This window comes from Pseudomonas lactucae, from assembly GCF_016937615.1.
Lineage (GTDB): Bacteria > Pseudomonadota > Gammaproteobacteria > Pseudomonadales > Pseudomonadaceae > Aquipseudomonas > Aquipseudomonas lactucae.
The window spans coordinates 1-52,297 of the sequence record NZ_JAFHKI010000102.1; the positions used below are offsets into that span (position 1 = coordinate 1).

Below are 52,297 nucleotides of genomic sequence, written 5' to 3' on the forward strand. Positions count from 1 at the left end.
CCCCGATAGCGATCGATCAGTCAATGATGCTGTGACTGATCCGCCGTTATCGGGAGCAAACCCCCTCCCATATAGTCATGCAACGTTCGTCAGGCTGCGTATGGATCAGTCGCGATAACGATGCTTGTTCTTGCGATGCCCATAGGCATGGCCACGGCCTGGGTGGTCATCGCGGTAGTAGCGACGGTCGTCACGGTCGCGTCCACGATAACGGCGGTCATCGTCGTCGCTTTTGTTGCCCATGTAGTTGCCCAGTGCGCCACCTGCGCCACCACCGGCCGCGGAGCCGACCAGTGCGCCGGTGCTGCCGCCGACACTGCGGCCCACGACGTTGCCGCCGGCTGCGCCCAGTGCGCCGCCAATGGCGGCTTCGCCACGGCTGCGCTTGTCGGCGCCGACCGCGCTACCACCCGCGCCGCCAAGGGCCGCGCCGATGGTCGAACCTGTGTTGCCGCCCAGCTGTTGGCCGACAACTGAACCTAGAACCCCGCCCAATGCGCCGCCTACACCGGCTTCGGTGGTGCCACCGGCCATGGCTGCGCCACTGACCAGGCCAAGGGACAACAAGAGAATCGAGGAAAGCTTCATTCAGGAAAACCTCAAGGGGATGACGGCGCGATCCTGAGGCTGTATTGACATGCTGACAATAGAAATCCGACCAGTAACACGAGTTGTACACAATTCTCTAAGTTACTGTTTTAACTACGGAACTTAAGTGATTTTTGCGAGTCATTAGCTCTTCGGAACGCCGCTTTTATGCAAAAGCGGCCTTTTTTTGTGTCCAAAATGATCGATCAGGCCGAGCGCGACATGATCAAACCGCTCTCGCTCGCGGCTTCCAGGCGAATCGCCACGAATTTCGAGGTTGGCGTATGGCTGCCATCGCCGGTACTTTCGAGCGGCACCAGCGGATTCACCTCCGGGTAATAAGCAGCTGCCTGCCCCGCCGGAATATCAAATGCCAGCAAGGTAAAGCCCTTGACGCGGCGCTCACGGCCGTCTTCCCACAGCGACACGATGTCAGCCTTCTGCCCTGGCTTGAAGCCCAGGCGGATGATGTCGGCTTCGTTGACGAACAACACGTCACGCTGGCCTTTGACCCCACGGTAGCGATCGTCCAGGCCATAAATGGTGGTGTTGTACTGATCGTGGGAGCGCATCGATTGCATGATCAGGTCCGGCACACGGCCTGTGGCGTGGGTCCGCTCGTGGATCAGGTCCTTGGGCAGGCTGTTCGGGCGGAAGTTGGCGCGGCCAGACGGGGTATTCCAGCGGCGTGCGCCGGCGGAGTTACCCAGATAGAACCCGCCCGGGTGCTTGATCTTTTCGTTGAAATCCTTGAAGCCCGGGATGGTGTCGGCGATCAGGTCGCGGATGCGCCCGTAGTCGGCCACCAGCCAGTTCCAGTCCACCGGTTTGCTGCCCAGGGTGGCGGCGGCTATACCGGCGAGGATGGCAGGCTCGGATTTCATCAGCTTGGACAGCGGTTGCAGTTGGCCATTGGAGGCGTGAACCATGCTGAACGAGTCTTCCACCGTGACCGCTTGCGGGCCTTCGGCCTGGATGTCGATATCGGTACGGCCCAGGCACGGCAGAATCAGTGCGTCTTTACCGTGGGTCAGGTGGCTGCGGTTGAGCTTGGTGCTGATCTGCACGGTCAGGTCGCAGTTGCGCAGCGCCTCGAAGGTGCGGGTGCTGTCCGGCGTGGCTTGGGCGAAGTTGCCGCCCAGGCCGATAAACACCTTGGAGCGCCCTTCAAGCATGGCGTGGATCGCTTCGACCACGTTGTGCCCGTTGGTGCGCGGTACCCGAAACTGGAAGCGACGCTCCAGCGAGTCGAGGAACGCCACCGGAGGACGTTCGTTGATGCCCATGGTGCGATCGCCCTGCACGTTACTGTGGCCACGCACCGGGCACAGGCCGGCGCCCGGGCGGCCAATGTTGCCGCGCAGCAGCATCAGGTTGGCGAGTTCCTGGATGGTCGGCACCGAATGGCGATGCTGGGTAATGCCCATCGCCCAGCACATGATCACGTTCTTGCCTTTGGCGTACATGCGCGCCGCTTGCTCTATCTGCACCAGCGGCAGGCCGGATTGCTCGACGATTTCGTCCCATGAGGTGTCGTCGATCCTGGCCAGGTAATCCAGCACGTTGGCCGTGTGTTCGTTGAGGAAGTCGTGGTCGAACACCGCTTCCTTGCCTTCGGCCTGGGCCTGGCGTTCCCACAGCAGCAGGAACTTGGCCATGCCGCGCAGGATGGCCATGTCGCCGCCCAGCGCCGGGCGGAAATAGGCGGTGTTGGTCGGCTTGTCGCCGTTGGTGAGCATTTCCAGCGGGTGCTGCGGGTGCTGGAAGCGTTCCAGGCCGCGTTCTTTCAAGGGGTTGATGCACACCACTTGGGCGCCGCGTTTAACCGCTTCGCGCAGCGGTTCGAGCATGCGCGGATGGTTGGTGCCGGGGTTCTGGCCCCACACGAAAATCGCGTCGGCGTGTTCGAAATCATCAAAGGTCACGGTGCCTTTACCGACGCCCACGCTCTGCGCCAGGGCCACGCCGCTGGCCTCGTGGCACATGTTCGAGCAATCCGGGAAGTTGTTGGTGCCGTAGGCGCGCACGAACAGCTGATACAGGTAGGCCGCTTCGTTGCTGGCCCGGCCCGAGGTGTAGAACTCGGCCATGTCCGGGCTTGGCAAGGCGTTGAGGTGCTTGCCGATCAGGTCGAAGGCCGCTTCCCAACTGACGGGTGTGTAGCGGTCAGTCTCGGCGTCGTAGCGCATCGGTTCGGTCAGGCGGCCCTGGTACTCGAGCCAGTAATCGCTCTGCTCCAGCAACGCGGTCACGCTGTGCTTGGCGAAAAACGCAGCGTCCACACGGCGCTTGGTGGCTTCCCAGTTGACCGCCTTGGCGCCGTTTTCACAGAACTTGACCATGCCGCTTTCCGGCGAGTCACCCCAGGCGCAGCCCGGGCAGTCGAAGCCGCCGTTCTGGTTGGTCTTGAGCATCATGCGCAGGTTCTTCAGCGCGTTGTCGCTGGTCAGCCAGGCCTGTGCCACGCTGATCAGTGCGCCCCAGCCGCCGGCCGGGCCTTTGTAAGGCTTGTAGCGCGGGGTCGGGGTTTGGTCGGCTTGATGATGATTGCTCACGGCTGGTTCTCCATCGCAGGGCTGTAGACCCGCGGCGCACTTTTTTGCGGCAGGTGGATGAGATTGAGGTTGTGCCGGCGGGCCCATTGCAGGGCCAGGCCGGTGGGCGACGACAGGCTGACCAGGGTCTGGATGCCCGCGCGCAGGACTTTCTGGATCAATTCGAGGCTGCAACGGCTGGTGACAATCGCCAGGCCACCGTCGGTGGGGATCTTTTGGCGGATCAACGCGCCGATCAATTTATCCAGGGCGTTGTGCCGGCCGATGTCTTCGCGGCCCAATAGCAATTCGCCCCGGTGGTTCATAAACACTGCCGCATGCACCGCGCCGCTGTACTGGCCCAAGGGTTGGAACGCGCCGATGCGTTGGCGCAGGCCATCGAGCCATTCGGCCGGCGGCAAGGGCGCGCCGGGCAGTGCTTGAAGATCCGGCAGGGCCTGCTCCACCGCTTCCACGCCGCACAGGCCACACCCGCTGGTACCGGCCAACTGACGGCGCTGTTGCTTGAGGTTCCAGAACGCGCGGCTGGAAATCTGCACCTGAGCCTGCTGGGCGGAGCCCGAGCCGCTGAGTTTCAGGTCATAAATATCGCTGACGTCGGCGATGATGCCGCTGCCGATGCTGAAACCGACGACAAAGTCTTCCAGGTCCGTCGGCGTCACCAGCATGACTGCCTGACTGATGTCGTTATAAGCAATGGCCAACGCCACTTCTTCGGCCAGCGCTGTGCTGCCGACATCAGTGTGTTCGAGATTGCAATACTGGTAGCTCTGGCTGGCGGCGGGCGCGGGCATTTGGAGAGCGGGCGCCGCGCAGACTGGGCGCTTGGCGTTCATGGGGCAGTACCACCGGCGGATTGATCAGTGTTCAGACTAGGCGCGACAAAGCGTCGCGTCTAATTGCCAGTACTGATCTACCGATAGATGACGTCGATCAAGGCTCGATGTGCGATTTCTGATACAGCGCGAAACAGGCCTCGGCCAACGCCGAACGGGGTGCGCTGCGCCGCATGATCAGCCCCAGGCGCGCCAGGGTGTGAGCGTCTTCGATCGGCTGCAGGCGCAGGTGTTCGGTGAGCGCTTCCAGGCCTCCGTCCAGCGGCATCACCGCGCAACACAGTCCACCGTGTACGGCTTGTAATAACTGATGGACGGCATCGGTTTGCAGCAGCGGTTGCGGATGGAGCCCACGGCTGTGGAAGTTGTGGTCGATGGACTGACGAAAATGCATGCCGCTGGTGAGCATGCCCAGGGGCAGTTCGATCAGCGCCTCCCAGCTCAACGGCGTGTCGCCGAAGCTGAAAAACCGTTGATCGTAGAGCAGGCCCATGCGCGTTTCACCCAGGGCCAGCGAGTCGAAGCGTTCGTTGTCCAGGCGCTCCAGGTATGACACGCCCAGGTCCAGGCGATTGCTCGCCAATTGCTCAAGAATCTGTTCCGAGCTGAGGGCCGACAGCTCGAAGCGCAGGCTCGGGTGCTCTTTATGCAATTGCTGCATCAACGCCAACGGATCAAAACTCGACAGTGGCACTACGCCCAGGCGCAACGTACCGACCAGGTTACCGCGACAGGCAGCCGCTTCGGCCTGCAAGCCGTCATAGGCCGCCAGCACCGTGCGCGCCCAGGCCAGCACGCGCTCGCCAGGGGCGGTGAAGCCTTCGAAGCGCTGGCCGCGATTGACCAGAGGCAAATCCAGTTCTTCTTCGAGGCTGCGCAGGCGCATCGACAGGGTCGGTTGGGTGATATGGCAACGCGCCGCGGCCTGGCCGAAGTGACGGGTTTCGTCGAGGGCGATGAGGAATTTCAGCTGTTTGATGTCCATCTTCGCTCCAGGGCTTATTCCAATGGCGGTGGGATTCTAGCGCGTTTGGGTCTTGGGCCGGTCTGGAACCCAATTGTGTGGGACTGGTCTAGTCTTGGGCATCTGGAACTTAAATACCAAGGAGCGTGCACCATGAGTCTTTTTAGTTTTGTTAAGGAAGCCGGCGAGAAGTTGATCGACCTGTTGACGCCGGGTAATGCGAATGCGGGTGAGCAGTTGAAGGAGCACGTGGCCAAAGTGGGTCTGGGGAATCCGAATGTGCAGACCACGGTGGATGGCGACAAGGTGACCGTGACCGGTGAAGTCGCCAGCCAGGAAGAGAAAGAGAAGATTTTGCTGGCGCTGGGTAACATCCAAGGCGTGGCCAGTGTGGATGACCAGATCACCGTAACCGGCCCGGCCGTTGCCGCTGCCCGTTTCGTCGTAGTGAAAAAGGGCGACACGCTGAGCGCGATTTCCCTGGCGGTGTATGGCAATGCCAACCAGTACAACAAAATCTTCGAGGCCAACAAACCCTTGCTGTCGCATCCGGACAAAATCTACCCAGGGCAGACGCTGCGCATTCCTGAGTAAAAACGCAGGGCAAAATGTGGGAGGGAGCAAGCCCCCTCCCACATGGTTCAGAGTCCTGCAATGAGGTCTCGGTAGTCATCTACCGCCGCAAACTCCGCCGTGTCCTTCGGCCCCTTTTTGCTATCCGGCTCTTTCACCGCGAGCAAATGCCCCACGCCAAAATCCCGCGCACTGCGCAAAATCGGCAGGGTGTCGTCGATAAACAGGCTGCGCGACGGGTCGAAGCCGGTGTCGGCTTGCAGGGCATCCCAGAATTGCGGGTTTTCCTTGGCAAAACCGTAGTCGTGGGAGCTGATCAGCCGCTCGAAGTACGGCGCCAGTTCAATGCGCTCCATCTTCAGCGACAGCGAATCACGATGGGCGTTGGTGACCAGAATCACCCGTTTGCCGGCCTGCTTGATTGCCGCCAGAAAGGTATCGGCATCCGGGCGCAGGGCGATCAGGTGGGCGGTTTCCAGCTTCAGCTCGCGCACCGGAATCTTCAGTTCCGCACTCCAGAAATCCAGGCAATACCACTGCAACTGTCCGGCGTTACGCTCGAACAGTGGCAGCAGCTCCATCTCGGCCATGGTCCGGCTTATGCCGTGCAGTTCGGCGTAGCGCTGGGGCAGGTGCTCCATCCAGAAGTGGTTGTCGTAATGCAGATCGAGCAGGGTGCCGTCCATGTCCAGCAGGACGGTGTCGATGGCGTGCCAGGGCAAAGAGGGCATGGGGCGTTCTCACGTTAGTAAACATATCCGACACAGACAATCGGAAAAGCCACGGTATAGTAACCCGATCACGCCAAGGAGCCGCTTATGCGCCAGAAACCCACCGTCCTCGCCCGCGAAATAGTCGCCAGTAGCCGTTTGTTCCGCGTGGAGGAAGTGCAATTGCGCTTTTCCAATGGCGTCGAACGGACCTACGAGCGCTTGGTGGGCCGGGGTGCCGGTTACGGCGCGGTGATGATCGTGGCGATGATCGACGAAGATCATGCCCTGCTGGTGGAAGAGTATTGCGGCGGCACCGACGAATATGAAGTGTCCTTGCCCAAGGGCCTGATCGAACCCGGCGAAGACGTGCTGGCCGCCGCGGACCGGGAGCTCAAGGAAGAGGCCGGCTATGGCGCGCGGCAGTTGGAGCACATTACCGAACTGTCGTTGTCGCCTGGTTACATGAGCCAGAAAATTCAGGTGGTCTTGGCCACCGATCTCTACGAAGAACGCTTGGAAGGCGATGAGCCTGAGCCGATGCGCGTGGACAAGGTCAACCTGCGCGAGCTGTCGCAGTTGGCGCAAAACGAGCAATTCAGTGAAGGTCGCGCCCTGGCGGCGCTGTACCTGGTACGAGACCTGTTGATCCAGCGTGGAGCGTTTGTCGTATGAGCGAACTGTTTTTAGGCCACCCGTTTATCGCCCCTGTGATCGAGCTGGCTCGCAAGGCCGGTGAGGTGATCCTGCCTTACTGGCGTGTCGATGTGGCCGTGACCTCCAAGGCCGATGATTCGCCGGTGACGGCAGCGGACATGGCCGCTCACCACCTGATTCTCGCGGGCCTCACGGCCCTGGACCCGAGCATCCCGGTACTGTCCGAGGAAGATGCCGATATCGACCAGAGCGTGCGTGCCGGTTGGACGCGCTGGTGGCTGGTGGACCCACTGGATGGCACCAAGGAGTTCATCAGCGGCAGTGAAGAGTTCACCGTCAATATCGCCCTGATCGAGCACGGGCGGGTGGTGTTCGGCGTGGTGTCGATGCCTACCAGTGGCCGTTGCTATTTCGGTGGCGCGGGGTTGGGCGCATGGCGCTCCGATGTGAACGAAGCGCCTCGGCAGATCCAGGTGCGCGAGGCACCGGCGGCCGGTGAGGCGTTTACCGTGGTTGCCAGCCGCCGACACACCAGCCCTGAGCAGGAAAGCCTGTTGAGCGGTTTGAGCGCGGGGTTGGGTGAGTTGAAGCTGGCAAATATCGGCAGTTCGTTGAAGTTCTGCCTGCTGGCCGAGGGCAGCGCCGATTGCTACCCGCGCCTGGCGCCGACTTCGCAGTGGGACACCGCAGCGGCCCAGGGCGTGCTGGAAGGCGCGGGCGGCGAGGTGCTGGAGTTGAGTGGCGAGCCGTTCAGTTACCCCGCGCGGCGTCGTTGTTGAACCCGTTCTTTCTGGCGTTGCCGGCTAAGGCGGCATGGCGTGAGCGGTTGTTGGCTCTGGCCCGGTCTTAAGACCACCGCAGATCCAAATGTGGGAGGGAGCAAGCCCCCTTCCACATGTTTTGTGTACTGGCTTCTAGCGGTGCAGGACGTATTGGCCCGTGAAGGTTACCGCCCTTTCGTCACTGTCCTCATTCACAATCCACGTGTCCAGCGTCAACCGCGCCCGGCCATAGCGCTTGTACGTCGCCAAAAAACGCTTCCACACCTTTTCTTCCGGCGCTGCGCAAATCGCGGTCGCATCGCGCGTCACCGGCAGCGGGTAACTGATCTGCCCCTCCTGAATCACGATATGCCCGTCTTCAATCCCTTCCTCGCGCAGTTGCAGGTGCAGCCAGCCCCAGCCTGCCAGCACGGCGCCGCAATACAGGCTGCCGCCGAACATGGTGCTCTTGTGGTTGATGTTGGCTTCAAGGGGTAAATGCAGTTGCAACTGCCCGTGCTGCCAAGCGAGCACCTTGAGGCCCATTTCCCGGGTGAGGGGGATGTCGTGGTGGAGGATCGATTCCAGGTAACGGCTGTCGCGGCTCATGGCGGCCTCTTGGTGGGTGGGCAGGATCATTCGTCGTCAGCGCTTTGGTTGGCGAAGTTGAGGCCGTGCTTGCGCAGTTTGTCGTGCAGGGTTTTACGCGGTACGCCGAGGGCTTCGGCGAGGCTGCGCATGGAGCTGTGGGGGCGGGTCAGTTCGGCGGCGATCAGGCTTTTTTCGAACTGCTCGACCTGCTCGCTCAAGCCGCCCGGTGTGGAGATGAGCACGCCGCTGGCGGGGTTGTCCGGCGTGTTGTCCAGCGCCAGTTCCAGGCCCAGGGCAAAGCGTTCGGCGGCGTTTTGCAGCTCGCGCACATTGCCCGGCCAGCTATGGCGCAGCAGCAAGGCGCGCTGGCCCGGTTGCAATTCGTGCAGCGGCAGGCCGTGGCGGCTGCTGGCTTCGTCGGCGAAATGCTGGAATAACATCAAGGCATCTTCACCGCGCTCGCGCAGCGGCGGAATACGCAGCGGCGCGACGTTGAGGCGGTAATACAGGTCGGCGCGGAAACGGCCCTGGTCCGCCGCCTGGCGCAGGTCTTCCTTGGTGGCGGCGATGATGCGGATGTCCAGCGGGATCAGTTGGTTGCCGCCCAGGCGCTCGACCACGCGCTCCTGCAGCAGGCGTAGCAGCTTGACCTGCACGTCCAGGCTCATGCTTTCGATTTCATCGAGGAACAACGTGCCGCCGTTGGCGAATTCGAACTTGCCGATGCGGCGTTTCTGCGCGCCGGTAAAGGCGCCGGGCTCATGGCCGAACAGTTCGCTTTCCACCACCGATTCGGCCAAGGCACCTGCGTTGATCGCCACGAATGGCCCGCTGCGGCGGCTCGACAGGTCGTGCAGGGCACGCGCCACCACCTCTTTGCCGGCCCCGGTTTCGCCGAGGATCAGCACATCGGCCTTGGTCGCCGCCAGGGCGCCGATCTGCTCGCGCAGGCGCAGCATTTGCGGCGAGTGCCCCACCAGGCGCGTGCTCAGTTGCTGGCGGTCGCTGAGGGCCAGGCGCAGGCTGCGGTTGTCCAGCACCAGGCGGCGCAGGGCCAGGGCACGGCGCACACTGTCGAGCAGCGCGTCGCTGGCAAAGGGTTTTTCGAGGAAGTCATAGGCGCCGGCGCGCATGGCCTGCACCGCCAGCGGCACATCACCGTGGCCGGTGATCAGCAGCACCGGCAGGTCCGGGTCCTGGCCGTGCAGTTCGGCGAGCAGCTCCAGGCCATCCATGCCCGGCATGCGGATATCGCTGACCACCACGCCGGGCCAGTCCCGCGTCAGGCGTGCGGTCAGGCCGCTGGCTTCGCCCAGGGGCAGGACTTTCAACCCGGCCAGGTCCAGGGTCTGGCACAGCGCCTGACGCAGGTGTGGATCGTCGTCGATCAACACCACCTGAATCTGGTTATCGATACTCATACACTGCGGTCCTCGGACGGTTGCAGACTGACGCCCGGCGAGCCGGCACGCAATTTCAAGGTTAACAGCGCGCCGCCTTCCTTGTGGTTGGCGAACAGCAATTCGCCGCCAAATGCACGCATCAGCGTTTCACAGATTGCCAGGCCCAGCCCCAGGCCCTGGGTGCGCGTCTTGGTGGTGTAGAAGGGCTCGCTGGCGCGGCCCAGGGCTTCCATGCAAAAGCCTGGGCCGTTGTCGCGAATGTACAGGTTGACGCCCTGTGCGGTGGTTTCGGCACTCAGCCACAGTTTGCGCGGCGGTCCTTTCTCGGTGAGGGCATCGAGGGCGTTGGCCAGCAGGTTGCCCAACACCTGGCGCAGGCGTGTTTCCCCGGCTTGCACCCATAAGGTCGCCTCCGGCAGATCGCGGATCAGCTCTACTTCCATCGAACGTCGCCGCTTGGCCAGCAACGCCAGCGCATCGTCCAGCGCCGGTTGCAGCGCCACGCTCTCCGGCGCATGCCGGTCGCGGCGGGCAAAGGCGCGCAGGTGGGCGATGATCGAAGCCATGCGCCCGGTCAGTTCGCTGATCAGCTTGAGATTGCCCCGTGCGTCAGCCGTGCGTTCATGGTCGAGCAGGATCTCGGCATTTTCCGCATAGCTGCGAATCGCCGCCAACGGCTGGTTGAGTTCGTGGCTGATGCTCGCCGACATGGTGCCCAGCGCCGACAGCTTGCCGGCCTGCACCAGATCGTCCTGGGCGCGCACCAGTTCCTGTTGGGCATGTTCGCGCTCCAGCACTTCCTGTTTGAGGCGCCGGTTCAAACCTTCCAGGTCGCTGGTACGTTCGGCGACGCGCATTTCCAGCTCGCGGCGGGCCTTGGCTTCGAAGGCGATGCGGTCCAGGTAGTGGCGACGGCGCTGCATCAGCAGGCCGAGCAGCAGCATCAGCACCAGCAACGTCGCCCCACCCACCGCCACCACGGTACGCACCGGGCGGTTGATCAGGGATTGCGGGGCGAGAATCTCTACATTCCAACCGGTCTCGGCAATCGCCGTGGATTGGCGCAACCAGGCGCTACTGCTCAGGCTCAGCGGTTGGGGGTCACGCGTTGGATACGGCTGGATCGCGATGATGGCCTGGCGTTCTTCGGCGGTGAGTGGGCGAGTGGCGCGGAATCGCCATTGCGGGCGCGAGGTCAGGATCACCACGCCATTGTGGTCGGTGACCAGCAATTGTTCCGGTGTGTTGCCCCACAGGCTTTCGGTGTGGTCCAGATCGACCTTGACCACCAGCACGCCGATGATGGTGTCGCCATTACGCACGGCGGCGGCGAAGAAGTAACCACGCTTGGCCGAGGTGGTGCCCAGGCCGAAAAACCGGCCCAGGTGCCCGGCCATGGCTTCGCTGAAATATGGGCGGAACGAGAAGTTGCGCCCGACGAAGCTGTCCTGTTTATCCCAGTTCGAGGCGGCGAGGGTCTTGCCGGTGGTGTCCATCAGGTACATCACCTCCACCCCGGCCTGGGCGGCGACGTCCTTGAGCAACTGGTTGGCGTTGGCCAGGTTGGTGCTGACGTGCGGCGCATCCAGTGCGGTGCGCAGGGCGGGCAAATCGCCGAGGATCTGCGGCAGTACTTCATAGCGATGCAGCGTGCCGAGCAGGTTGGCGACGTACAGGTCGAGGGTCTGGCGGTTCTGCCCGGCCAGTTCATTGCGGTAATAGCGTTCGGCCAAATGCTCCAGCGGCCATAGCAGCGGTGCCAGGCACAGCGCCAGCAGGGCGAGGCTGCGCCAGCGGGGTCTTCGCGGAAGGGGTGGAGTCATGGGAATCGTGCGCCTGTGGGTACAGGCGCATTATGCCTAGCGCTGCCCGGCAAGACACTCGCGCAATGCGTGTTGGCAAACTGGCGGCATGCCGATCTGCTCAATGGCGATGTGCATCATGCAATCAGATCCCGCATGTCGGTATTGCCCAATCGTTGGCCCTGATAGCTGCCGTTCTGGACCCTGCGGCACCATTCCAGATTATCGAGGTACCACTGCACGGTTTTACGCAGGCCGGTTTCAAACGTCTCCATGGGCTCCCAGCCCAGCTCGCGTTGGATCTTGCCGGCGTCGATCGCATAGCGTTGGTCGTGGCCCGGACGGTCCTTAACGAACGTGATCAGATCGATGTAGGTGTTCACGCCCTGTGGATGCTGTGGCGCCAGCTCTTCGAGCAGCGCACAGATGCCGCGGACCACGTCGATGTTTTTTTGCTCGTTGTGGCCGCCGATGTTGTAGGTCTCGCCGACCACGCCTTGCGTGACGACGCTGAGCAGTGCCCGTGCGTGGTCTTCGACGTACAGCCAGTCGCGCACTTGCAAGCCATCACCGTAGACCGGCAAGGGTTTGCCTGCGAGAGCGTTGAGAATCACCAACGGGATCAGCTTCTCCGGGAAATGGAACGGTCCGTAATTGTTGGAACAATGGGTCAGCAGCACTGGCAGGCCGTAGGTGTGTTGCCACGCACGCACCAGATGGTCGGACGCGGCTTTACTGGCCGAGTAGGGCGAGCTGGGCGCATACGGCGTGGCTTCGGTGAACAGGTCGTTGACGCCATGCAGGTCGCCGTACACCTCGTCGGTGGAGATATGGTGGAAGCGAAACGCGCGTCTGGCCGGTTCGGCCAGTTGCTGCCAGTAGCCTCGGGCGGCCTCCAGCAGGCTGTAGGTGCCGACGATATTGGTCTGGACAAAGTCCGATGGACCGTCAATCGAACGGTCGACATGGGACTCGGCAGCCAGGTGCATGATGGCCTCGGGCTCGAAGCGCGCCAGCACGGCGCTCACAGTCGCCTGGTCGATGATGTCGGCTTGGACGAACTCATAGCGGCTATTGGACGCGATACTGGCCAGCGATTCCAGATTGCCGGCGTAGGTGAGTTTGTCCAGGTTGAGCACTTCGTGCTCGGTGTGTTGAATCAGATGGCGTATCAACGCAGAACCGATAAAACCGGCGCCACCGGTGATCAAAATGCGCATGTCGGGGGCCTCTTTCTTAACCGGACGCTTAGCGAGGGGAGCATAGCCTGTGTTGGGGTAGCGGGTTGGTGTGGATGTGAGGGGGGTTGCGCAAGCCCCCCGAACAATGGCGATATACACACCTAAAAAATCGAGGCCACCCCCCATGCCGCTCGCCACGTTGATCCACCGCGCCAGTCTACCCTGCCCGTACGTAGGCCCCGATCAGGCGGCTCAACTTCTCGAACAGCATTACGGCCTCGCCGGCACGTTGCAGTCTCTGGGCAGCCAGCAAGACCTCAACTACAAAGTCGACAGCCCCCGCGGTCGGTTTGTACTGAAAATCTGCCACGGTGACTATGCCGCGCTGGAGTTGCAGGCCCAGCATGCCGCGCTCAAGCATTTGCGCGCGGTGCGCGTGCCGAGGGTGATCGAATCCCTGGCGGGCGAAGAGTTGCTGACCCTGACGGTCGACGGCCAAACCTTGCACCTGCGGGTGCTGGATTATATCGACGGGCAGCCATTGACCCATCTGCCGCATCTGGGACGCGACGTGATCGCGGGCTTTGGCGAGCTGTGCGGGCGCATGAGCCGGGCGCTGGCTGAGTTCACCCACCCTGGTCTGGACCGGACTCTGCAATGGGACCCGCGCCATGCGGGGGAGCTGATCACTCACCTGTTGGCGACCTTGGAAAACCTGCCCCATCGAGACGCGCTGGAGCAGGTCGCCGAGCAGGTCGCGACACGCATCCGCCCCTTGGCCGAGCGCCTGCCCTGGCAGGCGGTGCACATGGATATCACCGATGACAATGTGGTGTGGCAGCGCGATGCCCAGCGGCATTGGCAGATTCAGGGCGTGATCGATTTTGGCGACCTGGTACACACCTGGCGCATTGCCGACCTGTCGGTGACCTGCGCCGCGCTGTTGCACCACGCCGAGGGCGACCCCTTTGCCATCTTGCCGGCGATCCAGGCGTGCCACGCTGTTACCCCGTTGCAGCGTGAAGAGTTGCTGGCGCTGTGGCCGCTGGTCGTGGCGCGCGCGGCGGTGTTGGTATTGAGCAGCCAACAGCAGCAACGCCTGGACCCGCACAGCTCCTACCTGCTGAAAAACGCCGAGCATGAGTGGGAAATCTTCCAGGTCGCGACGTCGGTGCCGTTCGAGCTGATGGAGGCTGCGATCCTCAGCGGTGTCGGCGAAGTGCCGGTGCCGATGGCCAGCCAGGACTTCGCGCCCTTGCTGCCGGGGCTGGTGGGGCAGACATTTGCGTTGATCGACCTGGGGGTGCTCAGCCCGCATTTCGAGGCGGGCAACTGGGAGGCCCCCGGCATCGATCGCCAGCTGCTGGATGACGCGGCGACGGTGCATGGGTTGGCGGCCAGTCGTTATGGCCAATACCGGCTGTCACGCACCCGACCGGACAGTGCCGACGAGCCGGACACGTTCGCGCTGCATGTTGAGCTGCATTTACCCCATGGCACCGTGGTGGAAGCGCCTTTTGCCGGGACATTGCGCCAGGCCGCCGACGGCCTGGTCAGTGTGCAGGGCGCCGAGGCGAGTGTGCGTTTGTGGGGTGTGAAAACCCGATTGAATCCTGGCTCGTTTCTGGTCAAAGGGCAGGTGTTGGGTGAGGTGCACGCCCCGCTGATCGTGCAATTGTGCCGTGCCGACCTGGACCCCCCGCTGTTTTGCACGCCGTCTCGCGCGTTGGCCTGGCAAACCCTGTGCCCATCGCCCGCCGCTTTGCTCGGGCTGGCCTGTGATGCCGAACCCGAGTTGGACCCCGCGGCCTTGCTGGCTCGCCGGGACGCCAGTTTCGCCCGTTCACAGAAGCACTATTACGTCGACCCGCCGCGCATCGAGCGCGGCTGGCGCAACCACCTGATCGACATGCAGGGCCGTTCCTACCTGGACATGCTCAACAACGTCGCGGTCTTGGGCCATGGTCACCCGCGCATGGCGGCGGTGGCGGCGCGGCAGTGGTCGCTGCTCAACACTAACTCGCGGTTCCACTACGCAGCGATTGCCGAATTTTCCGAACGGCTGCTGGCGCTGGCGCCGAAAGGCATGGACCGGGTGTTCCTGGTCAACAGCGGCACCGAGGCCAATGACTTGGCCATCCGCCTGGCCTGGGCCTACAGCGGCGGGCGCGAGATGCTCAGTGTGCTGGAGGCCTACCACGGCTGGTCGGTGGCGGCGGATGCGGTGTCCACCTCGATTGCCGACAACCCCCAGGCGCTGAGCAGCCGCCCCGAGTGGGTACACCCGGTGACGGCACCGAATACCTATCGTGGAGAGTTTCGCGGGCAGGACAGCGCGCCGGACTACGTAAGAAGCGTGGAGCACAACCTGGCGAAAATCGCCGCAAGTAAACGCCAACTGGCGGGGTTCATCTGCGAACCGGTGTATGGCAATGCTGGCGGAATCTCCCTGCCGCCCGGCTATCTGCAGCAGGTGTATGGCCTGGTCCGTGCACAAGGCGGCGTGTGCATCGCCGATGAAGTGCAGGTGGGCTACGGCCGCATGGGCCATTTCTTCTGGGGCTTCGAGGAGCAGGGCGTGGTACCCGACATCATCACCATGGCCAAAGGCATGGGCAACGGTCAGCCACTGGGTGCCGTGATTACCCGCCGCGAAATCGCCGAAGCGCTGGAAGCCGAGGGTTACTTCTTCTCGTCGTCCGGGGGCAGCCCGGTCAGTTGCCGCATCGGCATGGCGGTGCTGGATGTCATGGAGGAAGAGAAACTGTGGGAAAACGCCCAAGTGGTGGGCGGACATTTCAAGGCGCGCCTGGAGGCATTGATTGACCGTCACCCCTTGGTGGGGGCCGTACACGGTTCGGGTTTCTATCTGGGACTGGAGCTGGTGCGCGATAGGCAAACCCTGGAGCCCGCCACCGAAGAAACCACTCGGTTGTGCGACCGTTTGCGCGAGCTGGGCATTTTCATGCAACCCACCGGCGATTACCTGAACATCCTCAAGATCAAGCCGCCGATGGTGACCTCCAAACGCAGTGTGGATTTCTTCGTCGACATGCTGTCGAAGGTGCTGGATGAACAGTTGTAATTAATCGATTGTTATCGGTTATTACTTGTCATATTTATCGATCATGCTCTTTGATCGCTATTAAAGCCGATTTTTATCCGTTATAAAGTCGGCCTTTACCCCATTCGGAGTCCTGATCGCCATGACCACCCTGCACAGCACCCCCCGCGCCGATGGCTTTCATATGCCTGCCGAATGGGCGCCACAGACCCAAACCTGGATGATCTGGCCAGAGCGCCCGGATAACTGGCGCCTGGGCGGTAAGCCGGCGCAGGCGGCACATGTGGCCGTGGCCAAGGCCATTGCACGCTTCGAACCGGTGACCGTGGCGGTTTCCGCCGCCCAGTACGAGAATGCCCGCGCCCGTTTGGACGTGCCGAATATCCGTGTGGTGGAAATGTCCAGCGATGATGCCTGGGTGCGTGACACCGGGCCGACCTTCGTGATCAACAACAACGGCGAAGTGCGCGGCGTGAACTGGGACTTCAACGCCTGGGGCGGGTTTGACGGTGGCTTGTATGCACCGTGGAACCGCGACTCGCAGGTGGGCGGTAAGATCCTCGAAATCGAACGCGCGCCGCGCTACCGCACCGAAGGTTTTGTGCTGGAGGGCGGTTCGATTCACGTCGACGGTGAAGGCACCCTGCTCACCACCGAAGAATGCCTGCTCAACCGCAATCGCAACCCACACCTGGATCGTGCCCGGATCGAAGCGGTGCTGAGCGCCAACCTGGCTGTGGATAAGATCATCTGGCTGCCGGACGGCCTGTTCAATGACGAAACCGACGGCCATGTGGATAACTTCTGCTGCTACGTGCGTCCGGGCGAGGTATTGCTGGCCTGGACCGATGACCCGCAGGACCCGAACTACGCACGTTGCCACGCCGCGATGGATGTCCTGCAAAGCAGCACGGATGCCCGGGGCCGAGCGTTTACGGTGCATAAAATGCCGATTCCGGGGCCGCTGTATGCCACTGAAGAAGAATGTGCAGGCGTCGACCCGGTGGACGGTTCCCAGGAGCGTAATCCGAGCGTGCGGTTGGCGGGTTCCTACGTCAACTTCCTGATCGTCAACGGCGGCATCATTGCGCCAAGCTTCTACGACCCATTGGACAGCCAGGCCAAAGCGATCCTGCAGAACCTGTTCCCGCAACACGAAGTAGTGATGGTGCCGGGCCGTGAACTGTTACTGGGGGGCGGCAATATCCACTGCCTGACCCAACAACAGCCCGCCCCGCACAGAAACTGAGTGCAGTTGTAACAGCGCCTTTCATGCAACGGAGGCGCTACTCGGTTTCAGCGCCCACAGCAAGCCCGCGGCCCAGCACGGTTGCGGGCTTTTTTGTGGGTGCATGCCTACAGGCACGGGACATTGGCATAGCTCTTGTATCAGTGATTGCCACAGTGGTTCAGGGGCATGACTGCGCGGTTCTGTCATAAACCTTGAGTAAGTTAGCCGCTCACGCAGTAGGAGAGAGCGCTGAAATGAACGCCGATATCAACCTGATGAATACCCGTACGTTTCACCCTTTGCGGGTCAACGGCGACGCGATCCAGGCGCTGGGACTCTGGTTGAGGGAGCACGGCTCGCGGCAGGTCAGGCAGGCGCCGGATTTGCGCAGCGTGATGAGTGAACGTTACCCGGTGGGGTTGTTCAGTGAGGATGAAGTGCATGCGTTGTGTGACTTACTGAAAAACTAGGCAGCGCTGGGAACGCGTGTGGGAGGGAGCAAACCCCTCCCACATTGTTGAATTGTGTAGCTTTTTAGAAGGTGTAAGTGCCCGTCACCACCAGGTTACGCGGCTCTCCCGGCTGAATCTGCGCCACGCTGGTCGCCGATTCATAGTAGGTCTTGTCGGTGATGTTGTTCAGCGCCGCTCGCACATCCCAGGCTTTCTGACGGAATCCGACCAACCCGTCCCAAGTGCCGTAGCCCGGCAGGACCACGGTGTTGAGGCTGTCGGCATAGCGGTCGCCCACCAGCGTCAGGCCGGTTTCCGCGTACCAGCCCATTTCCGGTTTCCAGGTGATAAACAGGCTGGCATTGCGCTTGGCCACGTCGCTGACGCGCTTGCCTTCGAAGCCGTTGTTATCCTTCTCGACTTTGGCATCCTGCAGACCGATGCCGCCGCGTACATACCAGTTGTCGACGAGCTTGCCGGTGGCGGTCAGCTCCACGCCGCGCGAGCGTTGCAGGCCGCTGAGCAAGGTGATGGTGCGGTCCAGCGGGTCGCTGGTGCGGCGGTTGTAGAGTTCCAGCTCGTAGACTGCCAGGGTGGTGCTCAGACGGTCATCGAGCCAGTCGCTTTTGACGCCGATCTCCTTTTGTTTGGTCAGCTCGGGGCTCAGGTCGTTGACGCTGCCGGCGGCGTTCGGGGTGATGCCGATCAGGCCGCCGCCCGCCGGGGAGAAGGTTTTGCTCCACGAGGCATAGAACGAATGGTTTTCCAGCGGCGTCCACACCAGGCCGAAGCGCGGGCTGGTGCTGTGGCTTTTCACGTCTTGCCGGGTGTTGAGCAGCTTGTTTTCGGTGTCCACTTCAAAGCGGTCGTAGCGCAGGCCGGCCAGCACTTGCCACTGATCATTCAGGCGCAATTGGTCTTGTACGTAGAGGGCGCGGCTGTCGACTTCGGTGTGGTTATCACTTGATACGCTCATGCGCCCGGTGTGGCTGAGGTTGCGGTTGGGCCGGTTGAGGTCAAGGCTCGGCACCGCCTGGCCGCCTCGGTTCACGGCAGTGGCGGTATACAACGTAGGATCGCGGCGCTGGGTGCCCAGTTCGAGACCGGTGAGCAGGCGATGGTCGAGGCCGAAGGTGCTGAAGCCGCCTTCCAGCTCGACATTGTTGAAGATGTTTAAGGTGGTCAGGTCCTGCTGCCAGCGTTGGCGCGTGACGCTATTAGTGGCTGGGGTGTAGCCGGTGAGGTAGGTGTTGTCGAAGTCGCTGTCGAGCTTGAACACGCCCAGGGTCTGGCGCAGTTGCCAGTTGTCATTGAGTTCATAGGCCAGTTTGGAGCGCAGCGACTGGGTCTTGTCGTCAATGTAATCACGGCTGTCACCGTAGGTGGTGCTGCGGCTCACATCGGCGGGGCGGCCGTTGACGCCTGGGATGCCTCGGTCGGGCGTGCGGTTGTAGCGGCTGTATTCGTATTGCACCAGCCAGTTCAGGTCCGGCGTGAGCTGCCAGCTCATGGACGGCGCAAACAGTTGGCGATTGCCGCTGACGCCGTCGCGAAAGCTGTTGTTGTCCTGATTGCCCATGTTCAGGCGCAAGCTGATGTTCTCCGTGGGATCGGTGCTCAGGTCGGCGTACAGACTGCGCAAATCATTGCTGCCACCCTGGGCCTCGATGCTCGATGTACGCCCGGCCGTTGGCAACTTGCTCACACGGTTGACGATCCCTCCCTGACCGCCTCGCCCGTACAGCACGGCTGCCGGCCCCTTGAGCACTTCGATGCGCTCGATGTTATGCAGGTCGCGCACGTACTGGCTGTCGTCGCGAATCCCGTCCAGGTAAAAATCGTTGCTCGCGTCAAAACCACGGATGCGCAAACTGTCGAAACGCGTGTCGGCGCCGCTGCTCACGTTGGGGATGCCGCTCAAGGCCTGGCCCAGGTCATTGGTGCCGTAGGAGCGCAGGCTTTCGGTCTTCACCGAATCGATGGCCTGGGGCACATAGCGCACCGGTGTGGCAGTGCGGGTAGCGGTGCTGGTTTCCTTGGTGCGCGGGTCATCTTCGTCAGCTTCGGCGCTGATCGCGGTTTCGGGCAACGTGGTCGCCGCACAGGCAAAACCGGCAGACAGCAGGACAGAGAGCCCAAGGGTGATGGGCGTCAGGCGAGGGGCAGGCATGGGAAAATGCATCCAGAGGGGTTGGGAGAAGACAGCGCGCTAATGGTAATGCTTTGCATTTGCGCGCGTTATCTATTGCCAAACGTATCCGCTTTGAATGTGTTACGAGATGTGTTTTCAGCGTCGTTGGAAGCTGATACATGTCGTTTTTAGAAAGGCCATCAGCCTTTGCTTAGAATTATTTCGCCTAAATACAGACGATTCACGAAATTGACACATAGTTCAACGCGCGACTAGGATTGCGCCCAACGCCTGTGGCTAACAGCCATGACTCATCCAATAAGAAAAGGCCCGCGGTATGTTCAGTCGTCCGCGGGCCTTCTTTTTTCCGGAGAAAGTCGACACCAGAAAGCGACATGGGGCCTGGTGTCACCGCGCGTACTCAACCAGAAATAAGGAATACAAGAACATGTTGAAGCAACGGATGAGTCTGATCGCTCTGGGGATTTTGAGCGCATCGACAGCAATGGCAAACGACCAGGAGCAATCCAAGGGTTTCGTTGAAGACAGCCACCTGAACATCGCCGCACGTAACGCCTACATCAGCCGCGACTACAAAAACGGCAAGCAGGACAAAGCCGAATGGGGCCAGGGCTTCATCGGTAAGTTCGAGTCCGGTTTCACCCAAGGCACCGTCGGTGTGGGTGTGGACGTGATCGGTCAGTACGCTATCCGTTTGGACGGTGGTAAAGGTCGCAGCGGCGCGGGCGGCATCGACTTCTTTAAACAAGGTGACAGCGGTGCGGCGGCCGACGATTTGACCAAAGGCGGCGCGGCGGTGAAATTCCGTGTGTCCAACACCGTGCTCAAGTACGGCGACCAAATGCCGGCTGTGCCTGTGCTGCAGTACGACAACTCCCGTCTGTTGTCGGAAACCTACACCGGTACTTCGATCGTTTCCAAGGAGATTGAAGGTCTGCAACTGGACGCGGGTCGTTTCACCAAGGAGGCCCGCAAGAGTGCTGAAGGCACCGACAGCGGCAACCTGAAAAACATCAGCTACCTGGGCGGCAGCTACAAGTTCACCGAAAGCCTGTCCGCTGCGCTGTACGCTTCCGACATGGAAGACGTGCTGAAGAAGCAATACGTCAACGTCAACTACGTGCTGGCCCTGCCAGAGAAACAGTCGCTGACCTTTGACTTCAACGGCTACAAAACCAAGCTGGACAAGAGCTTCGCCGAGCAACGCGGCGATGCCGACGCGCGTGACAACAAAATCTGGAGCCTGGGCGCCACCTGGGCGGTGGGCGCACACAGCTTCACCTTGGCCCACCAGCGCAGCACCGGCGACACCGGCTATCTGTATGGTGGCTATCGCGACAATACCCGCGACACCGGCATCGGCGACGGCGGCAACACCATCCTGCTGGCCAACTCCTACTGGTCCGACTTCAACGGCAAGGACGAGCGTTCGTGGCAAGCAGGCTACGGTATCGACTTCGCCACCTTCGGCGTGCCGGGCCTGACCTACAACGTTGCGTATGTACGCGGTACCAACATCGACGACGGCACTGGCCGTGGCGATGGCACCGAGCGTGAAATCTGGAACCAGTTCAAATACGTGGTCCAGAGCGGTCCGGCCAAAGACCTGAGCCTGCGTGCCCGTGCCTCGTGGTTGCGCGTTTCCAACAACGCCAGCAACTACAACGTTGGCGGTAACGAACTGCGTCTGTTCGCCGACTACCCGATCAACGTTTTCTAAGTGATCGCACGTCGCGCCTGACGCCAGGCGATAAAAACCCCGACTGGTTCGGGGTTTTTTCATGGGCGCCGATCAGCCCTCGCCGCTCTGCAAAATCTTGCGCGCGAGCGACGCGTTGACGTAGTCAGTCATCAGCACCAGGCCGTCGTATGGCTCGATCTTTTTGTTGTCGATGCACAGCTGCGCCATCTGCAGCAGTACCTGGCGCTTCTTCTTGTTGACCCGTGCGCCGGGCACGCCGAACGCGGTTTTGCGCAACTCGGGCAAGGGCGCTTCCGGCGTCAGATCCAGCGTTACCCAGATGCCTTGCATAAATTGCAACGTGACGCTGTCGATGTGCTCGATGGGCAACGGCTGCGCCAGGTTGGCAAACACGAAATGCTCCGGCGTCAGGCGCAACGCGATTTGCGGGGCGCGTTTGAACCGGCGCACGCCCAACCAGAGAAAGATCAGCGCGATGCTGCCGATCGCCGCGCCGGCGCCGAGGGCAGACAACGGCGTACCCTTCATGCGTTCCGGCGCAAGCCACGGCTGGGTCATGACCCACAGCCCCAGCAGCACGAACGGGATCGACAGTACCGCCATCAGCACAGCGCCTCGCCGCCCACCTTCGTGCAACGCATGCTCGCCCTGGGCCGATGCGACCATGGTTTCCAGCAGATGGGTATGTTCGGCATTCTCCAATACGGCGACGTCGATCAAATCGCCCGACAACCGCTCGCGTAGCCTGTGGGGTGCGCTGAAGCAGGCATCGATTTGCGCGTTCGCCGCGTCGCAATCCACTGTGCGAATGGCGCTGCGCAGGGCATCGTCCAGCGACACGCCCAGTGCCTGTAGGCGTTCGCCGTTGGACGGGTGGGAATCGGTCGGGTGCGGTTGATGAATCTCCAGGGCTTCGGGCGGTAGCTGCAGCTCACACTCGCGTAAGGCACGGAGTACCGCGTCGGGCAGGTCCGTCGCTGACGCGGCGTCACACAACGCCATCAGTGAGTCCTCAATATGCGGCTGCAACACCGATACCCGCAACAGCGCCGAGGCTGCCGCGCTATTGCCCCCCAACCGCGCGCCGGCGGCATCCGCCAGCAATTCGCGCTCACGGCTCCAGTGGTTCACCGCCTGGTCAAAGCGCTGCATGAAAAACACACCGAACATCAACGACGGCCGCAGCAACCGTCCCTGGATAAAGTCGCTGGCCTGCAGGGTGTCCAACAGCGCTTCGAGGCTACGATTGACCCCATCGTAGATCGGCAAAAAGCGCAGGCTGTACTCCGTGTCCTGCCCCGCAAAGTGCGCCAGCTCGTGGCCGATCACCGCGTCGATTTCGTCGTGGCTCAACAGGCCCAGGTAAAGCAGCGGCACGTGCAGGGTGCGACCATGCAACGAAATGTCCGCCGGTTGCACACTGGCCTCGCTGGAGGTCACGTAAAAACCCTGGGCCAGGCTCACCACGATATGGTCCGGCGGCAGCGCGCCAAGTTTGTCCGCCAACGCATTCACTTGACGCCACAACCCCGGTGCCTGCTCGGGGCTGACCAACTGGCCGAACATCTCCAGCGGCACGGGCTTGAACATCCCCAGCATGTGGCGCAGCTGTTTAAGCAACTGCCAGATCGAATACAGACAGAACGCCGCGATCACCCCCAGCACCGCCATCAACTTGACTTCGCCACTGCCCAACCGACCGATGTGCCACATCGCCAAGCCTTCAAAACTCAGCGCCACCGCGACCGCCGCCGCCATCGCCACCCCATGACTCACCAGCACATAGGGCAACAAGCGGCTGCCAAGAGAGAACACCTGCAACAACTTCTCCCGCGACTGCCGTGCTCGCCGCCCCGCCCAGTGCGTACCCGCCAACGCCGCCACACCAATCAACGCCGCCAACAGCCCCAGGCCCATCACCCACAGCGCCAGCCCACGCATCGCACTGTTCACGCGATGAGCGATGGGCAGTTCCGTTTCGATTTTTGCCAGACGGCTGAGCGCCAGTTGCACGCCGATTGTTTCGTCGACCAGCTTGACCGTGGCCGCCGGGTTTTTTGCCGCCAGGGATTGAAGTTGCCGTTTAGCGCTATCCACGGTGGTGTGGTAATCGTTCATCGCGGTGCTGGTTTCGTCAGCACGCTGCCGCTCCCAGCTGCCCAGGGTGGTGAGCAGCAGCGGGAAAATCACCAGTAGAGCAATCAATTTCAGGGCGTTCATGGGCGTTGGTTCACGACGCGGGGACGAACAGGGTTATACCGAAAAAAGCACGCCAAGCCGAGGCGCTCATCGGTGGGACTGGGCTTGGGAATGCCAGACAGTCGAGAGCAAACGCTGTACCTGTGGCGAGGGAGCTTGCTCCCGCTGGGCTGCGAAGCGGCCCCGCTCTTTGCTTACAAAGAATGGGACTGCTGCGAAGTGCAACGGGAGCAAGCTCCCTCGCCACAGGCTCAAACTATTCCCCGAAACGTATAGATACCCATGCCGCGATAGCGCCCGCCCAGGCATAACGGTCCGTCTCCCTTGTCATCGCTGCATCTTCAGCGAGCAGCTTGGCAACGTGGAGCAGGTTGGAAATAGGGTGCAGACTTCATGCAGGAACACACCGCTATTGACGCGCAACAGATATTGGCCGGAGTGGAAGAAAGGAGAAGGGCCTCACGCGCGCTTCAGTTGGGATCCTTCCTGCAAACGGTCCCAACCCAGGCAAGCCAAGGCCAGCGTACGGGGCACGGCTTCGCGGCCGTTGCTGTAGCGGGTAATGCTGCGTGTGCCGACGCCCAATGCCTCGGCGGCCTGCGACAGGTTGAGCCCGGTACGTGCACGCCAACCGATAAAGATGCGCGTGTTTTCGTCCGGGGCAGCCTGAGCCAAGGCATCCAGGTACAGCGTGTCGGCGCCGATTTGGATGTCCAGTTCCGGCCATTCCACGGTCCAGCCGTCGTCGCCCACGGCTGCGCCTTGGAACGCTTTTGGCGCTTGCAAGGGTTTGAGCCCAGGGTAGGTGGCCACATCGTTGCTCATATCCAGCAAAAACTGTTGGCCGTCAATAAATGTCAGCTCCAGCATATAGCCGGGACGCGCCTGCACAGCCCGCAGGCGAGGGCGTTTCATGGATGCCATTTATGCCATTCCTCCAGTAATTCGTCTTGGTGCGCTCGCACCCAAGCCAAAGCCTCTTTCAGCACCACCGCTGGCGCTCGCCCCAGCATCGCCTCAATTGTTTCAAGGCTTATCAAGACATCGACGCCGCCGCCCGTCAAGTGCACGTGGGGCGGCAGGTGGTCCTTTTCCCGCAGCTCTATGCGGTACTTGTCGCGAAATCGGTATTTGGTAGACATGCTCAAAACATATCGCCAATTTGGCGATACTTCAAGTTGTCCGAGTTGGTCATGGGCGTCCCCCGCTTGCAACTGTGTTGTTGAGCCCGTGGGGTCGGATTTTTGGGAAGGCGTAGGGAGGGGAAGGGGAGAAAAGTGACTGTCAAAAAATGAAACGGGAAGAATTTTGGACGCAAGGCCGGTTTTCGCAACGTTAGGAAGTCAATAAAAACGGGAGACCCTGAGGGATTCCGTGGAAATCGAGCCGTAACGACCATGGGCATCCCACCCGAGCCGCCCCTGCGTAGCAGCTGTCGAGCCCTGGCGAGGCTGCGTCGGCGGTGTATCAGACCCCCCCCCCCGACGCAGCCCTTCTTATTGCCCGCTGTTACCAGGCGACTCCAACACCTTCACCACATCATCAATCACCGCCTTGCTCATCTCCTGCAAATAATGCGACGCCCAGGCATAACGGTCCGTCTCCTTCGTCATCGCCGCATCTTCTGCGAGCAGCTTGGCGACGTGGAGCAGGTCGGAAACATGGTGCAAGGCTTCGTGCAGGGAAACACCGCTGTTAACGCGGAACAGAGGTTGGTCGGAGTGAAAGGAGAAGGGGGTGACGCCGAGGGTGGTTAAGGTAGATGGATTTGGAGCGGTCATCGGTAAAACTCCCATATCGAGTGAGAGCTACCACATTCGTAATCAAGGCGAATGGGCGGCGTAGTTAGCGCCTGCATCAAGTCGGGTTCTCAGGCCCGGTCGCCGAGTTTGCAGCGACGGAGGAAGGTTAGCGTGGTGGGGCGGAAGGAGCAATCGGGAAAATAGAACGGTTGGTCAGGGCGAGGGTAAGCTTGAGGCGACTGGTTGTTTTATGGGGGCGCAATAATTATTGTTCATCCATAATTTTTCATAAAGATTGGGGTATTGGCGAGCGAAAATCACTGTGCCGATTCGAAGGTCGCTTTCAAAATGATGTCGCTATCGCCTGGGCCAGTTGCATGTCTGACATGCGGGGGGAGGGATACGCCGACTGGTAGTACCTGGACGCCTGCTCAAACTGAGCGCCGCGAATCTCGCCATTTGAGCCGATAAACGCAAGCGCATCATCCTTGGCGGGCTTGAGTTTTTTTGTGACGGCTAGAGAAATGCCCGTCGTTGCAACAAGGACGAGAGTGGGAGCCAAAGTTATCATCATCATTGAGTTTTGATACGAGCCCCTATCTTCCGCAACGGTATGAGCGCTGATTGATACCATGACGGCGATTGCCAGAGTCTTCCATGAACCCATGCTTTGATGCTTCCATTGTTGTCTGAGGGTGCAACCCTATCAGAGCAGGGGATTGCCAGAAACAAGAAGCCCGGCGCCAGACTAAGGCCATGCCACGATTTTCATTGACGAATCATTCTTTTGTGATCGTTTCAACTGAGCCTCCGCGTCTGCGCGGGAAACATAGCAAATCAATCCGGCGTCCTGCTTCGATGAAGCATCGGTTTTTGGCTTCATCTGATAGATGAACGCGTTCTGCATTTTAAGTGTTTGGGAATACTCGAAGTCACCCCATACACCTGGCTGGGATTGCTTCACCTTTTCCACATAGTTGTTCAATCGTGTCTGAAATGCCGCTCCAGTCCTGTCGGCATCATTAATCTCAACCACTGGACTGCAGGTAGATCCTCTTTCCTCTCCGACAGTCAGATAGGCATAGCAATAATTTGAAGTGCTCTCGGGTTTGACTGGTGCGGCGATCATTTGCTGCGCGGCTAATGGAGTAGCCATTGCTGAGGTAGTTCTTGCAGGTGCGACAGTGCCAGGTGAGGGCGAAGCGGGTAGCCTCTCGGGTTCTGAGCCGTCAGCAAGTATTGGCGCAACGATCATCACGCCAACGTAACCGGCCACCCCGGCAACCGCCAGCCCCGTGTCACCCGTCGCCGCCCCGCCCACCAACATGCCCATCGCGGCCATCTCACTCAAGCCCCCATCTGAAGAGCAGCCACTTATGCTTGAAAAGCACGAAGTTATAACCAAATAGCGGGCTGACTTCGAGATGTGTGCAAACATTAAAAATCCCCTGGACGATTGGCAGGGCGCAATCGTATATACGTCCATCATGGCAATTCGCCTTTGTTTTGTACACGACCTGAGATTTTCAATGGTTTTTGGAGAAAAAACGGGGGTCAGACCACGATTCTCCGATTATCGAGGAAAGGTGTTTTATGCGTGCTCCTAACTCCCCTCAATCAACTCCCGCTCCTCCAACCAAATCTCCTGAACAAACTGATCCGTAATCGCATAAATCCCATGTCCGCGCCGCATGATGATGTTCTCTGCCACTAACGCAATCACCACCGGCTGAATCTCTTCAACTCGCACCTCGCGACCTACCGTCTTGGAATATTCCGCCGCCGCATCAGTAGAGAAAATCCCCCGAGCATCACCCTCCGTAGCCGCGATCTTGTTGAAAATCGCCTGAGCCAGGCTGCCCAACTGTTCGACTTTTTCCAGCTCAATACTTGCCGCTGCCGAACGCAAAGTACTGGCAATCACGGGAAGGAAAAGATCAGGATCACCGTCCTGTTGCAAGAGTTGGCGCAGCGCCTTAAGCATTTCCTCTGGTCGATTCCGCAAGGTGTTGAAGGCTTCGGTAGCGGCTTGGAGAGAGGGGAGCTTTTCCTTCTTCACCGTCATTGCCAGTCGATTGAGCAGGAATTCAACGTAGTCACCCTTCAGCAGGGGATACGCGGCCGATGTCGCGCCGGAAAATGCCTGGTTGCGTTTAGCGGTCAGCTCACTCACTTGCGCTCTGTGTGAGCCAGTGCCGATAAAGAGGAAGTAGCCCGGTGTATTGGGGCGTGGATTGATTGCGTCACGAGCAGCCTTGAGTGCAAGGAGCAGCTGATTGCCGTCATCCGAGGAAATAGCGTGTTGCACTTCGTCGATGATCAACACGAGATCGGTCTTCGCTTGGTCGACGACTTCTGTGAATGCCTGCGCGAGTGTTGGGCCGTTGGCGTTGCCGATGCTGTCGAGTTTGAATCCGAATTTGAATCCGGCTGCGCCGACTTCAATGTTGCTGACGCGCTTGAGCGTTTCCAGGACGGACGAGCCCGGCGTTTGCAGTTCTGTCAGGGTTTTGTAGATGGCGTTGTGCACGAGGGTCGCAGGGTTGGTCAGCGTGTTGCTCCAGAGGTCGACGTATATCACCAAGGCGCCTGCTGCTTCCAAGGCTGGGATGAGGTCGTTTCTCAGAAATGTCGTTTTGCCCGTGCGGCGCAGGCCGGACAGAAACAGACCCGAGCGCAGACCTTCATCCAATACGCCTGGATTGAGAAGCTGGTTTGCCATCGATTCGGCCAGTTCAGGGCGCTGAAATATGCGGCTCATGCAATTATCCCTTTTTATGGATACGCCATAATTATTGCCAGGACATAATTTAGCGTAAAAGATGAAATCTGGAATTTTGGGGCGAAAAGAGGTGATTCAGCAGGAGGCGAGGTGGGGCGGGAAGGGGTTGATCGAGGATGAATATCCCAGAACAAAGCCCCTGCATTTCTGCAGGGGGCTTTGTTTTGTATGGTGCGGCACCAGACGAACGGTATGTTTCGGCGAGGCTAGGTTTTCCGGGCTTCTGGAGTTCGCTGGAAAATTCGGCGTACCCCAACTAGTAACTATAAATAAATCAGCTAGTTATGGCGCTTAGTGGAATCGAACTGGGGCTCCACTGGCGAGTACCAAATATTCACATTCAGCCTGACCTAGGGCCTGCTAGCGCGTCCTAGGGTGAGCACCGCCTCATAGCTCAGTCATCAACGCTTCAATTATTTTGTCGTGTCTTAACTGAATCGCGTCCTTCCCCCAAATCTGCATGTTGGTGACGAACGTGGCTATTTCTCGCTGCTGTGCGTTGTGTGTGTAGGTAGCCAGCTTTCTGGAAAATACGATATTGCCCACGGCACAGTTATGGGATTTGGAAAGCAGTAGGTAATTGCCGAGGCAGTTCAGATATTCAGAGGTGAACGTTTCATCGTATTCATCGTATCCGTGGGGCATGCCTGTGGGTTCACTCCTAGGTGCAATGTGCTCGAGTTCTGGGCTCTGGATGGTGTCAAAACGCTTTGGCATGTAGCCCCGCTGGCCGCGACGCTCTAGGTGAATCTCATATTTCCAGAGCAGGTGCTTGGCTGTTGCATGGTTGATTTCCCCCTGCAGCGCCTCTTCCAATTTCTCGGTATTCCAATAGGCCCACCAGGATTGATCCGTGTTTTTCAACCAATCGATGTGCTCAAGTATCGGGGTGATACTACTGTCTTTAGTGGTGAAGGCTTCATAAACTCCGTTGATTCGAGCGGTAATGTCGGCACGCGTACCAATCAGTCGATGGCGCACGATCAAACCTTCAAAAGCGCTGCACAGTGCACCAATGTCAGTGATCGGCAAAGCGTAGCGATAGGCCTTGATGATAAACGGCAGAGTGATCGCAATCCCACTGAGCGTCACCAACGAATGGATCTGGAAATGTTCCTTCTCGTGCTTGCCAAAAAAATCGGACAGGTGGAGGAAACTAGCAGACAACGATCGGGTGAAAGACTGAATGAACTCGATGGGTTCCTTGCCAGCGAGCATTTTCCCTATTTTTTCTAGAGTATTGCTTTCCCATAGAGAATTGAAGTCAACCCGAAGGGTGTATAGCAATACATCATCCTCGTTGATTCGGTATTCAATGGAGGAGATGGATCTGTAGATGTTCTCGAACCGCCCTTTGATTTCGGCGATTAACTGCGCCTTATGATCGTCGTCATGACCATGCAAGTGCACGGTATACATAAACTGCGCCTTGACGACTTCAAGGTTCGAGGGGCGTTTACCGCGGTTGTTCTGAAAGATGAACATCTGAATCGCTTCTGATTCATCTCGCACCGGGTGTGTGGTGCAAACCGCCTGGCAGACGATTGCTAACATTTCGGTCAAATAATCTTCCGATTTATCTCGAAGTTGCACCTTGAAGTAGTCGAATGCCCGAACGATTCGCTGGGCGGATGCGGTTTCAAGGCCATTGTGATCGGTTTTGGATTGGTCAATTACGTAGTCGATGAACAATTGATTGTCATAGTCGACGGTGCTGAAGCGGATTTCGCTGCGCCGCCTTATCAAGTCTTCGAAGCAAATGTGCTCAGGGTCGGTCAACTCACGAAGGGATTTGAGCCGGGCGAACAGCGCTGCCAGAAACAAGGTAAGGGTAGTCAGACGCTGCTGGCCGTCGATCACCCGAAAGAGGTGTCCGGCTTCCTCAAACAGAAAATGCCCGAAGTAGTAAGGGCTTCGGGTATTGCTGGCTCGGTACTCTTCCAGATCTGAAAGGAAGACGTCAGTCTGCGTGCTGCGGCTACTGGTATCGGTCGGTGTCTCCCAGGAATAGGCACGCTGGTAGGCGGGCACCACGATACGGTTGTTGGACATCATTTTCTGGATGGTTGTTGAAGGTTCCACGGGGTAATGTCCTTATAGATTGAGGGGGATGGCGGCAATGAGCCATATCATCCCTGAATCGCTACTTTTTAACACCGCTTGTTTACAATCCCGCGAGCGAGCTCGGCTCTAGGAATAGGTGGCCGATTTGTTTTTTGCTGACATAGGAGGTTGGAGCAGCCTGCAATCTTATCCAGAGGGCAAACGGATTCGCGTCGTAGAAAAACGGGGTCAGACCACGATTTCCGTATTAAACTGAAAACGTGGTTTAACCCCTATTTCTCTACTGCCGATTTTCATAGTTAGATGAAGGGGGGGATAGTGTTGCTCAGTATCGCGCAAGTGAACCGTTTTTATAAGAGGGTTCGAACTCTTGGTTGTGGAGTTTTTATGTTGGGGTGGATAATTTTAGTGCAAGGAATTGAGTTGTATTGTTAGGGTGTATCGTTGGTCGAGCGAGCTTCAGAAGTGGAGTATGTTGATGGTGTTAGATGCTTGCGAAAGTCAAGGTTAAAATGTTTTTACCTCCGTGGTTAGCTGATATAATATTTTGTCTGGTAAATTTATTTATAGCGCTATCTATAATCTTGAGTGAACGGGATGATTCAAAAAGACACTAAAGTACTAGTTGTGGTTGGTGCGGTATTGGGAGGTGTTATTTGCGTGTTTTCATCGCTAATAGTGCTGGCATTCTTTCCGTTCGTGGAATCGATATTTCCTCCAAAGACCTATGACTTTATTAAGGATATTTTAGGCCCGGTTGCCGCAGGCTTCGGTGGTGCTATAGCGGGTGTGCTGACATCTCACAATATACAAACGAAGGCGGAGGAAAAAAAGGCTGAGGCGCAGGCTCTTGAGGATAAGCAAAAGTTAAATATTAAAAAAGCTAGTGATTACAATAAAGGTGTTGGCATTCTTATCGCCAAATATCGGGATATTGCCAATATAAAAATGCAAGTAGTTGGACCTTGCGCCAGGGATGAGTTGAGGTTTTTAACTATGCCGATATCTCAAAGAATGCCACTCAATGAAAGTAAAGCTACTGACTATCTTGATGAGCTGCTGATTGAAGAGTCTATGGGAAGTATTCTTTCTAGGCTGATGGTGGTTGAGCAGAAATATGTTGCAACAATGTCGGGAGTGTTGGAGCGAAACGATCTAATTTTGCCTTACCGTGCTGAGTTTGATGCGGCCATACCCAGAACTCATCATAGAATGCGAGCAGGGTTAAGCGATGTGGTTTTAATCCATGGTTGTACAAGACTTCTTAGGCTTTACTCATCCAGTGAAAGTCTCATCGCTAATATCGACGAGACGCTGAGTGCTTTTGATGAAATTCTCTCGAAACTTCGGTCTGATGTTTTGTTTCGCATAAAACTTAAGGATGTAAATATCGTTGATTTTAGCAACGATCGACGGGCTATGACACCAACGCCAGTGCCGTACTATAAAACTGTGGATGAGCTGGCCAATGCCATTGGTATAGATGACTCAAAGTCACTTGCTATGAGGAGTTGGAGGGTGTTTCGCGGTGATTATAGTTTCTCGTATGTGCACTGTTCGGTGTCTCTGGATGAGTCAGAACCCTAAAGTTATTCTTTGTCTCAGCCATTTTTCGTCTGCGTCGGTCTGTACTTTTCATTTCAGTATCAATAGCCCGCGCGACGCGTTTGGGGTTAGGAAAAACGGGGTCAGACCACAATTTCCGTTATTGAATTGAAAGCGTGATTTGACCCCTATTCCTCAAATAGATTTTACTCCGTGATGCCTACGAGTGAGTTGCGGAAGCCCCAGCCTTCTCGCATTGCGAAATGAATGAAATGCAAGTATTGGCCGCATGCCGATGCCGTTGAGCTGTCCGTCTTCAAGGCAATCACGCCGCGCAAAGCGCGGCTGATTGAAGTGATGCATTTACTGAGGTGAAGGCTTTTCGGTGTCGCTGATAGAGTCAAGTCTTAACGCCACACCATAATACTCGCCGTTCAACGCCCAGGTTAGTACCTGTACATCACCTACTTTCAGTTGGTCGTCCGCATTCGCTCTGGCGGTCGTGCTTGCTGAACCGTTCGGGGGATTTGGTTTGTCAGTGTGGGTGAGATAGGCCCTGGATCGAACGTTGTCTGGGACTGCCGCATCAAGGATCACAGGATCGACTACCAACTCAAGACCCAATGACACGGTAATGGACCCGGTAGTCTTCGTATTGCCAGATACCGTCACGACGGGTACGGCAGTCTCTTGAAATCCACCAATGACGCTTGGCTCCTTGTCCGCTGTGGAGATATTTGGCCTTCTCAGCACTTGAAAGCTGCCGCCACCCGCCACAACTCCAATCGCCTTATCAATGTCTACTGGAGTGTCGGTGTGGTGCACAACACGATTGTCTGCGGTTACGACTGGTGGCTTATCGAATTTGACGAGCACCGCGTCATAAGTAAGCCAGTACTTTCCATCGATAATCCGATTCTCAGGAGGCTGTCCAGGCCGCTGGATGGTCAAGTGCTTGATACCAATTGGATATGGTGCTGTTGCTGGCTGAGCTGCGGTAACTGAATTGCAAGCCATTAAGACCAAAGCCGCCAGCGAACAATTTAGGGTACTTTTCATAGCTGACTCTTGTAGGTTATAGAGGCAATATGATATCGCTAAAACGCCACTCACTTCAGCTCCATGCGAATTGCATGCATGGCGCTCTCGTTATAACGATTTTTAGCATCCCGTTCAGGCTGCCCTAAATGGTGGCGCGCTTCATCGAGCTCCTCCAGTTGCTGCGCAGCTCCCCGGCCTCGGACAGTAAAAACGGGGTCAGCCCCCTATTTCCTTCAAGGGGGGTAGCGGGTGGTAGGTTGGGAGGGCGCGGGGCCGGAGGTCATCAGCTGTTTTGGTTGGCTGTATCGGGTTCTACGTCATACCCATAACGGTTCGTAGTATGCGCATTTTAGTCTTGGACACTTGGTAGGGGTGATTAGCTTGAATCCATTATCGAAAGTTGAGGCTCGCGAGGCTGAAGAAAATGCTTGAAGAGATTAACTGGACGACGGTGGGTGTATCGCTCGCTTCTGGCTTGGCAGGGGCGAGTGGCCCTATGTTGCTTTGGATCAATGTCTGCGTCTGAGGCCGCGCAAATCGTTCGCTTTTACCGGTTGGCGGATAGCGTTCGTGCGGATGTTTCAGATGGTGGGGTTCTGGCCATCGGGGTCGACCAATCATGAGGTCTAGGGGGAGACCGCGGGAGTTTTTGAGTCGGCAATTGAGATCGGCATCCGGCTCACAACGCCGCCCTTGTCTCGGTGGCTGTGCCTGAAGAAGTGGGTGAAAAAATGAAGTGTGGACGGAATGTGGACATTTTGAGGAAAACGGCCCGTCAAGTCTCCGGGGTTTTCTAAACCCCAGAAACCACAAAGCCCCGCATTGCGGGGCTTTGAGATATGGTGCCTGCACCAGACGAACGGTAGTGGTCGGCGAGGCTAGGTTTTCTGCAGGTCTGGAATTCGCTGGAAAATTCGTCGTCCCCCAACCGGTAACTATAAATAAATCAGCTAGTTATGGCTTTCTGTGGAGTCGAATCCGGGATTTATAAGGTATCAGCACGTTGTCGACCTGCACGTAAGTCATTCAGACGTATCTATGAAACCAGCTGGGATTCAAACTGGTGAGACGAACAATTTAATCTAGGGCTGCTCCTCAACAAGGATTTCCTCTAGACGCCGCTGGTAGTGATCCTCCAGCCAACGCGCCGCCTCTTCGAACCAAGCCTTGGTCATCTCTGAATAGCATTCAGTCGCAGCACTCTTGCCTTCTAAATCACTCAATTTTCCTATCGCTCTCTGAATGCTGCGAGACCTGTCTGCGCCTGTCTCTGACATCGCTGCTTCAATATCATCCTGAATATATCGAAGCATTACCCTGAGGTTTAGCAAGTGCTTCGTTCGCTGCTGCACCAGTCCCTGTCGGTTTAGGGCGAGGGCCACGATGGTCTCAGCGCCGTACATATCCGCTGTATTATTATTGTTGGTCGGTAAAACTAGGGCAGGGCATTGATCTGGAGTGACAGAAAAGTCAAAGAGCCATTGCAAGTGCTGAGTTGGATCACGTCGAGTAGGGTCTATTAGCAGAGCATCCTCAGCATTAAGGCAGTCACCGAGCTTAACTGCTCGAACCTTATTGATAGCGAATGAGTTTTTCTTGCCAATTGACTTATTTTTTATGGCATTGATTGCTTTCAGTGCCATGCCTGGTACAAAGAGCTTATGACGTCGTCTTCGGTTACAGTCAATGCAACTATATAGAAGATTCGTCCACTCGCTCGCTAGCCACCAGTAGCCAACATGAGTTGGATCTTCCTGAACTCCCCCTTTAGGACGGTAGTGTTCAATATCAGCTGGGCCGGTGGCAATAAATTCTGATTCACAATAGGCGCACTTTTCATGAAAAAGCTCCTTTAATGCATCCACAACATCGTCGCCCTTGTATGCAGCGAACTTAAATTTTTTTCTCGGCTTTTCGCCGTCAGCTAAAGGGGGAGCACTAAAGTAGGTTAATGCTAGCGGACGCTCATTAGCTCCTGCACCTGTAGCCGATGTCAATGAAGTAGGTGCAGTTACGGTCGTTCTGTCAACCTTGCGCATTGGTCTTCCTTGCACGAAGAGCCCTAAGTACGTCTTCCACCGCATCGCGACGCAATTCATTACGTTTTGCTGCATCCACGGTTCCGCGCTCGATTAAATACTCTCTATAAGCTTCGGAAACAATCTGCTGTCCAGGCGTATCGCCGATAACCGTAAGGGTTGCTGTAGATATTGATAGCTCGTCCAATCGGGCCTGCCTGTCAGGCGTTAGAGTTGCTCCAGACGAAAGCAAAGCATATTCCTCTAACTCCGCCTCAACGACAGGATCCGATGTGCTGACAAGTCCGAAATAGTCCGAAGTAAGCAGTTGCTCGGCGCGTAGCGACGAAAGCTTGGGCAACCCCTCAAGAGTCTGAATCACCTTGTCTTCATCGCGAAACAATACCTTTACTTCGCCATCACGCATGCCTCGAAGGCATAGGGGGTCATGAGTGGTCGCTATAAACTGAACTTGCGGCATTGCACTGCGTAAAGCATTGATCACCTGCATCTTCCATCGAGGATGAAGATGTGTCTCAACTTCATCAATAAGAACTACGCCTCGAGCGAACTCAAGATTTCCCCAAACGCTCACCATCTCACGCATTATATCGACGGCCATGGCGAATAACGATTTATACCCATCACTCAGCCGATCAATTGGAGTCATGCGTTGATGAGCGGTCACATATATACGTCCCTCTTCATCCCGATGAATTTCGTCATCAGGCTGAAGCAACAGTATATCCCTCATAGCTCTCGCGACTGCGTTGAAGGTTTTCTCATCCTGCCTTTGCAGCCACCGCTCAGGGTGGGAAATTGTGGCGGAGGGCTCAAACAGAGTACGCAGACCAAAATGAGTTGCCGACTGCTTTCTTTTATCATCGAAGTAACGCCTTGCACCATAACCTAGAACTACACCTGACGGTTCGTCACTGCCATCGAACCAAGGGCCGGCGCAAGGGATTACCAACGTCACAATATCGCCTGATGTGAACTCGACTTTGACGACCGCATCTTTCGTTCGCGTGTGCTTCCAGCCTTCGATTTCCCGTGCAATGAAGTCTTCAGCGTTGATCTTCAACATATCTCTGAGTTCTTCGCCCATAAGACATAGTGCGATTGCCTGCAGCACGCTGCTTTTTCCTACGGAGTTTTCTCCGATTAGCATTGCACATCCTTGACCCTTTTCGCCTTCAGAAATTTGAAACTTGAGATCCAGTCTCTGAATATCTTTAAAGTCAGAGATCTCCACTCTGCAGATCATTGAGACAGCACTAGATCCGCGAATATCTTTGAATGCGCCCGCCGTCTTTAAAGATGGAAGTACAGGTTCTTCTCTTTCATGTATAACCTGCACTATTCCTGTAGCTGAAATGCTCTTTTCTTCCAGAGCATCTAAAACTCTAGTTTCTCCAAACAACCGCGTGTCTCGCCACAACTCCTGAGCTAAGAAGCTATTAAAGGCTGGTGATCGACGCCCTTCTGCTCTCATATATTTACTGTAGGTTTGATACAAGAAAATCCGTGCCGCTCCCGAGTAAGCCGAGGCGTCATCAAGCTCTTTCATCAGAGTATCTGCTATGTACTTTCCACCTTGCCGCAATACCTCCAAAAGTTCCGCACAGTGCTCAAATTTTTCTCTTCTGGCGGCGACGAGATTTTCTCGGTTCAGGTTCAGAACATCGATAGTCGCTTTTCCCCGCTTAGTCCTGCCGAAGGCAACCCCTTTCAGGTCAAAACGAAGATGACGCTCCGGCGTATCCAAGCAAGGGTCCAGCAGCAGTGCCGTTTCACTCCGACAAGCCTCGATCCAAGACGAAAGAACCGGAGCGCGAGGGCCATCTACAGGGAAAAGATTTCGCTTAGCCCGGTTACAGGAGAGGCATGACAGAAAATGGTTGCTCCACTCATAAAGAAACCAGCCATAGTGATCTGCATTTTGCTTGTCGCCCTTTAAATTACTTGCCGCGGCTTTCGGCCTAAAGTGATCTATTTCACTTCCCGAGCCTCGGATGTCCGACTCGCAGTAAGCACACTTTCCATGAAAAAGCTCTTCAAGTGCCTCTTTTACTTGAGGCCTAGGAAGTTCCTCAAACGGTGCACGTCTAGTCGCTCGATACTCCGGATCGGAGCTATAGAACTTTGCCAAAAAACTTTGAGCATTTGCTGCTTGAGGGCTGCGGAGCCATTCAGGATAGCTAACATTTGATCTATTAACTTTTAACAATGAACCCTTCTCCAGCTAATCTAGACGGCCTTTCGTTCGAGCTTACAGTTTCTATAGACTTTGTCGGGAAGCCTATCAGAGGTAGCATGCCCTAGTTGAACCGTATGACGTTAAATTTGTAATGCATGCTCAAGGTTCTGTGCCAGGCGAGAGTGTCCGGCTTTGAGCAGCTCTATGAAAGTTTCGGTACGCGTGTTATCTCTCGAATTGATTCGGTCCTTCCAAACGCTACCCAGCCATGTGGACAAACTGACAATGATGACGGCCGTGCAAAGATTTAAAAATACTTCAACCATGTGGCGCGCTGCTCTCTAGCGAAAAGCGAATTGAAAAAAGTTGCATGCCTCAGGCTTGCTCCGGTCCAAACGCCATGTCGTGGAGGCGCTTGATTCGCCGCCTCCATAGTTAGTTAGCGCATAACGCATCTTGTGTCCTAAAGCCCGCCACCTTATGTTGGCGAGCTTTTTCCATATCTACGGAGCGGTTGCGGTAGGCGTGGGGAGCGTATATGTAGGCAACCCTGATTTACGGCTTTGGCTCGTACTCTTGCTGCGGCGTTCAATTTGGTCGCGCCAAGTTTCAAGAGCTATGATGTCAGCCAGCAATTCATCTGGCTCTGGCACAGCGACTCCTCCTACTATGGCCTTATCGTGTGCGTAATTTGAGCATTTGCTCATCCCAGAATTTACTTGTGCATAGTCGTTATCATCAACAATCACTTCTGACAATCGCTGGGTTTCGATGCCTTTACGAAAGCGTAGAACTACTCGGCGTAGCAGTACTTCCTCAACCGCGCGCTCCCAAGCCATCCGCAGGAAAAAATACGCTTCACCTGTCTGTTTACGGTGCGCATCTTCCTCGCCGTCTTTATGCAGCCTTGCGATGGTTTGCTGCTGAACCTTGAGCGCTCCGATGCGTTTCGTTGTGTTTTTCCCTTCGAACGGTAGCTCTGGATTGGCAACCCCGAAGCCTTCGACACGCCTGGATAGGCTTTGTGTGAGTACGTTGACCCCTGCGGACTCAGCCTCCTCAGCCAGGACGCAAAGGAAGTAGATGTCATGGGTGAACACGATCACTTGGCGCCGAGCAGCTTCATCTACGAGTCGCGCAGCCACCCGCTCACGACGTCGGTGATCTAAGGACGATACTGGGTCGTCGAAAATAATACCGCCAGTGCTATCGCTAAGCCCCACTTCAGCTAAAAATGAAGCTAATGCAACAGCTCGTTGTTCACCTTCGCTCAATAGGTCTCGGGGACTTCGGCTTTGCGGTAATTCCAGCTTTAGCTTATGCAAGACCTTACCTTTCCCAGAGCGGCTTTGCAGAGCGACACGAAGTCCTCCAACCCCTAGCGCCTTGAACTCAGCATTAAGTGCATCCGCAAGCCCCTTTGAAATGATGCTTTCTGCCAACTCAGAGGACTTCAAGGAAATTGCGTTCGTCCTGAGCGCAGGCAAGCACTTTGTCAGTTTTGCCTGATGATTCAGCCGTGAGACAGCCGTAATGACAGCATCTTTGACTTGGCTCAGTTTTACTCTTGCATCAAGCTCATCCAGCTGCTTCTGCAATTTTGCTCGAGCCTGTTCATCAGATGCTTTATCCAGATTTACAGCCTCGGCATTTAGCTTGTCTGCGAGGGCCTGTAGCCTTTGGGCTGGATTGACCAATGCTTGCTCGGCCCCTTCCCAAATTTGTGTAGTCACCGCTGTCTTGATGGTTTCTCGGCGAGCTGTCAGAACTTGCTCGAAGGCAGCTGAATCCACCGCAAGTTGAGAGTCAAGTGATTGAATTTCGCTGAGTGTAGCGTCGTCCAGACCGAGAGTCAGATCATGTGTACTTAGCGGTTTATACTGGGCAACCAATTCAGCGCGTCGAGCCTGAGAGGTTTTCTCTGCCTCTTGTTGAATGAAGGCTTCAAAGCGAGCCAAGCGATTAGCCCCCTCCATGAGCGGCTGCTGACACAGGGGACAGGACGCATCGCTTCCCAATGCAGGAAAGGTTTCATCCGGGTGGGACTCAGAGGAAAATTTGCGTGCGGCTTCGAATAGCTCGCGCCAAGCTTCGCCTCCTGTTCCTGGCAGTAAACCGTCTTGTTCCTTGAACTGATTTGCAGCCAGCTCCGCAGCTGCTTTGGCGGTTAGGTAGGCGCTCGACAGACTGCGCAGCTTGGTAACGATTGCTTGATCCACCAACGTTGCCTTGTGGGTAGCATTCGTTGCAATGCCGCCAACTCGGCGCGCGAGTAACCTCAGTTGGTTAGCTTTTTCCTTGGGATTGTTTTCTTTTAGGCTGTTGCATAAATCTGCGTGCAGGCTCAGTTCTTCAGGGGACAACGTGGCCAGTGCTTCAATCTGGGCAGGAGTAGTCTTGGCAGACAGCGTTGTGATTAATCTTCCGACAATCGTGTCACCGTGCAACGGAACAAACGCAGTCAGGTCAACTGCGTATTGTTTCTGCTCCGCCTCAATTGCGCTCTTCAATTGCTGATGGACACTTGCCAGTCGTTCAAAAACATCGAGTCCCTGAGGTACGTACGAAAAGTCGTCTTCATTTACAAGATAAGCATTGGCGCAGCGTGAGTCGAAAATGGAGAGAGCAGATAGCTCTACGGGTGCAGCTCCGTCATTAACCCAGCGTACGTCTTGTACCGTACCGTTAACACCGATTTCAAAGATGGCTTCAGCCGAAGCAGCTTTGTTCACGGGTCGGTTGGCGTTGGGATAAATTACTTCAGCTTGATCACGCGCACGGCATGCGCGCTTGAGCACACGGGAGTAGCCCGATTTGCCCGAGCCATTACCGCCGTAAATAACGGTCAAGCCGGAAGGTGCGAAAGACAGGTTCTGGTTTTCGGCAATGGCATTAACATTTAGTAAGTTCTTCATTGCCCGCAATTCGACATGCATCGATGGCTTTATCGGAGCGGGGATCTGATCGGATGCAAGCGGGCTTGGCGTGCGGCCTTTCGGGTCTGGAATACCATGAGCAGTCTTGAGCAAGGCTACTAAGTCACCCAAATCCTCTGCAGTTAGAGTCTGTTTTGCTAACAGTCGTGCAACGCAATCGCTTTGCCAGGTAGGTAGTCCCTGGGTCCAGCTCAGTATTTCCTGCAATATCGACATGGAAACTCCTTTTTCTCTGGGGACGCGTGTTCGGATTTTTTGGAGGTCGATGTCAATTTGCCATGCGCCGTGGGATTGAGGAAGCGTTTCGATAAGTCGCCACTAAAACTCAAGACCCTTTGGGTCTGGTCGTCCTAATCTGGTCAGTTGAGGACTTCTGCTTAACCCTCGAACCGCCAGGGTTTTCCTAAGCGAAGAGTGAGAAAATGTATGGTCTGCAGATAGTAATAGCGCGTCGATTCCGCGTACGAGTTCACGTGGTGGTTTAGAAACCATGCGAGATGCTTTCGCTGCCATGCCCATGGATTATCTTTGTGCCAACGATTAAAGATCGCTACTTGAATCGCTTTCGCTTGGCGAAGGTGACGCTGGCGTGTGGAGTACGACCCGGTCAGACCCCCCCCAGGAACAGCTCCATATCGAATTGCTTGTTCATATTCGACCCCCGATGTAAGCCGACACCACGTCGATACGACCGTGCCCCAGCTCATAGCTGATTTGTGCTCGGGCCACTCGATCGAGGTGTCGGTCGAGCTGGTAGCAATGGCCACCGTTAATGGGTGCAGGATGCTGGGTGATTTGCTCATAGCGTTCGCACGCATAGGCTGCCCGCAATTCGTGGAAGCCTTTGAGGTTGTGCGTATGGAGGATATCTCGGGCGGGGCCGGCGATTCCCTGCAAGAAATCGAGGTAGCGTTCGTTCGGTGCAAGCAGGTTGCGGCTACCGTCGGGCGAGGCCTTTTCAGCAAACTTCAGTGCGTCACGAATATGATCGTCTACCGTAAGCCAACGAGGTGCTGACGCGCCTGAACGGCCACCTTTGGTGCCGTCCTGGATGTTGATCTTGCCGAATTGCTTGGCTTCACGTTTTAGACGGGGTAGGTCCGCCAAAACGGCCTCGCGTAAGCGCATGCCGGCGGCTCGCGCCAACTGAGCGATGGCCGACGTGCGCGGCATTTGGTATTCGCAGAGCACGTCGACGATCCGCTTCACGTGTTCGCGGTCTTGGCCTTGCGGCACCGAGTGACGAACACTGGTGCGCCGCATTCCCAACGCCTTGCTCGGACTCACGACCTTCACATACTGATCACCGCGAAGCGCCGCCATGGTCCGGTTCACGCTAGACAATCGGTTTTGCGCGGTGACGATGGCGAGCTCACCTTGTTCAACTTGCTGACGTAGATGTCCGGCGTAGTCCGACAAGGTCTGTCGATCAATCTGCCGCGCATCGTTAAACCCGGGCCCATTCTCCGACCGACACCAGCGCACAAACGCCTGCCAGCGATCACTGTGCGCTTTGACCGTCCCGTAATGCCCAGCGCCAAACAGATCTTTCAGCGCTTGCGGCCCCGCATAACTCAGTTGCCGTCCATAGCCAAAATTGCGCCCATCCCGTCTACCGACCAATGCCATGATCGACCTCCTCTCGAAGCCAAAACTTTTAAAACCTTCCCCACGTCATCCCGCCAAGAATGTTGAGTGTTATCAGGGATCAAGGTCCCTGCGACCTGTGAGGGTTGTCCACTAACGCGGGACTGACGGCTCCTTACGACCGGGAGCTTGGGCATTTCATGATCTGGCCTCCTGAACACTTCCGAGGAAGTGGGCGGGTGGAGGCTGCATTGGCTGACGAGACCGACGCCGCGAGATCCTGAGTCGGGTGAAGGCAGTGATGCGATGACCGGTGCGTGCCTGACTGTCAGTCAGGTGCAGTCCATTCCTTGGGCTGCGGCACCATCATCTGCATCGCTGTTGCCGGTGACTTCGGTGTTTGTCACGCCGATTGTCACGAGGGGGAATGCCGCAAAGCCTTGTACGAGTTGGGCTGCAGCAGCGGTAGGAGCGCCCGTCTCTTTCCGGGAGAAAGAGACGGGCGCAGGTTGGCGCAATGAAATGGCCAAGCGGATAGGTTGCTGCAGGGCAGCTATGAAAGGGGATGAGTTGCCGCAGTGGGCACTCTGGTAGAAGTAGGCATCCATCACATCGCTGTGACCGTGCGAGCCGCCGGACGCTAATCGCACTTTGGGAGAACCACCACGGTGTGGCGTAGCCTCAAAGGTTCTGGCTACCTGGGGTTGCTGTCGACGACAGCGCTTTGCCCGATCTTTTCTACGCCTGTGGATAATTTGGGTCAATGCTCGAACTTTTGGGGATTCTGCGGCTGTGGATGAAATTATCCACCGGTGGAAATCTATGGTTTTCCACAGACAATTTGCGTGGACTTTAGATTTTTTTAAATGAGGTCCATCCGAGCAGGGCGGCTTTGCAGCCCCGCTTGGATGGACCCGCGTGGAAGGGCGGACTGCGATGATCTCATTGGCTTACCCGCGTTTGGATGCGCCACGGCTATTTTGTAGGGCGGTGATGTTGTTGCCGACTGGGTGAGCGAATTCGTGAGGCGTTACATGGCCGCTGCGATTGGCATCAATGTAGTTGCTCCACCACGCCATGATCAGCCGGCGCTGCTCCAGAAATTCAGCTTTGTGGATATACGCGGCGCGCACACGGTTGCGCTCCTTGTGACTCATTTGTCTTTCGATGGCTGCGTCGGTCCATAACCCGGACTCCAGCAGAGCGCTACAGGCCATGGTCCTGAAGCCGTGGCCGCACACGTCCTTGCTGGTGTCATAGCCGACGTTGCGGAGCATGGTGTTCACCGTGTTCTCGGACATGGGCTTCCAGTACTTGTGGTCGCCCGGTAGCACTAACTCTGAAAAACGACTGAGGCTGCGCAGGCGCTCCAGTATTTCGATGACCTGCGGCGACAGTGGGACCATTTGAATGTCGCCGTTCATCTTGGTCCCACGTGTGGAGTTGCGTACCCCTTCAATCGGTGCGCGCGTATCGGGGATTTCCCACATGGCGCGTTGGAGGTCGAATTCACTCCATCGAGCAAAGCGTAGTTCGCTGGAGCGGACGAACACATGCAGAGTCAGCAGAACGGCAAGGCGCGTTAGCTCGCGGCCGTTGTAGTTGTCGATACGGTGTAGCAATTCGGGTAGACGGTTGAGGGATAGGGCCGGACGATGGATTGTGCGTGGCGCGTGAATCGAGCCTGCCAGATCCAGTGCAGGATTCATGGTGATCTGCCGAGCCCTTTTGGCCCCGCGCATGATGGTGGATAAGTAGTTCTGTACCCTTAACGCCACATCCATGGTGCCGCGTTCCTTGATGCGCTGGGTGATCTCTAGTAGGTCGTGGGTATCGAGTTCAGCGATGGGTCGTTGGCCGATTAGCGGGAAGACGTGGGTACGCAGTCGGCTCATCACGGTTTTCGCGTGTCCTTCGGTCCAGCGGCGGGACATATCAGCGTGCCATTCTAGGGCGACGGTTTCGAAAAGCAGTGCCGCCCGTTGGGCCACGATCTTGGCCTTTTTCTTTTCTTCCATTGGGTCGAGGTTGTCGAGCAGCAACGCCTTGGCTTCGTCTCGCTTACGTCGTGCGACGGAAAGGGTAACGATGGGGTAATTGCCGATGATGAGCGTACCTTCCTTGCCGCTGGGCTTGGTGTACTTCAAGCGCCAGGTCTTCACGCCATTGGGTTTGACGAAAAGGTACATGCCGCCGCCGTCGAACAGTTTGTAGGCGCGTTCGCGGGTTTTGGCCGTGCGGCATTGCAGGTCGCTGAGGGGGATCGCTAGACGTGGCATAGGGGTACGCGCTCCTGACCGGGAAATCGCAGTACCCCTAACATACCCTCGGGGAAGGGGGATTTTGTTGGATCCCGACGGAGGGTCCTGGAACGAAAAAACCCGCCAAAGGGCGGGTTTTCGGGGCTTCCAGAGCATTCGGTGGAATGCAATGGAGCCTAATGTGGTGCCGGCACAGGAGTCGAACCCGGGACCTACTGATTACAAGTCAGTTGCTCTACCAACTGAGCTATACCGGCGTGTTAGGGCGACGATTATAGCGACTGCCAGAGTTCTGTAAACCCCTGAAATCTGACTATTTTTGCGAAAACCCAAGTTTTCGCAAATCTCCCCGCATTTCCCTACGTGCCTCGCGAAAAATCAGCGTTCGTGCAGTGCCTCGGCGCGCGATTTGATGATTGGTTTGAGCAGGTAGCTCAGGATGCTTTTCTTGCCGGTGATGATGTCCACAGACGCCACCATGCCCGGGATGATCAGCAATGGCTTCTCGTCGGTGCCCAGGTGGCTGCGGTCGGTGCGCAGTTTGATGATGTAGAAGGTGTTTTTCTTCTCTTCGTCCATCACGGTGTCGGCGCCGATGGTTTCGAGTTTGCCTTTGAGGCCGCCGTAGATGGTGTAGTCGTAGGCGGTGAATTTGATCATCGCCTCTTGGCCGGGGTGCAGGAAGGCGATGTCTTGTGGGCGGATCTTTGCTTCCACCAGCAGGGTGTCGTCCAGCGGGACGACTTCGGCCATGTCGCTGCCGGGCTGGATTACGCCGCCGACGGTGTTGACCAGCATCTGTTTGACGATGCCGCGCACGGGGGAGGTGACCATGGTGCGGCTGACGCGGTCTTCCAGGCCTTTGGAGGTCGCTTGGGCCTTGCTCAGGTTGGTGCGGGCTTCGTTCAGTTGGGCAAGGGCTTCGCTGCGAAACTTGCCACGGGTTTCGTCGATTTTGCGCTGCACTTCGTTGATGGCGGCCTGGGCGCGGGGGATGGCCAGGGTGGTGCCGTCGAGCATGCCGCGGGTTTCGACTTCGGAGCGCTTGAGGCGCAGCACTTCTACCGGCGAGATCGCGCCTTGTTTGACCAAGGGTTCGGACATGCCGATTTCCTGGCGCAGCAGGTTCAGGCTGTTGCGGTATTGCTCCTGCTTGGAGCTGAATTCACGCGACTCTTGCTGGCGTTGCAGCAGTTGCTGTTGCAGCCCGCCAATTTCGTCCGCCAGTTGCTGGCGGCGGCTCAGGTACAGCGATTCTTCGTTCGAGGCCTGGTTGGGCACGGCTTTGCGCGCCTCCTCGGTGATGTTCAGCGGGCGATTTTCGATCTCGGCGCTAAGGCGTTCCACGCGCAGTTCCATGGCCACGCGGTCGGCTTCGGTTTCGCCGACGTTGGAGGCAAAGCGCGTGTCGTCCAGGCGCACCAGCGGCGCGCCGGCTTCGACGATCTGCCCTTCGTGCACGTAGATCTGAGCGACGATGCCGCCCTCCAGGTTCTGGATTTTCTGGATGCGCGACGACGGGATCGCCTTGCCGTCACCCTTGGTGACTTCGTCGATAATCGCGAAGTGCGCCCACAACAACAGGAACACGAAAAAGCCGATCACGCCCCAGATGGTCAGGCGCACGATGCGCGGCGCATCGTCGATCAGCGCCTTTTCGACCTCGGGCAATGGCTGGTCATCGAGCGAGTCGCTGCCTTTGAAATAGCGGAAGATAACGTTCTTCCAACCGCCTGCACCGGACTTAAGCAACACTGATCTGCCCCTTTTTCAGCGCTTCCATGACGGCCGCTTTTGGACCGTCTGCGAGGATCTGGCCACGGTCGATCACCAGCAGGCGATCGACCAGGCTCAGCAGCGAAGCACGGTGGGTGACGAGAATCACCGTCTTGTTTTCGATAACCGACTGCAAACGTTGTTTCAGGCGTTCTTCACCGGTGTTGTCCATGGCGCTGGTCGGTTCGTCCAGCAGCAGAATCGGTGGGTTCAGCAGCAGTGCGCGGGCCAGGGCGACGTTCTGGCGTTGACCGCCGGAAAGGTTTTGCCCGCGCTCGCCCACTTGCAGTTCGTAGCCTTGGGGATGCAGCCTGGCGAATTCGTGCACGCCGGCGAGTTCTGCCGCCTGCAGCACCATCTCGTCATCCACGTAGCGCGCACCGGACACGAGGTTGTCGCGCAAGGTGCCGGCCAGTAGTTGGATGTCCTGGGCCACGTAGCCGATGTTATGGCGCAATTCGCTGACGTCGATCTGGCGGATGTCGACACCGTCCACCAGCAGCGAGCCGGAGTCCGGCTGATACAGGCCCACCAGCAGCTTGGCCAGCGAGCTTTTGCCCGAGCCGCTGCGGCCGATGATGCCGATTTTCTCACCAGGGCGAACCGTCAGGTTGATGCCTCGCAGCGCCAGGTTCTGCTGGTTGGGGTAGGTGAAGTCGACCTCGCGGAACGCCATCGCGCCTTGCAGCGTTTTGCGGCTGAGGGGGCGTTCGTCGAAGTTGCGTTCCTGCGGCAGCTCCATCATCTGGTCCACCGACACCATCGTCACCTTGGCTTGCTGGTAACGCGTCAGCAGGCCCGACAGCTGCGCCAACGGGCCGAGTGCACGACCGCTGAGCATGTAGCACGCCACCAGGCCGCCCATGCTCAGGACGCCATCGATGATCTGGTACACACCGAAGATAATCATCGCCACGCCCGCCACTTGCTGGATCAGCAACGTGATGTTCATCGCCAGGCCGGACAGCACCTTGACCCGCAGCTCCAGGCGGCTGAGGGTGCCGATGGTTTGTTCCCACTGGTATTGGCGTTCGCTTTCGGCGTTGTTGACCTTCACCGCATCCAGCCCGGCGAGGGTTTCGATCAGGCTCGACTGGCGTTCGGCACCCAGAGCCATGGTGCGCTCAAGTGTCGCCGTCAGCGGTTTTTGCAGGAAGTGGCCGATGCCCAGTGCGAGCGGGAAGGCGACGATGGGGATCCAGACCAGGTGGCCGCCGAGCAGCGCGATGACCGCGAGGATGATCAGGGTAAACGGCAAATCGATCAGGCTGGCGAGGGTCAGGGAGGTGAGAAAGTCGCGCATCCCCTGAAACTCATGGATGTTCGAGGCGTAGCTGCCGACGCGCGCCGGGCGCATTTTCATCGACATGCCCACGATGCGCTCGAACAGCGTCGCGGAGATGATCAGGTCGGTTTTCTTGCCCGCCAGGTCCAGGCACAGGCTGCGCATGCTCTTGAGCAACAGGTCGAACAGGTAGGCGCCGCAAATACCAATGGCCAGCACCCACAAGGTGGCGGTGGCCTGGTTCGGCACTACGCGGTCATACACGTTCATCACAAACAGCGGCGCGGCCAGGGCGATCAGGTTGATCACCAGGCTGGCGGCGATGGCGTCGGCATACAGCCAGCGCGAACGCTTGAGGGTGTCCTTGAACCACGAGCGCGCGCGCGGGATTAGCGTGCCGCTGGTGACGTCAAATTTATGTTGCGGCTGGGCGAAGAAAACCCGACCGCTGTAATCTTGACTCAGCGTCTCACGGGTGACTTGGACTTCGCCGCCGTCACTTTCGCTGAGCAGCAGGCGGGCAGTGTCGCCTTCCCATCCCAACAGCACCGCACTGCGACCTTCCTTCAGTAACAGCAAAGCCGGCAATGCAATGGACGGGATCTGCTCCAGCTTGCGCTGCAGCAAACGGCCCTGCAAACCCGCCCGGGCGCTGCGCGGGGCAGCAAATCCGGGCTCAGGCGCTGCCCCGCCAGGGGCAGGCCTGTGGTGAGCATAGCCCGGCTGGCGGGCTTGTAATGCAGGGAGCAGAGCGTCAACAACCCGTCCAGCAAGGGGTCGTCATGCTGACTGCGCGGGTCATGGTTGAGCTGCGCCACACCTATTTCAGAATCCAAGCTGACTCTCTCTTAAACGGTTGAGTGGTTCACGCCGTCAAGAATCAGTTCATCCCTGGCAGGTTTACCTTCGTTTTGACTTCGTTCTGCACAACCGATGCCAGCGGCGCAACGACGCCCTGACTTCTCAGCAATTGGCCCATATCGGCCTTGATGCGGTACTGCGTATAGATGTGCAGGTTTTTGATCTGTGCCAGGCGCTGCTGAGCGGTGAACAGTTCGTTCTCGCTGTCGAGCAGGTCGAGCAGTGTACGTTCGCCCAGGCTGAACTGCTGCTGGTACGAGGTGCGCACTTTATTGCTGCGGTCCACGTATTGCTGTGCGATCGGCACCTGCTGGCTAGCGTTATTGTAGGCGTTCCACGCCAAACCGAGTTCTTCATTCAGCTGGCGCAGCGCATTGTTGCGAATATCCAGCGCCTGGCTGGCCTGAGAGGCCTTGGACTGCAGGCTGGCCTTGTCGCTGCCGCCGTTGTACAGGTTGAACTGCATGTTCAGCATGGCGGAATAACCATTGTCATGGCCTTCTTCGCCGCCGATGTTGTTATTGGCTGAGCGTTGCAGTACGGCATCAAAGCGCGGGTAGAAAGTCGACTTGGCGGCTTCGTACTGCTTTTCGGCAGCGGCGATATCCGACTCGGCCGAGCGCAATACCGGGCTGTCCGCAACCATCTGGCGGCGTGCTTCATCCAGGCTGGCCGGCAGCGCGGTCACAATGCCCATTGGCTTTTCGAGCTGATCGGGCTCTTTGCCGACTACGCTCAGGAAGTTGGTATTGGCATCCGCCAGGTTGGTCTGTTCGGTGATCAGGTTGTTTTGAGCCTGAGCCAGTCGGGCTTCGGCCTGGTCCATGTCCGCCATTCTGCCGACGCCACGGCTGGTGCGCAGTTTGATCTGGTCAAAAATACGTTCGTGGCTTTTCAGGTTGTCTTCTGCCAGTTGCACCATCTCGCGACGGGTCAAGACATCCAGATAAACCTGGGCAACCGTCAGTGCGGTGCGCTCGGAGGTATTGAGCAGCGCATAGCCACGGGAGTTGGCGGTGGCTTGTTGGCGGCCCACTTCATTGATGGTGCCGAAACCCTGGAACAAATTTTGCTGAAGTCGGATGGTCGACTCGCCGCGGTTCAGGGTTTTCCAGTCATGACTATTGCTCGCGGCGCGGGTCGAGGTGTTGTCCGAGCTTTCACGGCCATAACCGCCCAGCAGGTCGACTTTAGGCAGGTAGCCACCCTGGGCCTCTCTGACCTGGTAGTCGGCGGCAATACGCGCATTGATAGCCGCCTGGATCTCCGGATGGTTTTTCACCGCGTCCTGCATCGCTTCGGGAAGGGTTTGAGCCTGGACGAAACCGGCGGCCAGAGCAAAAGGCATAACTTTAAGAAGGTGCAAACGCATTCTATTTTTTCCCGAGGATTGGTTGCCTGAAAAACCGCAACAAATTGGAGTGGCAACTCGAAATGCCCGTTTTTCTTGGACGCCGAAAGGCGCAAACAGAAAGTCGCGAGGCCGCTTAAATATCAATGTGACATTACGAGGCGGATTGTTTAGGATGGCGTCCAATAGGTCAATACCTTGACGGGAAAGTAATTTTTCTCACGAAACAACAAAATATTGACGCCAATATATTTTCGAAAAAATGTGTACTCCAACTATCTGAATCGGCAGCGGCGAGCGGGCCGGTCTCCTTGATGGATACCCCCGAACGGTAATACACGGAGAGTCTTTTATGAGCAGCGTTGCGGTCGTCAAAAGCATTGTCGGTCAAGTGTTCGCAGTTTCCCCGGAAGGGATTCGCCGCCTGCTGGTAGAAGGGGATCGCCTGGTTGCCGGGGAGCAGGTCGATACCGGCCCTGCGGGTGCCATATCGTTGGAGCTGGCCGATGGTCGAGTGATCGACCTGGGTCGCGACAGCCAATGGAGTGCCAACGCGCCTGACTCGGCCATCGACCTGAGTGCCGCCACTGCTCAAGCCGCACCGTCCGTCGCCGAACTGCAGCAAGCTATCGCTGCCGGCGTCGACCCGACCCAGAACCTTGAACCCACTGCGGCCGGTCCGACCGCTGCAGGCGCGGACGGCGCCGTTGGCGGCGGCCACAGCTTTGTCGTGCTGGAAGCCACCGCCGGCGTGGTTGACCCTACCATCGGTTACCCGACGACCGGTCTGAACGCCGCTGCTGCCGTGGGCAATACGCTCACCGCCGGCGATAACAATGGCGTCGACCCGCGCAACGTCACCATTACCCTGACCGCCACGCCCACCATCACCGAAGCCGGTGGTGTTGTCGTTTACACGGCGTTTATTACCCAGGCACCCACCAGCGACCTGACCGTCACCTTGTCCAACGGTCTCGCGGTTGTGATCGCTGCTGGCCAGACCTCGGGTGCACTGAACGTCACGTTTGCAGGCAATGACACGCCGTACCTGGATGCTTCGTCGATCTCCGCGACCATCACCGGCACCGCCGGCGGCGGCAACCTGATCATCACCACTGACCCGGCGCCAGCGGTCACCCAGATCAACGACACCATCGACACCACCACCGTCACGCTGACCGCGACCGCGTCGGTGGATGAAGGCGGCAAGATCGTCTACACCGCGACCGTGACCAACGCGGCGCAGACTGACGTCGTGATCAAGCTGTCCAACGATCAGACCATTACCATCGAAGCGGGTAAAACCAGCGGTACCGTCAGTGTCGACACGCCTGCCAACCTGGCCGATGGCAAAGACCTTGTCGTCAGCGCCACGATCACCAGCGCCACCGGCGGTAACTACGAAAACCTGGCAATCAATCCTGCTGCGGCCACCTCGACAGTCGTCGCCGTGGACAATGCAAGCGTTTTGGTCGCCGATACCACCACGATTGCAGAAGATGGCTCCGCCACCGGCAACGTGCTGAGCAACGACAGCGACATCGATAACGTGTTGACCGTTGCGACGTTCAATGTGGACGGCCGTACTTTTAACGCAGGCCAGACTGCTCAAATCGAGGGTATTGGCTCCATCACCATCGGTGCTGATGGTGCGTATGTATTCACCCCGGTCAAGGACTACAGCGGCGAAGTGCCGCAGATCGGCTACACCACCAATACCGGGTCGAGCAGCACGCTGACGGTGACGATTACACCCGTCAATGACCTGCCCGTCATCGAAACGACGGCCAATACACTGGTCGAAAACACCGCTGTGGCCGGGACTGTGGCCGGCACGTTCAGCGTCAGCGATGCGGAAACGCCAGTTGCCGGTCTGGTCGTGACCTTTACGGGTGACAGCAATAAAGACGGCTACTACGCCATTGTTGGCAACAACGTGGTCCTGACCCAGGCCGGTGCCGATTTAGTCAACGCAGGCAACAAACTGCCGGCCTTTGACCTGACCGTGACGGATGCTGCCAACACCACTGCCCAAGCCAGTGCGACCCCGGACGTTACTCTGGTCAACGACCTGCCAACCATCGAAGTGGTTGCCAACCCGTTGGTTGAAGACACCGTCAGCAAAGACACCATCGCCGGTTCCTTCACCGTTGGCGATGAAGAAACCCCAGTTGCCAACCTGGTTGTCACCTTCACCGGCGACAGCAACAAAGACGGCTACTACGCCATCTCCGGCAACAACGTGGTCCTGACTCAAGCCGGTGCCGACTTCGTTAACGCGGGCAACAAACTGCCTGCGTTCGACCTGACCGTGACCGACGCCGATAAAGGCAGTGCGACCGCCGCCGCTACCCCTGACGTTACTTTGGTCAACGACCTGCCAACCATCGAAGTGGTTGCCAACCCGCTGGTTGAAGACACCGTCAGTAAAGACACCATCGCCGGCTCCTTCACCGTTGGCGACGAAGAAACTCCCGTTGCGAACTTGGTTGTCACCTTCACCGGCGACAGCAACAAAGACGGCTACTACGCCATCTCCGGCAACAACGTGGTCCTGACCCAAGCCGGTGCTGATTTCGTCAACGCAGGCAACAAACTGCCAGCCTTCGACCTGACCGTGACCGACGCCGATAAAGGCAGTGCGACCGCCGCCGCTACCCCTGACGTTACTTTGGTCAACGACCTGCCAACCATCGAAGTGGTTGCCAACCCGCTGGTTGAAGACACCGTCAGTAAAGACACCATCGCCGGCTCCTTCACCGTTGGCGACGAAGAAACTCCCGTTGCGAACTTGGTTGTCACCTTCACCGGCGACAGCAACAAAGACGGTTACTACGCCATCTCCGGCAACAACGTTGTCCTGACCCAAGCCGGTGCCGACTTCGTCAACGCAGGCAACAAACTGCCAGCCTTCGACCTGACCGTGACCGACGCCGACAAAGGCAGCGCCAACGCCGCCGCGACCCCGGACGTCACCCTGGTCAACGACCTGCCAACCATCGAAGTGGTTGCCAACCCGCTGGTTGAAGACACCGTCAGCAAAGACACCATCGCCGGCTCGTTCACCGTTGGCGACGAAGAAACCCCAGTTGCCAACCTGGTTGTCACCTTCACCGGCGACAGCAACAAAGACGGCTACTACGCCATCTCCGGCAACAACGTCTGCCTGACTCAAGCGTGCGACTTCGTCAACGCAGCGAACAACTGCCTGCGTTCGACCTGACCGTCACCGACACTGACAAAGGCAGCGCAACCGCCGCCGCTACCCCGGATGTCACCCTGGTCAACGACCTGCCAACCATCGAAGTGGTTGCCAACCCGTTGGTCGAAGACACCGTCAGCAAAGGCACCATTGCCGGCTCCTTCACCGTTGGCGACGAAGAACCCCAGTTGCCAAACCTGGTTGTCACCTTCACCGGCGACAGCA

General features: G+C 57.8%; 35 protein-coding genes, 1 tRNA gene and 4 pseudogenes. 10 read left to right on the forward strand and 30 right to left on the reverse strand.

Going from position 1 to position 52,297, the window contains the following annotated elements; genetic code table 11:
• Window positions 1-105 precede the first annotated feature (105 nt).
• The 4 genes from JWR98_RS18985 to JWR98_RS19000 all read right to left on the reverse strand — a co-directional run bounded on the left by JWR98_RS18985 (window position 106) and on the right by JWR98_RS19000 (window position 4,964).
• Window positions 106-588 (reverse strand): glycine zipper domain-containing protein, encoded by a 483-nt coding sequence (locus tag JWR98_RS18985; protein WP_003171039.1) that lies wholly within the window; start codon window positions 586-588, stop codon window positions 106-108.
• Between the two features lie 206 nt (window positions 589-794).
• The gene (locus tag JWR98_RS18990; protein WP_003171040.1) at window positions 795-3,143 is read right to left on the reverse strand and encodes an FdhF/YdeP family oxidoreductase; all 2,349 of its coding nucleotides are present in this window, start codon (window positions 3,141-3,143) and stop codon (window positions 795-797) included.
• Complete coding sequence (gene fdhD / locus JWR98_RS18995; protein ID WP_205490892.1) at window positions 3,140-3,979, reverse strand: formate dehydrogenase accessory sulfurtransferase FdhD; 840 nt, start codon at window positions 3,977-3,979, stop codon at window positions 3,140-3,142. Before fdhD ends, JWR98_RS18990 begins: the two co-directional genes overlap by 4 nt.
• Window positions 3,980-4,076: 97 nt before the next feature.
• Complete coding sequence (locus tag JWR98_RS19000) at window positions 4,077-4,964, reverse strand: LysR family transcriptional regulator (protein WP_078731115.1); 888 nt, start codon at window positions 4,962-4,964, stop codon at window positions 4,077-4,079.
• Between the two features lie 132 nt (window positions 4,965-5,096).
• Here JWR98_RS19000 and lysM point away from each other — a divergent pair, with 132 nt between their 5' ends.
• Window positions 5,097-5,537, forward strand: coding sequence for a peptidoglycan-binding protein LysM (gene lysM / locus JWR98_RS19005; RefSeq protein WP_078731116.1), 441 nt, complete (start codon window positions 5,097-5,099; stop codon window positions 5,535-5,537).
• Window positions 5,538-5,584: 47 nt separating this feature from the next.
• On the opposite strand, the gene yrfG is transcribed toward lysM, so the two are convergent.
• The gene (gene yrfG / locus JWR98_RS19010; protein ID WP_078731117.1) at window positions 5,585-6,247 is read right to left on the reverse strand and encodes a GMP/IMP nucleotidase; all 663 of its coding nucleotides are present in this window, start codon (window positions 6,245-6,247) and stop codon (window positions 5,585-5,587) included.
• A gap of 87 nt (window positions 6,248-6,334) precedes the next feature.
• Here yrfG and nudE point away from each other — a divergent pair, with 87 nt between their 5' ends.
• Both nudE and cysQ read left to right on the forward strand, forming a co-directional pair.
• A complete protein-coding gene (gene nudE / locus JWR98_RS19015; protein ID WP_078731118.1) occupies window positions 6,335-6,901 on the forward strand; it encodes an ADP compounds hydrolase NudE in 567 nt (188 codons plus the stop codon).
• A pseudogene (cysQ, locus tag JWR98_RS19020) lies at window positions 6,898-7,733 on the forward strand (3'(2'),5'-bisphosphate nucleotidase CysQ). The gene nudE and the pseudogene cysQ overlap by 4 nt, the downstream one beginning before the upstream one ends.
• Window positions 7,734-7,797: 64 nt before the next feature.
• Here the strand turns inward: cysQ and JWR98_RS19025 are convergent.
• The 4 genes from JWR98_RS19025 to rfbB form a co-directional block, all read right to left on the reverse strand.
• Window positions 7,798-8,253, reverse strand: coding sequence for a thioesterase domain-containing protein (locus JWR98_RS19025; RefSeq protein ID WP_078731139.1), 456 nt, complete (start codon window positions 8,251-8,253; stop codon window positions 7,798-7,800).
• Between the two features lie 26 nt (window positions 8,254-8,279).
• On the reverse strand, window positions 8,280-9,656 hold the full coding sequence (locus JWR98_RS19030) for a sigma-54-dependent transcriptional regulator (RefSeq protein WP_003171050.1): 1,377 nt from the start codon (window positions 9,654-9,656) through the stop codon (window positions 8,280-8,282).
• Complete coding sequence (locus JWR98_RS19035) at window positions 9,653-11,461, reverse strand: sensor histidine kinase (protein WP_078731120.1); 1,809 nt, start codon at window positions 11,459-11,461, stop codon at window positions 9,653-9,655. The genes JWR98_RS19030 and JWR98_RS19035 overlap by 4 nt, the downstream gene beginning before the upstream one ends.
• A 116-nt stretch (window positions 11,462-11,577) precedes the next feature.
• The gene (gene rfbB, locus JWR98_RS19040) at window positions 11,578-12,660 is read right to left on the reverse strand and encodes a dTDP-glucose 4,6-dehydratase (RefSeq protein ID WP_205490893.1); all 1,083 of its coding nucleotides are present in this window, start codon (window positions 12,658-12,660) and stop codon (window positions 11,578-11,580) included.
• Between the two features lie 145 nt (window positions 12,661-12,805).
• On the opposite strand from rfbB, the gene JWR98_RS19045 reads away from it, so the two are divergent.
• The 3 genes from JWR98_RS19045 to JWR98_RS19055 all read left to right on the forward strand — a co-directional run bounded on the left by JWR98_RS19045 (window position 12,806) and on the right by JWR98_RS19055 (window position 17,386).
• Window positions 12,806-15,706 carry an aminotransferase gene (locus JWR98_RS19045; RefSeq protein WP_205490894.1) on the forward strand — a complete coding sequence of 967 codons (2,901 nt, stop codon included), beginning with the start codon at window positions 12,806-12,808 and terminating at the stop codon, window positions 15,704-15,706.
• Between the two features lie 121 nt (window positions 15,707-15,827).
• Complete coding sequence (aguA, locus tag JWR98_RS19050; protein ID WP_205490895.1) at window positions 15,828-16,934, forward strand: agmatine deiminase; 1,107 nt, start codon at window positions 15,828-15,830, stop codon at window positions 16,932-16,934.
• Window positions 16,935-17,170: 236 nt separating this feature from the next.
• Window positions 17,171-17,386 carry a hypothetical protein gene (locus tag JWR98_RS19055; protein ID WP_078731124.1) on the forward strand — a complete coding sequence of 72 codons (216 nt, stop codon included), beginning with the start codon at window positions 17,171-17,173 and terminating at the stop codon, window positions 17,384-17,386.
• Window positions 17,387-17,450: 64 nt separating this feature from the next.
• On the opposite strand, the gene JWR98_RS19060 is transcribed toward JWR98_RS19055, so the two are convergent.
• Window positions 17,451-19,538: a TonB-dependent receptor gene (locus JWR98_RS19060; RefSeq protein ID WP_141064610.1), complete on the reverse strand. Its 2,088-nt coding sequence runs from the start codon at window positions 19,536-19,538 to the stop codon at window positions 17,451-17,453.
• A 409-nt stretch (window positions 19,539-19,947) separates the two neighbouring features.
• Here JWR98_RS19060 and JWR98_RS19065 point away from each other — a divergent pair, with 409 nt between their 5' ends.
• Entirely contained in the window at window positions 19,948-21,240 is a 1,293-nt protein-coding gene (locus JWR98_RS19065; protein WP_003171059.1) for an OprD family porin, read from the forward strand.
• 72 nt (window positions 21,241-21,312) lie between these two features.
• Here the strand turns inward: JWR98_RS19065 and JWR98_RS19070 are convergent, their stop codons facing one another.
• The 9 genes and pseudogenes from JWR98_RS19070 to JWR98_RS19110 all read right to left on the reverse strand — a co-directional run bounded on the left by JWR98_RS19070 (window position 21,313) and on the right by JWR98_RS19110 (window position 30,027).
• Complete coding sequence (locus JWR98_RS19070; RefSeq protein WP_205490896.1) at window positions 21,313-23,442, reverse strand: M48 family metallopeptidase; 2,130 nt, start codon at window positions 23,440-23,442, stop codon at window positions 21,313-21,315.
• A gap of 277 nt (window positions 23,443-23,719) precedes the next feature.
• Window positions 23,720-23,880, reverse strand: a pseudogene (locus JWR98_RS19075) (DUF3077 domain-containing protein); the annotation flags it as partial.
• Entirely contained in the window at window positions 23,881-24,345 is a 465-nt protein-coding gene (locus JWR98_RS19080; protein ID WP_078731126.1) for a DUF2442 domain-containing protein, read from the reverse strand.
• On the reverse strand, window positions 24,333-24,563 hold the full coding sequence (locus JWR98_RS19085) for a DUF4160 domain-containing protein (RefSeq protein ID WP_078731127.1): 231 nt from the start codon (window positions 24,561-24,563) through the stop codon (window positions 24,333-24,335). Before JWR98_RS19085 ends, JWR98_RS19080 begins: the two co-directional genes overlap by 13 nt.
• A 354-nt stretch (window positions 24,564-24,917) precedes the next feature.
• The gene (locus JWR98_RS19090) at window positions 24,918-25,202 is read right to left on the reverse strand and encodes a DUF3077 domain-containing protein (protein ID WP_205490897.1); all 285 of its coding nucleotides are present in this window, start codon (window positions 25,200-25,202) and stop codon (window positions 24,918-24,920) included.
• Window positions 25,203-25,506: 304 nt separating this feature from the next.
• Complete coding sequence (locus JWR98_RS19095; protein WP_205490898.1) at window positions 25,507-25,830, reverse strand: DUF2388 domain-containing protein; 324 nt, start codon at window positions 25,828-25,830, stop codon at window positions 25,507-25,509.
• Between the two features lie 81 nt (window positions 25,831-25,911).
• Complete coding sequence (locus JWR98_RS19100) at window positions 25,912-26,652, reverse strand: hypothetical protein (protein WP_205490900.1); 741 nt, start codon at window positions 26,650-26,652, stop codon at window positions 25,912-25,914.
• 114 nt (window positions 26,653-26,766) lie between these two features.
• Entirely contained in the window at window positions 26,767-27,924 is a 1,158-nt protein-coding gene (locus JWR98_RS19105; protein ID WP_205490902.1) for an ATP-binding protein, read from the reverse strand.
• A 408-nt stretch (window positions 27,925-28,332) separates the two neighbouring features.
• Complete coding sequence (locus JWR98_RS19110) at window positions 28,333-30,027, reverse strand: GmrSD restriction endonuclease domain-containing protein (protein ID WP_341869770.1); 1,695 nt, start codon at window positions 30,025-30,027, stop codon at window positions 28,333-28,335.
• A gap of 579 nt (window positions 30,028-30,606) precedes the next feature.
• On the opposite strand from JWR98_RS19110, the gene JWR98_RS19115 reads away from it, so the two are divergent.
• A complete protein-coding gene (locus JWR98_RS19115; RefSeq protein WP_205490904.1) occupies window positions 30,607-31,596 on the forward strand; it encodes a hypothetical protein in 990 nt (329 codons plus the stop codon).
• Window positions 31,597-31,917: 321 nt separating this feature from the next.
• On the opposite strand, the gene JWR98_RS19120 is transcribed toward JWR98_RS19115, so the two are convergent.
• The 11 genes and pseudogenes from JWR98_RS19120 to JWR98_RS19165 all read right to left on the reverse strand — a co-directional run bounded on the left by JWR98_RS19120 (window position 31,918) and on the right by JWR98_RS19165 (window position 48,891).
• Window positions 31,918-32,613, reverse strand: a complete 696-nt coding sequence (locus JWR98_RS19120; protein ID WP_205490906.1) for a hypothetical protein — start codon at window positions 32,611-32,613, stop codon at window positions 31,918-31,920.
• Window positions 32,614-33,677: 1,064 nt separating this feature from the next.
• A complete protein-coding gene (locus JWR98_RS19125) occupies window positions 33,678-34,634 on the reverse strand; it encodes an HNH endonuclease family protein (protein WP_205490909.1) in 957 nt (318 codons plus the stop codon).
• Window positions 34,621-36,843 (reverse strand): retron system putative HNH endonuclease, encoded by a 2,223-nt coding sequence (locus JWR98_RS19130; protein ID WP_205490912.1) that lies wholly within the window; start codon window positions 36,841-36,843, stop codon window positions 34,621-34,623. Before JWR98_RS19130 ends, JWR98_RS19125 begins: the two co-directional genes overlap by 14 nt.
• Window positions 36,844-37,316: 473 nt before the next feature.
• Window positions 37,317-39,965, reverse strand: a complete 2,649-nt coding sequence (locus JWR98_RS19135; RefSeq protein ID WP_205490915.1) for an AAA family ATPase — start codon at window positions 39,963-39,965, stop codon at window positions 37,317-37,319.
• A 161-nt stretch (window positions 39,966-40,126) separates the two neighbouring features.
• A pseudogene (locus JWR98_RS29540) lies at window positions 40,127-40,401 on the reverse strand (hypothetical protein).
• Entirely contained in the window at window positions 40,398-41,378 is a 981-nt protein-coding gene (locus tag JWR98_RS19140; RefSeq protein ID WP_205490918.1) for an integrase domain-containing protein, read from the reverse strand. Before JWR98_RS19140 ends, JWR98_RS29540 begins: the two are co-directional and overlap by 4 nt.
• Window positions 41,379-42,286: 908 nt before the next feature.
• Window positions 42,287-43,615 (reverse strand): tyrosine-type recombinase/integrase, encoded by a 1,329-nt coding sequence (locus JWR98_RS19145; RefSeq protein WP_205490920.1) that lies wholly within the window; start codon window positions 43,613-43,615, stop codon window positions 42,287-42,289.
• Between the two features lie 164 nt (window positions 43,616-43,779).
• A tRNA-Thr gene (locus JWR98_RS19150) sits at window positions 43,780-43,854 on the reverse strand.
• 121 nt (window positions 43,855-43,975) lie between these two features.
• Window positions 43,976-45,352, reverse strand: coding sequence for an HlyD family type I secretion periplasmic adaptor subunit (locus JWR98_RS19155; protein WP_078731136.1), 1,377 nt, complete (start codon window positions 45,350-45,352; stop codon window positions 43,976-43,978).
• Window positions 45,342-47,494: pseudogene (locus JWR98_RS19160) on the reverse strand (type I secretion system permease/ATPase). Before JWR98_RS19160 ends, JWR98_RS19155 begins: the two are co-directional and overlap by 11 nt.
• Before the next feature lie 44 nt (window positions 47,495-47,538).
• A complete protein-coding gene (locus JWR98_RS19165) occupies window positions 47,539-48,891 on the reverse strand; it encodes a TolC family outer membrane protein (protein WP_003171076.1) in 1,353 nt (450 codons plus the stop codon).
• Between the two features lie 331 nt (window positions 48,892-49,222).
• Between JWR98_RS19165 and JWR98_RS19170 the strand changes: the two genes are divergently transcribed.
• Together JWR98_RS19170 and JWR98_RS19175 are read left to right on the forward strand one after the other, a co-directional pair.
• The gene (locus tag JWR98_RS19170) at window positions 49,223-52,093 is read left to right on the forward strand and encodes a retention module-containing protein (protein ID WP_205490929.1); all 2,871 of its coding nucleotides are present in this window, start codon (window positions 49,223-49,225) and stop codon (window positions 52,091-52,093) included.
• A partial coding sequence (locus tag JWR98_RS19175) for a hypothetical protein (RefSeq protein ID WP_205490931.1) occupies window positions 52,048-52,297 on the forward strand: 250 nt, incomplete at its 3' end. The genes JWR98_RS19170 and JWR98_RS19175, both read left to right, overlap by 46 nt.

Excerpts from the sequence above, each read along its gene's own strand:
- JWR98_RS18985 (WP_003171039.1), bottom strand. The coding sequence starts at position 588 with ATGAAGCTTTCCTCGATTCTCTTGTTGTCCCTTGGCCTGGTCAGTGGC.
- fdhD (WP_205490892.1), bottom strand. The coding sequence starts at position 3,979 with ATGAACGCCAAGCGCCCAGTCTGCGCGGCGCCCGCTCTCCAAATGCCC.
- JWR98_RS19000 (WP_078731115.1), bottom strand. The coding sequence starts at position 4,964 with ATGGACATCAAACAGCTGAAATTCCTCATCGCCCTCGACGAAACCCGT.
- lysM (WP_078731116.1), top strand. The coding sequence starts at position 5,097 with ATGAGTCTTTTTAGTTTTGTTAAGGAAGCCGGCGAGAAGTTGATCGAC.
- yrfG (WP_078731117.1), bottom strand. The coding sequence starts at position 6,247 with ATGCCCTCTTTGCCCTGGCACGCCATCGACACCGTCCTGCTGGACATG.
- nudE (WP_078731118.1), top strand. The coding sequence starts at position 6,335 with ATGCGCCAGAAACCCACCGTCCTCGCCCGCGAAATAGTCGCCAGTAGC.
- JWR98_RS19025 (WP_078731139.1), bottom strand. The coding sequence starts at position 8,253 with ATGAGCCGCGACAGCCGTTACCTGGAATCGATCCTCCACCACGACATC.
- JWR98_RS19030 (WP_003171050.1), bottom strand. The coding sequence starts at position 9,656 with ATGAGTATCGATAACCAGATTCAGGTGGTGTTGATCGACGACGATCCA.
- JWR98_RS19035 (WP_078731120.1), bottom strand. The coding sequence starts at position 11,461 with ATGACTCCACCCCTTCCGCGAAGACCCCGCTGGCGCAGCCTCGCCCTG.
- rfbB (WP_205490893.1), bottom strand. The coding sequence starts at position 12,660 with ATGCGCATTTTGATCACCGGTGGCGCCGGTTTTATCGGTTCTGCGTTG.
- JWR98_RS19045 (WP_205490894.1), top strand. The coding sequence starts at position 12,806 with ATGCCGCTCGCCACGTTGATCCACCGCGCCAGTCTACCCTGCCCGTAC.
- aguA (WP_205490895.1), top strand. The coding sequence starts at position 15,828 with ATGACCACCCTGCACAGCACCCCCCGCGCCGATGGCTTTCATATGCCT.
- JWR98_RS19055 (WP_078731124.1), top strand. The coding sequence starts at position 17,171 with ATGAACGCCGATATCAACCTGATGAATACCCGTACGTTTCACCCTTTG.
- JWR98_RS19060 (WP_141064610.1), bottom strand. The coding sequence starts at position 19,538 with ATGCCTGCCCCTCGCCTGACGCCCATCACCCTTGGGCTCTCTGTCCTG.
- JWR98_RS19065 (WP_003171059.1), top strand. The coding sequence starts at position 19,948 with ATGTTGAAGCAACGGATGAGTCTGATCGCTCTGGGGATTTTGAGCGCA.
- JWR98_RS19070 (WP_205490896.1), bottom strand. The coding sequence starts at position 23,442 with ATGAACGCCCTGAAATTGATTGCTCTACTGGTGATTTTCCCGCTGCTG.
- JWR98_RS19080 (WP_078731126.1), bottom strand. The coding sequence starts at position 24,345 with ATGGCATCCATGAAACGCCCTCGCCTGCGGGCTGTGCAGGCGCGTCCC.
- JWR98_RS19085 (WP_078731127.1), bottom strand. The coding sequence starts at position 24,563 with ATGTCTACCAAATACCGATTTCGCGACAAGTACCGCATAGAGCTGCGG.
- JWR98_RS19090 (WP_205490897.1), bottom strand. The coding sequence starts at position 25,202 with ATGACCGCTCCAAATCCATCTACCTTAACCACCCTCGGCGTCACCCCC.
- JWR98_RS19095 (WP_205490898.1), bottom strand. The coding sequence starts at position 25,830 with ATGGGTTCATGGAAGACTCTGGCAATCGCCGTCATGGTATCAATCAGC.
- JWR98_RS19100 (WP_205490900.1), bottom strand. The coding sequence starts at position 26,652 with ATGATGGACGTATATACGATTGCGCCCTGCCAATCGTCCAGGGGATTT.
- JWR98_RS19105 (WP_205490902.1), bottom strand. The coding sequence starts at position 27,924 with ATGAGCCGCATATTTCAGCGCCCTGAACTGGCCGAATCGATGGCAAAC.
- JWR98_RS19115 (WP_205490904.1), top strand. The coding sequence starts at position 30,607 with ATGATTCAAAAAGACACTAAAGTACTAGTTGTGGTTGGTGCGGTATTG.
- JWR98_RS19120 (WP_205490906.1), bottom strand. The coding sequence starts at position 32,613 with ATGAAAAGTACCCTAAATTGTTCGCTGGCGGCTTTGGTCTTAATGGCT.
- JWR98_RS19125 (WP_205490909.1), bottom strand. The coding sequence starts at position 34,634 with ATGCGCAAGGTTGACAGAACGACCGTAACTGCACCTACTTCATTGACA.
- JWR98_RS19135 (WP_205490915.1), bottom strand. The coding sequence starts at position 39,965 with ATGTCGATATTGCAGGAAATACTGAGCTGGACCCAGGGACTACCTACC.
- JWR98_RS19140 (WP_205490918.1), bottom strand. The coding sequence starts at position 41,378 with ATGGCATTGGTCGGTAGACGGGATGGGCGCAATTTTGGCTATGGACGG.
- JWR98_RS19145 (WP_205490920.1), bottom strand. The coding sequence starts at position 43,615 with ATGCCACGTCTAGCGATCCCCCTCAGCGACCTGCAATGCCGCACGGCC.
- JWR98_RS19165 (WP_003171076.1), bottom strand. The coding sequence starts at position 48,891 with ATGCGTTTGCACCTTCTTAAAGTTATGCCTTTTGCTCTGGCCGCCGGT.
- JWR98_RS19170 (WP_205490929.1), top strand. The coding sequence starts at position 49,223 with ATGAGCAGCGTTGCGGTCGTCAAAAGCATTGTCGGTCAAGTGTTCGCA.